This window comes from Veillonella sp. CHU110 (assembly GCF_003992255.1).
Lineage (GTDB): Bacteria > Bacillota > Negativicutes > Veillonellales > Veillonellaceae > F0422.
In genome coordinates this window covers 1-57,671 of record NZ_RQVA01000001.1, presented here as the reverse complement: position 1 = coordinate 57,671, position 57,671 = coordinate 1, and the positions used below count along the sequence as shown (strand labels likewise).

Sequence of the window (57,671 nt, the reverse complement as noted above, 5' to 3'; positions counted from 1 at the left end):
ATGAAGTAGAGGATGCTAATCATAATACAGCTTTACTACAAGTGAAAATGAATGATTATAGTCCTAACATTACGTATAGTGAAGACAAAATCCGACCTAACGATTCTGATGCTGAAAAACAATTCAAAACAGAAAAAAATAAAATCTTGTATGAATTGAAAGTAGTAGAAAAAGAAGCTCTAAATAAAAAATTAGCAGCTCCTTTATCAGATAGTTCTATATTGACGCCAGACTATATTGATAAACATAAAGCACAGTTAGAAGAAGGCTATATGGCGGCTGCTGAATTGTTAGCTAAAACAAATTGGAATGAAATCCATCTATATGATAGAGACAATAAGAATTTAGCTTTAAAAGATATGGAAATCTATAAGATGGAAGGTGACCATTATAAAAAGATATCCCCTTATTCTTCTGAAGCAAGTAAATGGTCGAACCCAGTAAATGAGTATAAGTTCAAACGCGTGGTTAAAGTCTTCAAAAAAGGTGATTATGAATATCCTAATGGATATAAAATGAATGATTACAACCTAGTAGAAGAACTAAAAGGTGGTAACTTTAACCCAGAGAAAAATGACTATGGTGATAATACATTACCTTCCATTGCAAAACAATACTTAAGTCTTTTAAAATTGGCGATTCAAGATTCTGAACAAGGAAATGCATTGCCTCGTGCATCTTTGGAAAAAGTAATTGGTAAACCAATTAAAGTGACAGGCTTGAAACTAGAACGTGATACGATTCCGGCTATTGATAAAGCTATCTTTGCTCAATATAAAACACAAGTCAATCCGCGGTTAGGTATTCAAGCATGGTTCTTACGTTCCTTGAACAATAATGAACACACAATGCAAGCTGGTCATGCAAAAACTAAGATGCTTACTCACCGTGCTATAGTAGGACATACAGACGATTGGGATCCAAAACCTATTTACGGAGATGTAACAACGGAAGTTCCTGACTTGACAAATGATACGTACACAACGAATCGATTAGCAAATATCTTTGCCATCGGTGCACAATATCAATTAGGTCATAATGCATTACTTTCCTTAGATTATGGTTTGAATCGCAGTGATTTCGGTCGCTATATGAACGGTCATACAAACTTTGATCATGTACGAAATACAGCTGACTTCACAGTGAAAGGTCACTCCATGGGTGGTACTCCTCACTTCTGGACAGCTCGTCTTGATATCGGTCAATCTGACTACACAAGACCTGGTAGCTGGAATGCCTTCATGGATTACAAATACTTTGCACATGGTTCCTTCTTCGGTGGTAATGGTACAGGTGCTGTGCCTGATCGTTACTTAGATGGTATCCGTAGCTTTACATTAGGTGGTGGCTATGTTCCTCGTAAAGATTTATTACTAGAAGCATTCTACACATTTGATGCGAAGAGCATTGGAGAACGTGATACATTATACGGTGCAGAAAACTTTAAATTAGGTAACTACACTCGTATCCAAGGTACTTACAAATTCTAATACAAGATACTATAAAGTCTTATAGACGTTGGCTTATGTCTATGTACTAATACACAGTATGATAGACTAGCATTCAGTACATAATGATATACCATAGAGGATAGTTAACGAAGTAAGTTAGCTATCCTCTATTATCATGCTCTGTTCACTAGTATGGGAATATAGGACTATAATCTATCAATGGTATGGGGTATTCTCTGCGTATCTAAAATTATATTGTAATATAACGACTACATTGCAAAAAAAAGATTGCTTTTAGATGCAAAGATTATTTATTATAGAATGAAAATTACATTGGAGTGCAAAAATTAATTTATTTTAGACAGAGATTGCATCAGACTGCAAAGTTTAGTCAATTTATAGTGAAGATTGCATCCTGATGTATTTTTGTGGCATAACACAATATCCTTTCTTCAGATTTTGAGGTTGAAAGTATAAACAAAGAGGATATTCCAACATTTTCAAATATGGAGTAAACGTATCAGAATATATCTTATATAGGGGTGACAAGTGAAAGAAACAGTAACAAAAGAGGTACAAGAATCAACGGGTGTGATTCGTTATATTTGGATTGTATTAGGTGCTATTAGCTTTGGCTTAGGGTCGTTGGGAATCGTATTGCCTTTATTGCCAACGGTTCCGTTTTATTTATTTGCTGTATTTTGTTTTGCTCGAGGTTCTAAACGATTCCATGAGAAGTTTGTAAACTCTAAGCTGTATGCAAACTATGTAGAACCGTTTAAAAATAAAAGTGGCATGCCTCTGCGCACTAAGATTAATATTTTAGTGTCTGTGTCTATTTTATTGGGCATTGGTGCTTATGGTATGCGCAATATGCCAGTAGCGTTATACGTTATGGGAGTCGTGTGGATCGGTCATGTGATTGCCCTTGCGTTTATTGTGAAAACGGCACCAGCAGAAGCTAAATAGAAATCTGATTAATTTACATACATAGCATTAATTAATTGAAATATAAAAAAGCCAAATTATGGAGTACATGACTTCATAGTTTGGCTTTTATTATGGAGGCTACATGTGGTATAGTGTTAGCAATTATATTTATTTTAGTAATAGACTAGAATTAGTATAATTGTAGTCTATTAAAAGCTTTTTTGGGACATGTAATTTGTCTAAATGCATATAGGTAGAGGTAAAAATACAAGTAATACTACATTCATGAGGAGAGATAGATGACTAAAGACTTATCACATAATCCAATACAAATTAACACCTGTGCCATCTGCGTTCCTATTGTAGGACCGACGGTAGAAGATATACTTTCACAGATGCAAGAGGCAGTGCAAGCAAAGGTGGACCTTATTGAGCTGCGCCCAGATATGTGGATGAAGGATTTCCATATATCTGAAGAAGAGTACATACCAACAATAGTACACTTGGTAGAAGAAGTGCATTCTAGATATGAAAAAATGCCTATATTATTTACATGGCGCACCTTAGCTGAGGGTGGAGAAACATCAATACGTAGTGAAAATTATGGCCACTTATTACAAGCTATAGTGGATCAAAACATAGTGCAAGCTATCGATGTGGAGTTGTTTGCCTATACAGATACAATCGGTCAAATTATCAAACAAGCTCATCATCAAGGGATACAAACGGTAATAAGTTATCATAATTTCCGCAAAACCTTGGAGAGAGATACGCTGCATCTCTATGCAGAGCAAATGATATCTGCAGGAGCTTCCGTGATTAAGTTTGCTTTGATGCCAACAACGAGTGATGACGTATTTTCCGTGTTACAATTTACAAAAGAATTAACGAGAAAATATCCACAGTTGCCACGGATTACCATGTCTATGGGGCAATTAGGGCAGATGACACGTATTTGTGGCAATGTGTTTGGAAATTGTTTGACCTTTGGTACACTGGGACAAGCATCAGCACCTGGGCAGGTAGAGGTAGCGGTTTTAAAAGAACTAGTATAAGGTAAAGAATCAATATGATCGTAAAATTGTTTTACAACCACTATACTATGGCATCAAGAAGATTATTTTTTCTATTCTACATGGTAAGGAGTAGATATGAGAATATTCGCTTTCATGCAGAGTAGTTACGTAGCTATAGGGAGTGCTTATGCGATCATTCGCTTTTATGCTTAGTAGATATATACCTATAGGGAGTATCTATAGGTGATATAGGATATTCCTATAAAAAATATAGAAAAAATGTTAATATTCAGTAGACAAATGTATTTTAGTGTGATAATATTTGATACATAATTTAATACTCGCCTAACAAACCGATGAGGTGGAGATAAAAATAGAACGTGCACTTCCAGAGAGTGGGGGTAGCTGAGAGCCCCGCAGAACGCAGTCTATTAAATGGACCACCGAGGGTATGGGGAACGGACAATTCGTCCTAGTATAGCATAACGTGTCATGAGCGTTAATCGTGAGGGATATGATAGTATCCTGCAAAGGGGAATGCATGCATTCAAACAAGGTGGTACCGCGATTTATATGAATCTTTCTGCGCATTTGTGCAGTTATTTAGCATATGAACTCGTCCTTGACGTATAGTCTAGGGCGAGTTTTTTTATTGCAGGAGGATTTATGAAACCATCATTAGAAACAGTGAAACAATTGGGACAAGGGTACGACATCGTACCGGTGTACGTGGAATTATTATCGGATATTCGCACACCTATTTCTGTACTGAAAGCATTAAAAAAAGTGAGTGCGCACACATTCTTATTGGAAAGTGCAGATAACACCCATCACTGGGGGCGATATTCTTTCTTAGGTTATAATCCATTGTTAGAAGTCACATGCAAAAACCATACGATGACGATTAAAGGAGATATGACACGTACGTTCACATGTCATAATCCGGCGGAAGAAATTCGAAACATCTTAGGTCAATATAAAAGCCCTAGGGTATTAGAATTGCCAACTTTCACAGGTGGATTTGTGGGATACTTCGCCTATGAATACATTCGTTACATTGAGCCTACCTTAGATCAACATATTAGTGATACAGATACTAGTATGGTAAACGATGTAGATCTTATGCTCTTTGATAAAGTCATTGCTTTCGACCATTACAAGAATAAAATCTATATTATCGGCCATGTCCGTACAGATGATATAGAGCGCAACTATGAGCGAACTCAATTAGAACTACAAGCCTTAGCAGACTTGGTGAAAGATGGCGAAGAAGCTCATATCGAACGTGGTGTACTGGAAAGTGAATTCACCTCTGAGTTTACCTCTGAAGAATACCAAGAGGTAGTACGAAAAACGCAACATTACATCACAGAAGGAGATATTTTCCAAGCGGTCGTATCCAACCGTAGAGAAGCTAAATTCAAGGGCAGTTTACTCAATGCGTATCGTGTACTGAGAACGATGAATCCATCTCCGTATATGTTCTATATGAGTGGTAAATCTGTAGAAATAACGGGTGCATCTCCGGAAACATTGGTGAAATTACAAGATAGAAGTGTTTACACTTTCCCTATTGCGGGCACATTACCACGGGGCAAGAATGAAGAGGAAGATAGGGCGCAAGAGGATAAGTTAAGTAAAGATGAAAAAGAATTAGCGGAACATAATATGCTCGTCGATTTAGGTCGTAACGATATTGGTAAAATCTGTGAATTTGGATCTGTTCAAGTGGAAGCACTTCATCAATTACAACGGTTCTCTCATGTCATCCATTTAACAAGTACAGTGAAAGGGACCTTACGAACAGAGTTTGATGCTTTAGATGCTATTGGTGCTACCTTGCCAGCAGGTACTTTATCGGGAGCTCCTAAAATTCGAGCGATTCAGATTTTACAAGAATTAGAGAAAAGCCCACGTGGCGTTTACGGTGGTGCTGTAGGGTACTTAGATTTTTCTGGCAATATGGATGTGTGTATCGGGATTCGTATGGCGATGGCAAAAGAGGGAAGAGTCTTTGTTCGGTCCGGAGGTGGCATTGTGCGAGATAGTGTACCAGTAAATGAGTACAATGAAACGATCCATAAGGCACAATCTATGGTGACAGCCATCACATTGGCGCAGGAGGTGTAACATGGTATTACTTATCGATCATTACGATAGTTTTTCGTTCAATATTTATCAACTAATTGGGTCTTTAGTGAAAGACATTAAGGTTATCCGCAGTGACGAAATGACAGTGGAAGAGATTCGAGAGCTTGCACCAGACTGTGTCATCCTTTCACCGGGAACGGGGCGACCAAAGGATGCAGGTGTGTATGAAGAATTGCTAAAAACATGTCAAGGGGAGTTTCCTATTTTAGGTATTTGCTTGGGTCATCAGGCAATGGGTGAAGTGTTCGGAGCTACCGTAGGGTATGCAAAAGAAGTGATGCACGGTAAACAAAGTGTGGCGACCCAATGTTATCCCTCCATATTATGGAAAGACATCCCTCAAGAATTTCCTGTAGCACGATATCATTCCTTAGCGGTATTAGAGGATACTCTAGGAGATGAACTGATGGTGACCGCTCGTACATCAGATGGAGAAATCATGGCCATGGAACATAGAACGTACCCGATGTATGGCGTGCAATTCCATCCAGAATCTATATTGACACCACAGGGAACGCAAATGGTTAAGAATTTTTTAGAGCACTATGGAATTAAGTAAAAGATAGGGTAAGAAATAGAAGATGGAACGATACATCTACCTGTATCTATTACGATTAAAACCTTACTAATAGTGAGACATTGATAGGTAATAAATAGACCAGGTGTGTATCTATACTAGGAGGACACACAGATGATACAACAAGCAATACGCCTCGTTACAGAGGGTCAAGATATGCCCTATGAATTGGCAAAAGCAACGATGAACGCGATTATGAGTGGAGATGTACAGGAAGTGCCTATGGCAGCCTTTTTAGGCGGCTTGCAAGCGAAAGGTCCTAGCGTGACAGAGATTACAGCTTTTGCTGAAGTAATGCGAGAAAAAGCAGGTTCTGTACCACATGACAATACGGTGGTAGAAATTGTAGGCACTGGTGGAGATGGCAGTAGTACATTTAATATTTCTACTACGTCGGCCATCTTATTAGCTGCAGCGGGGATTCCTATGGCTAAACATGGGAATCGTAGCGTATCTAGCAAATGCGGTGCTGCTGATGTATTAGAAGCATTGGGCGTGAAACTAGAACTGAATGGGGAACAAAATAGAAAAGTCTTAGAAGAAGCGAATATTTGCTTTATGTTTGCGCCTGTGTACCATGAAGCGATGAAATATGCGGGTCCTGTGCGAAAAGCCATGGGGGTCAGAACGGTGTTTAATATCTTAGGTCCCTTGGCAAACCCTGCTGGAGCGACGGTAGAGCTTATGGGTGTGTACGATCGGTCCTTAGTGGAACCATTGGCACAGGTCTTATCTAACTTAGGTGTACATCGTGGTGCCGTGGTGTATGGTAGTGATGGGTTAGATGAGATCACAGCTACAGGTACTACGACAGTGTGCGAAATCAATCATGGTACGTTCAAAACCTATGAACTAGATCCTAAGGACTATGGGTTTGACTATGCAACACCTGAGGAATTAGTCGGTGGCGATGAACAAGAAAATGCGATGATTACTCGTACTTTACTAGAAGGTAAGGATAAGAGTGGACGTGCTACAGCAGTTATATTAAATGCGGGTATGGCCTATTATCTTGCAAAAGATGGAGTGGTAACCTTAGAAACAGCATTTAAAATGGTAGAAGAACTGCTGTATTCCGGTGCGGGAGCAGAGGCACTTGTAAAATTTGTGAAAGCCTCGCAAAATGCTTAATAGGATGTCATTGTCATTATATTTATCAAGTGGGAGATATACTTTAGGAATAGTAGATCCTAAAACGTATTTAGATATCTTGGTAACTAAATAGTGCAGATGCAGGAACTGCTAGTGATATCATTTAGATATATGAATACTACTGATGGTGTTTTGACATATACATGCTATGATAATAAGGTTATTGCAAAATAGTAGGATGGAAATAGAGATAGTTATGATATTAGATAAGATTGTAGCAGCTACTGAAAAACGTGTTGGTGACGCAAAAGCTAATTTACCCTTGTCAGAGTTGCAACAGCAAGTAGAGAGGATGCCCATAAGAAAAGATTTTCCTTTTGAACAGGCATTACAAGAGTTAGATTTTAATTTTATATGTGAAGTAAAAAAAGCATCTCCATCGAAAGGGGTTATTGCAGAAGACTTTCCTTATTTAGAGATAGCCAAGGACTATGAAATGGCAGGGGCAGCAGCGATTTCTGTGTTGACAGAGCCAGATTTCTTTTTAGGCAGCCCTCAGTATTTACAAGAAATTGCAGAAGTTGTACACATTCCTGTACTTCGAAAAGATTTTATCATTGATGAATACCAAATTTACGAAGCAAAATTATGGGGCGCCTCGGCTATATTACTGATTGCCGCAATCTTAGATGATGATACGATGCAACGCTTTCATGAGCTAGCAGATAGTTTGGGCTTATCCTGTTTAGTAGAAGCTCATGACGAAACAGAAGTGCTGCGATCTGTTAACATAGGAGCCCGCATCATTGGAGTGAATAATCGGAATTTAAAAGATTTTACAGTGGACGTGAACAATAGCATTCGCCTACGCAACTTAGTGGATGATTCTGTTATTTTCGTTTCTGAAAGTGGCTTAGACACAGCTGCAGATATTCAGTGTTTGCGAGACAACGATATCCACGCTGCTCTGATGGGCGAAAGCTTCATGCGATCTGCAAATAAAGTGGAAAAACTTGCTGAACTATATGGACCTATAAGACCGAAGCGTTTTGGCTATAGTAACAGAGAATTGATAGCAAAGAAAGAGACTGGTAAGGAAACTGGATTAATAACTTTGGAAGTAAAAAGTTTAATGCTATCAGAATTAGAGACATTACAAATATCAGAATCTAACCCAGTGACAGAAGAGAACTATCAGCCTAAAGTAAAATTCTGTGGCATAACTCAATTAGACACAGTGCCTGTATTACTAGAGATACGACCAGATTACGTAGGCTTTGTGTTTGCTCCTAGTAAACGACAAGTGACGGTAGAGCAAGCCCAATCCATTGCAAGAGATTTGCGAGATAGCTTAAAAATTACAAACGGTGACAAATCTAGCTCACCGGTGGGTGTGTTTGTAAATGAAACGATACCTACTATTGTAGAGATTGCTAAAGCAGTGCCACTTTCAGTCGTGCAATTACATGGAGATGAAACGATAGCCTATATTGAAACATTACGGAATCAATTGCAGGAACAACAATTAGAATCTGTTGAGATATGGAAAGCCATACAGGTGCAAGGTAAGGAAGATATGTTACCATGGGAACATGCACCTATCGATGGACTTGTGGTTGATGCCTACTCTAAGGAAGAACGTGGTGGCACTGGTAAGACCATGGATTGGTCATTGCTAGAAGGTGTACAGATCCCATACTATCTAGCAGGTGGTATAGGACTACATAATGTAGCCCGCGCCATTCGTAGATTACAACCCTATGGACTAGATATGAGTAGCAGTCTAGAAATAAATGGACGAAAAGATGCTAAGAAAATGAGCACTATGTCGCAATTAATTAAACAAGTAACAAATAGATGAGGAGATAGAGTATGACAACACATCGTCATGGCTATTTTGGCGAATTTGGTGGTCAATTCATGCCAGAAACATTAATGAATGCCATCATTGAACTAGAAGAAGCCTATGAAACATATAAAAAGGATCCAGATTTTATCAAAGAATTAGAAGACCTACATGTATCCTATACAGGTCGTCCTTCTTTATTATATTATGCAGAGAAAATGACGAAGGATTTAGGGGGCGCTAAGATTTACTTGAAGCGGGAAGACTTAAACCATACGGGTTCTCATAAATTAAATAATGTGCTAGGTCAAATGTTACTAGCAAAACGAATGGGTAAAACGAGAGTCATTGCCGAAACGGGAGCGGGACAACATGGAGTGGCTACCGCAACAGTGGCAGCCTTGATGGGCATGGAATGTGAAATCTTCATGGGTCAAGAAGATTGTGAACGACAAGCTCTTAATGTGTATCGTATGGAACTATTAGGGGCCAAGGTACATCCTGTTACGTCTGGTACGAGCACTTTAAAAGATGCAGTGTCGGAAGCGATGCGGGAATGGACAAATCGGATTGCAGATACGCACTACGTATTGGGATCTGTCATGGGTGCCCATCCATTTCCTATGATGGTACGGGACTTTCAGTCCATCATTAGTCGTGAAGCAAGAGAACAAATTCTAGAAAAAGAAGGCAAACTACCAGCGGCAGTCCTAGCTTGTGTTGGTGGTGGCAGTAATGCCATTGGTATGTTCTATCATTTTATTCCCGATGAAGGCGTACAATTGATCGGTTGTGAAGCGGCAGGTAAAGGCGTTGATACAGAGGAACATGCAGCGACCATGACAAAGGGGACAGTAGGAATTTTCCATGGTATGAAATCCTATTTCTGCCAAAACTCCTATGGACAAATTGCACCAGTGTATTCTATTTCTGCAGGCTTAGACTATCCAGGTATTGGACCTGAACATGCGTATTTACGCGATAGTGGTCGTGCTGAATATGTGCCTATCACCGATGATGAAGCGGTGGATGCTTTCGAGTATCTATCTCGCACAGAAGGCATTATTCCAGCCATTGAAAGTGCTCATGCCATTGCTCTTGCATTGCGGTTGGCTCCTACATTGAGCCCTGATGAGAGTATAATCATCTGCTTATCAGGTCGTGGTGACAAGGACGTAGCAGCTATGGCAAGATATAGAGGGGTGAATTTACATGAATAAGATAACAATAGCACAGGCTTTCAAAAAGAAAGCATTTATCCCTTTTATTACTGCTGGTGACCAAGGGATTACAACAACAGAGAAATACATTCGCACTATGACAAAAGCTGGGGCCAGTTTAATCGAAATCGGCATTCCTTTTTCTGATCCTGTGGCAGAAGGTCCTGTTATTCAAGCAGCCAGTGAACGCGCTTTATCTACGGGTATCACAACAGATGATATGTTTGAAATGGTCCAACGTTTACGTACAGGTGATGACGCATTGACGATACCTCTTGTTTTCATGACCTATATGAATCCTATTTATGTGTACGGTGTTGAAAGCTTCATGAAGCGCTGCGAAGAAGTGGGTGTCCAAGGGGTGATTGTACCAGATTGTCCTTTTGAGGAAAAACAAGTATTAGGTAAACAAGCAAAAGAGCATGGAGTATCTGTGATTTCTTTGATTGCCCCAACATCTGAACAGCGCATCAAAGACATTGCGGCAGATGCAGAAGGATTCGTGTATTGCGTGTCCTCTCTTGGAGTGACGGGTATGCGCAGTGACATAAAGACAGACATTGCAAGTATTGTACAACAAATTCGTCAATATACAGATATTCCCGTAGCTGTGGGCTTTGGTATTTCTACGCCAGAGCAAGCAAAAGCGATGGCTCATGTGTCTGATGGTGCCATCGTAGGAAGTGCCATTGTGAAACAAATTGGTGAATGGGGCCAAAATGGTGAAGAAAAGTTATATGAGTATATTCGTTCTATGGTTGAAGCTGTAGGTAGCTAATAGTAATGCGTTCTAAAGTAACGTATATGTATTACAGGGTTACTTGGTGATACTATCCTTTATATCCAATTCTGTTATTTACGATGCCTTTTGAATAGCTGTGCAAGAAGTATATCTTGTGCAGCTATTTTGTTTGTTTACTATTTATAAGAGGGGGAATACTGTTTGTCCATAAATATATATTCCATGTCCTAGTGAAAATAATATGGAAACATGGCTTCATATACGGTATACTTAGGGATATACAACGTTCTTGATAGGAGACAAATAGTATGGAAAAAACGAGTATTGGCGTAGGACGAGCAGCACTGCATGTTGCCATTTCTGAAAGTCGAGCTGAAGAGATGGCATTGCGAAAAGCCTTTGAAGCTCAAGGAATTCATTCTTGTGCGGTAGATTTTGGGGGAACTTTCACAGATATTATTCCTAAGATAATTGAACGTGCTGTGGTAGCTGCAGACCGGCAAGGCTTGATTCAAGATGATCATGTCAGTAAAGGGGCCGTGGTAGGGGCTACGGCACAAGCCTTAGAGCAGCTGAAAAATAAATGTGTGGGCCTCAATGTAGGTGGTAAAGTAGGCATTGCTCGAAGCCAAGAGCATTTAAGTGTGGCTATCTATTTGGGAGTAGGGGTCTTACATTTAGATGAAATTGCTGTAGCTATGGCGCATCGAGCGGTACCAAGTATGTAGATATGCTATAAATTTTACTTTGTATTTGGTATAATATGAGGTAGAGTATTTAGACAATAGCTAATCATGTTGGAGGTAACTATGAGTCAATTCGATTGGAAAGTATTAGATCGTAATTACGAAGATGTAATTTATGAAACATATAATGGGATTGCAAAAATTACGATTAATCGTCCAGAAGTACGTAATGCATTCCGTCCTAAAACAGTGATGGAGTTAATTGATGCGTTTACGATTGCTCGCGAAGATGCAGAAGTGGGCGTTATCATTTTAACTGGCGCTAACCATGGTCAAGGAGAAGATAAAGAAGCATTTTGTTCCGGTGGTGACCAACGTGTTCGTGGAGATGGTGGATATGTGGGGGATGACAAAATTCCTCGCTTAAATGTGTTGGATTTGCAACATTTAATTCGTATTACTCCAAAACCTGTTATCGCAATGGTTAATGGTTTTGCTATTGGTGGTGGTCATGTGTTACACATCGTATGTGACCTTTCTATCGCTTCTGAAAATGCAAAATTTGGTCAAACAGGCCCTCGCGTAGGTTCTTTTGATGCTGGTTACGGTGCAGGATACTTAGCACGTTTAGTAGGCCATAAAAAAGCTCGTGAAATTTGGTTCTTATGCCGTCAATATTCTGCAAAAGAAGCCTTAGATATGGGGCTTGTTAATACAGTAGTTCCATTTGATCAATTAGAAGCTGAAACAGTGAAATGGTGTGAAGAAATTCTTCAATTATCTCCAATGGCACTTCGTTTCTTGAAAGCATCTTTCAATGCTGATACAGATGGTTTAGCAGGCTTACAACAATTTGCAGGGGATGCGACTTTATTGTTCTATACAACTGATGAAGGTAAAGAAGGTCGCGATGCATTTAAAGAAAAACGCAAACCTGATTTCAAACAATTTCCAAAATTCCCTTAATGGGTTAGGTTATGAAGTGGTTATATGAACGAGCACATACACATAGAGATACGCTTTTTTTAAATGCACTTACCTATGGAGATGTGTTGGATTTAACAATAGCTACAGCAAAACGACTCGCTCCTCATCTTCGAGGAGAGAGTCGTATTGCTTTATGGGCGGAAAACTCTGTATCCATGGCGATACATCTATTTGCGTTATCTGCACTAGGTATAGAAACAGTATTGCTAAATACGAATCTGACCGAACGTGAAGTATCTGAGCAAATGACAAGTACAGGCGTAAGGATCTTATTGATGTCAGAAAAAATGGCACAGGTATTGCGAACGCAAAAGGGAACCTATGACATAGAGATTATAGATGTTTCTACTTATGAGTATAGCCATAGTCAAGTAGACCGACAGTATTTGTGCTTTTCTACATGCATAGATACTGATTTCAAGGCTATTTCTCCTATGCACATTGAGGGAGATGTTAGGAACGAAACTAGTAATGGTGTAAAATATGCATCTATCAAAATAGATGATGAAAAAAATCCTAGCATGGACTCTTTTATAAATAGATGTGATCATCTGGGTGATATTGAAGATTCTACAGATTGTGAGAGCAATCTAAACTGGAATCCATGTGATGAAACAGTATTTTGCATTATCAATACTAGTGCTACGACTGGCAAATTCAAATCGGTACCTGTGCGGTGGTCACAGATTGAGGCTCATGTGAAAGCCTCTGCGAATGTGCTTGGCGTGGAGGAAGAGGACAATTGGCTTGTAGTACTCCCTATGTTCCATGTCAGTGGCTTATCTATTATTTTGCGTACCTTGTATAATGGCACAAGAGCGACAATTCGTGAAAAGTTCTCGGAACAAGTTGTACTAGATGCATTAAAAACGGAAGCAGTCACCATAGTATCGTTGGTACCTACGGTATTACAACGTATAGTAGAACGAATACAAGCACCAACTTTACGGGCTATCTTATTAGGGGGCGAGTTCATTCCCATGCCACTGTTACAAGAATGTGTACAACGAGGCTTGCCAGTGTTTAAGACGTACGGCATGTCGGAAACGTTTGCACAAAGTACGACATTTAATGTTCAGAAGTATCCTCATAAATTAGCCTCTGTGGGATATCCTTTAGAGGGTGTTACCATTGAAATTCGAAATCCTGATGAAGAAGGGGTAGGGGAAGTGTGGATTTCATCACCGATGTTGATGAAAGGATACCTTAATAAAGAACCTATTAAAGGAGCTTTTAACACAGATGACATTGGCTACGTAGATGAAGATGGATTTTTATATCTTTTGAACCGCAGAAAGGACATTATCATTTCTGGTGGTGAGAATATTTACCCTAAGGAAATCGAGGATGTCCTATACGGAATGGAAGGTATTTTGGAATGTGCTGTCATCCCTGTATCAGATCCTAAGTGGGGACAAGTGCCTGTTCTTTGTGTGGTGACGACTCACACAGAAAAAGATATACTAAACTATTTATTGAGTCGTTTAGCGAAGTATAAAGTACCGAAGCGAATTGTATATTATGATACATTGCCCAAAAATAGCCTGGGAAAAATATTGCGACAAGAGTTGATTTACAAAGTAGAAAGGGCATAGTATGAAGGAGACCTCTTTATTAGAACAATTACAGATAGAGACATTCCATTGCGCTGGACAAGCCTTTCAAAGTACTATGAGACTTTCATCATTTCATGCACAACCCTTTGGATTCGTCAATGGAGGTGTGTATTTGGCTTATGGAGAAGCATTAGCAGGGATGGGATCAAATGCTATATTGGCACAAGAAACTATGCCCTCTAGTGAATGTGGTACAGGTTCAGAATCGACCAAACAGCGTATAGCGGTAGGTCAATCGATAGCGGCTAATCATGTGAAACCGAAACGATGCGAAGGATATGTGGTAGCACGTGGGCAATTGTTACACAAAGGTGGTCGAAACCATGTGTGGACGATCAATATCTTTGATGAAGAAGATCAATTATTGTCTCATATGACGGTCACTAATAGTATTATAAATATATAGATATAGCGTTCAGCAATCATAGATAGTATTGATATATGTACAAGACAAGATTTAAGTAGACCAGTAACATAGTTGTTTGTATGACAATTATTTGTAGGGTATATAGAAAGGAGGTGCATAGCCTATGAAAATAGATATTATATCTTTGTTCCCAGAGTTTTTTGATGCCTTTTTTACACATTCCATCATCAAACGTGCCTTACAGGCGAATCGATTGGATATGAAAGTGACAAATCCAAGGGAGTTTTCTCATAGCAAGCATGGGCAAGTGGACGATACTCCTTATGGCGGTGGCGCTGGTATGCTTATGAAAGCACCTCCTCTCTTTGAAGCTGTGGAGCATGTATTGCAGATGTCCATAGAAGAACATCGTAGTACAAAAGCAAATCACAAACGACATGTTGTGTTTATGGGTCCTACAGGGACGACTTTTACCCAAGAAAAAGCAAGAGAATTAGCTACCTATGATCAGCTTGTTATTGTGTGCGGACATTACGAAGGGGTAGATTTCCGCGTGGAGGAACACTTAGTGGATGAAAGTATATCCATTGGTGACTATGTGTTAACTGGCGGTGAATTACCAGCTATGGTGGTAGCTGATGCAGTGGCTCGTATGATTCCTGGTGTTTTAGGAGCTACCTCAGGAGCGATAGAAGATTCCTTTTATCATCCCGTACTAGAATGCCCTCAATATACGAAACCACAAGAATATAGAGGTATGGTAGTGCCAGATGTATTACTTAGTGGTCATCATAAGAATATTGAGCTGTGGCGACTGGAAGAATCGTTGAAACGAACAGCAGTACTGCGAGAGGATTTATTACATCGTGAGTTAACAACAGAAGAAGCTAAGGCTTTGCAACGATTGTTAGATAGGGGTATATCTGAGGATGAAAAACGAGTAGTAGAGAAAGTCTTAAGAAGATCTACTTTCACAATAGAAAAGAGGAAATAAATGGCAAATTTATATATTGGGTTAGTCCATTATCCCATCATGAATAAGCATGGTGAAGTGATTACAACGGCTATCACGAATTATGATATTCATGATATTGCCCGAGCTGCCACGACATATGATGTAGAACGATATTTTATTATTCACAATGTGCCGAGCCAACGAGAATTAGCAGAGACGGTGATGAGTCATTGGAAGACAGGGTTTGGTAGCACTTATAATCCTGATCGAAAGGATGCTTTTAAACATGTGGAGCTAGTTAATTCCATTCGACAAGCTATCGATATGGTGACGGAGCTAGAAGGACAGGCTCCGATTGTGTGTACCACTGATGCAAGGACCTACGATAATACCATCACCTATGCATCGCTTCGTAAATCACTTGAAAGTGAGAGCCGTCCTGTGGTAGTATTATTTGGAACGGGGTATGGTATGACGAAGGAAACGATGGAAGATTTCGATTATATCTTAGAACCTATCTATGGACATGGTGAGTACAATCACCTTTCAGTTCGTAGTGCCGTATCAATTATATTAGACCGCTTGCGAGGCGAAGCGTGGTGGAATAAATAGGAGGACATTATGTCAGGACATTCTAAATGGTCAAATATTAAACATAGAAAAGGTAAAAATGATGCGTTAAAAGCAAAAATTACCACAAAAATTAGCCGTGAAATCACAGTCGCTGTCAAAGCTGGTGGTACAGATCCAACCGGCAATATGCGTTTGAAATTGGCATTACAAAAAGCTCGTGAAAATAATATTCCGAAAGATAATATCCAACGTGCCATCGATAAAGGTGCTGGTGCGGGTGATGCGAATAACTACGAAGAAATTACTTATGAAGGATACGGACCAGGCGGCGCAGCCATTCTTGTAGAAGTGATGACAGATAACCGTAACCGTGCCGCAGCTGACGTACGTCATGCGTTCTCCAAACGTGGTGGCAACCTAGGTGAAAGTGGCTCCGTTAATTGGATGTTCAAACGCAAAGGTGTATTTGTCATTCCGCAAGAAGGCAATGATGAAGAAACATTGACATTATTGGCTCTTGACGCTGGCGCAGAAGACATTAAAGTAGAAGATGATGTATTTGTTATCTACACATTGCCAGACGATTACGATGCGGTAGAAGCTGCCTTAGCAGATGCATCTATCGCTACAGATATGGCGCAAATCACAATGGTTCCAGATTCTAATATGGAATTGACAGGTGATGATGCAGTGAATATGCAGCGTGTACTAGATATGTTGGAAGATCTAGACGACGTACAAGATGTGTACCATAATGCCATCATGGATGTAGAAGAATAAAAGCAAAGACAACTATAAAAAGCACTCTCGTTATGAGAGTGCTTTTTTGCTTGTCATTATGCTAATAGTTTATGTTTTAGTTCCTTATATTGTCGTGAGAAGTAGACTTTCATTTGGCTTTCACATAGATCATTTCCATAACCTCGTTCGCTTACAAGTAAGATAGGGGGAGCTTGAATTCGTTTGGCTACAGATAGGCCATTATAGGATTTCCACCAATGTTCTAAATCTGCAATGAAAGAGCTTGTATTGGGAAAATAGTGGTGAATTGATTTTGGTAAATCTAGCATTACATCTAGTCTATCCGATGCATAAGCGTGCAAAATTTCCTCCGGTGTTAGTCGAGTACGATTGGAAGAGATGTCGTTTCTATCTACAGGAATACCTTCCACAAAGGAACGGAACAATCTATCATGGTATTCGTATTGCAGGGGGTCTCCCATGCCTTGTGTAATGTCTTGTGCAGAAGAGAGTTCTGCACTTGGTACGACCTCGATAGAACCTTGGGGAATTACTTCTCGTTTGAAAATTTCTTCGTTCATATATTGTGCTAACGCATATACGTCTTGTTTCCACAAATCTCCTGTAGCAGCTAGGAAACCAGCCAAGTCACCATACATTGTTGCATAGCCAATGGTAAACTCTGTTTTATTTCCATTGCATGTAAAAGCTCCATTCACAGCAGAAGCAATGCCAGCTAAGATACGAGAAGAACGATCACGGGCTTGGATATTTTCTTTACCTAAGGTACTAAGAGTTAGAGTGGAGCCGTTGGTAACTATTGTATGATGTGGTTCATCTAAAGAGTAAGTGCTAGCATCGCTAAGTAAATCAAATGGTATACTCTCTAATTGTTGTATGGTTGCAGTAACACTATCTTCGATAGGAGTGACACCATAATGACAACCAATATTCTTTGCCAATTGATAGGCTAAATCTTTTGTCATATCTGAGTTGTAACGACTAGGCATATTGACTAAGTAGAGGTGGTCAGGAGGAATGACTGTGCTATATAACGCTGCATTGACAGCAGAGTCAATACCACCGGAAGCACCAATGACAATACGTTGAATCCCAGTTTGTTTTAAAAATTGACGAATACCGTAGTGTAGTGCTTTGTATAGAGTAGGAATGTAATGGCTTTGAGAAAAATGATGCCCCTCAGATGCTGTTTCTAACGGAACAGTAGTTGATTTCTTTGCGTCTTCAGCTGGACTCCATAGTGTATCTTTTAATAACACAGGGCGCACAGTGTCTTCAAAGGCTGGTGTATCTTCAACAATAGATCCTTGTACATCATATAAGGTAGAACATCCATCAAAGAGACAAATATTCTTTCCATTATTTTGGATACCCACAGCGTTTACATAGGCAATAGGTGTATGGTATTCAGCAGCTTGTTGACTAAACAGCTGATGCCGTTGCTCTTGTTTTTGCATGCTAAAAGGAGAAGCGGAACAGTTCACAATTAGGTTTATAGGAATGCCTTGCTCTTTGCTAGCACTCATTATAGTAGCAGTAGGGCAATGATTGTAATGGGTATCCCAACTATCTTCACAGATCGTAGGTGCAATTGTGAAAGTACCGTGACGAGTAGGGATGATGACAGGTTGATTAACAACAGTAAGCGGAATACGCTTTTCTTCAGATACTGTTGTGGCACTAGTAAAATATCGTGGTTCGTTAAAGTAGCGATAAGATGGTAATAATGTTTTAATCGTAAATGGGTATGGTTGAGATTTGTTATGTAATAATTTCCCCTGAGAAGCTACATATAGTGCATTATATTTGCGGAGACTTCCATCTTGATTTTGTAACTGATGATCTATAGCTACATTACCAAATACAATGGAGAGGTTAGAATCTTTTGTTGCTTTTACAAGTTCCTCACCATAGTAGAGACAATCTTTCACAAAAGAAATTTGATCCCATAGGTCTCCTACAAGATAGCCACTGATACATAATTCGGGAAAGATCAGAATATCGGTATTGACTGCTTTAGCATAAGCGATAGCCTGTAGCATCGTTTGATAGTTAATTTGTGGTTGCCCCGGTTGTACTTGGATTTGACCAAAAGCAATACGAATCATAAGAACTCCTTTTATAGTATTGTTAATAATCATAGTCTGAATGCTGTCATTATTATAGCATTCTTTTACAGTATTTGCTGTTAAGATGGGGAATGTTTGTAGAAAGTAGAAAAAGGTGTTGACCATAGTTGATATTGTTTCTTATAATTTAAGTATATGTATACTGCTTTTATAGTATACGAGTTATTGTTATATATGAGAGAGAGGGGATATAATGAAACGATATATGGTAAAATTTCACTATCCTAATAGCACAACCGTACATACAGCGTATGAAAGTGCCAGCTCAAGAAGCGAGGCAGCCAATAAAGTGAAAGCTCGTGAGGTCGGTTGTGGTCGCATTGTAAAAATTATTGCCACGATAGAGCGGTAGGGTCTATGCGAAAAGAGGGTAAAAAAGGAAAAGTACAGCGTATATTGATTATGCATCGACGACTATTACAAGGTGAAACACTGAATAAGCATGAGTTATCAGAGGAGTTTTGTATTAATGAACGATCTGTTCAGAGAGACATTGATGAATTACGAAATTATTTACATGAAGAGAATATAGAGTGTGGATATGATTTATGTATTCATTATGATACAAAGCGAAATGGATATGTATTGATTCATATTGACCCTATGTAATCGAATGTGAATGAAGATGATTCTTTACGAGTGATTGCGGTTATAGTGTTTATATCTAAAAAGGATATAAATCTATGTAAGAAAGGATAAAACTATGTTAAAAAAATTAGTTCTTGCAGGCGTATTAGCAATGGGAATGATAGTAACAGGACAGGCAAAAGTAGCACCTACGACGTACTTGGGCAATGGAACGCCGGTGTATTTCGATTATAATACGAACTTCCCACAAATGTATTCACGTATGGGAGGCGCACAGTATATGGATAGAACTTCTGCTGTCATAGTAGAACAAACTTCTACTAAGATGATTATAGCAGTAAATACTTTTTATGTAAGTGGTGCTGATACAAGTAACCCTAGCATGTATGGTTATACAACTAGAAAGTTCTTATATGATCTTTATAATAAGCGCTTATATGTATTAGAGGATGATGGCAATACAAGACGCATAAATCCATCAGATGCAGCAGCAGCTACAAGAGGAAGTATAGAACCAGCAGAAGCGGCCTATTATATTTTGACCGGTGAAAAGTTCTTTGGTCGTAGCCCATTCCTTCAAGAATTTTATGATCGTTTGTAAGATGAACGGTAGAGTTTAAATATTTTCATACTCCATTATAAAATCACTCTACGCATGATCTCTTCTCTATGCTATAATGTAGATTATATATCAACGAAAGTAGTTTTATAGTCTTGTCGCCATGCGAGGAAAGGGAGAAATGTCATGTCACCAGAGTTAGAAGAACCTCATCAAGGAGCCATTTCAGGTGTAAAAAAACGTAATAACGGGGCAAAATCAGAGAAATTTGTGAGGGGGATTGATGGTCTTAAAGGAATTGCCATTTTAGGTGTTACATTGTATCACTTATTTCCTACAGTAGGTAGTGGTGGATTTTTAGGGGTATCTCTTTTCTTCCTTTTATCGGGGTATCTATTGGCTTTCACAACGAATCTACAGTGGAAACAACATACCTATAGTGTTGGTCGATATTTTGTGCGGAGAGCACAGCGATTATTTATCCCGTTAATTTTAATGGTGACAGTTGTACTTGGACTCTGCTATGCTATAGTTCCTGAGACATTAGCAGGGATTCGATCTGAAATTATATCTATCTTTTTAGGGTATAATAACTGGTGGCAAATCGCTCAAAATGCAGATTACTTTACTCGACTTGTCAATACATCTCCTTTTACTCATATGTGGTTTATGGGAGTGGAATTGCAATATATTATGGTCTGGCCGTTTCTATTTTGGACGTACCGAATATTGACGAAACAATGGGGTTATAAATTAGGCCTTGTTTGGATTGGCTTATTGACGGTCGGTACCTCTATGATAATGCCTCTTACCTATAGTGAAGGGATGGATGTTTCTCGATTCTACTATGGTACAGATACACGAGTATTTGCCTTATTACTAGGGGCAGTATTAGGATTACATCGTAGTGAGAAAAAGAAATATCGAAAATCTACGGCGCAAGGGAATGTGATGGGGGCTATTTGGTTGACCTTAGCGACGATAGCAACAGGTATTGGTTATTTCTATTTAGATGGACAAAGCCCTCTTACCTATACGTTGTGGATGACGGCATATACAGTTCTATTTGCTTTCATGGTGTGGCTTGTTGAAAGACCAAGTACTCCGTTAGGGACATTAGTAGATGTACCTATCTTGAAATGGTTAGGAAAACATAGTTATGGATTGTTTTTGTGGCAGTATCCAATTATCTATTTATTTGAACAGAATGGAATTATAGACTATTTTGAGTCATCTATAGGATATTATATTGTGTTAGTACTTACTATCATTTTAGTATCCGTATGGAGTGAGGCTGTTACAGGCTGGTGTCTTCGTCAGACAACATTGCGTGATTATATCGCTATATTACGATCTTATTTCATAAAAGTTGTTTCCGTAGTAGCGGCTCTTTGTGTACTACTAGGTATCTATGCATTGGCCACAGTACCTTCAGAGAAGCAACAAGATGTGAATGATTTACAATTACGATTGACTAGAAATGCTGCATCACAAGCGGCAGAAAATGCTAAGGAAGTTGATTTGACATCTGTAGATGATCCTAAAGGCATGATTCACATGGCAGCTATTGGTGACTCTGTTATGCTTGGTTCTTCTCACGCGATGCGAAAAGATTTTGCAGGGATACAAATTGATGCAAAAGTATCTCGCTATGTAGGGGCCGGATTGGACGTAGCAAAGCAATTTGATGCACAAAATCTACTAGGTGATGTAGTATTAGTTGGTCTTGGTACCAACGGTCCAATCACGGGATACTATGAAGATAAAACTAAGGCATTTGTAGACTACCTTGGTTCAGAACGTCAAATCTTCTGGGTTAATAACTATGCACCTGGAGTTCAATGGATTGATGAAAATAATGAATACCTGAAGCAATTAGCGGAGGAACATCCTAATATTCATATCATTGATTGGGCTAGTATGGCAGCTAAGCATCGAGATTGGTTGGGTGATGATGGTATTCATCCAAATGATACTGGTGTAAAAGAATATTCTAAGTTCATTCATGATGAGATGAAAAAAGAATTGCTAAAAATCGAAGCAGATTCTAAATCTAAAAAACACAAAAAACGATAACTATATTTACAAATTATAAATTTATGCACTATGTTTACATAGTGCATATTTTATATGCATTAGAAATATGGTATGCTATAGATAAGTGTTATAATACGTCATTACAATAAGGAGAAAACTATGTTTTGTATGAATTGCGGCGCAAAACAATCTGACAATAGTGTATTTTGTGGCTCCTGTGGAACAAGATTAAATGGGCCAGAAAGTGTGGAAACTGAAAAACAAGCACATCAAGAACAGATGGAGCAAAGTAATAGTATCCATCAGATGACTCAAGAGATGAAGAACCAAGTAGATGCTGTAGATAAGCAAGAAGTGTTCGACTTTGTGTTTGGCGGCGGTAGAGGTGTACAAGATGTTGCGTCTGTGTGGAAACAAGGTGTGGATTTACTAAAAGAATATCTTCAGTTAGGATTTACGGCAGCTACGTCTAGATTATTTGATGTTGGGAACCGATCAAGTCGAACAGAGTTCTTCAGAACTATGATAGGACTTTCACTCTTATATTTTATTGTGATTAGTGTTTGCGGTTTACTATTGTATGCTGAAATAGCACTCACTATTAAAGGTATAAAAATTCGCGATTTTACTGATTTACTTTTTGGCTTTGCATCATTAGGCAAAGCGATTGAACCTGGTGTTTTAGCCTATCTGTCTTTATTCTTGAGCATTGTCATTGGTATTGCTCATCTAACGAATTTAGTACGCCGTGCGCATGATATTAATAAAAATGGTATTTGGGTATTATGGCCTTTAGTACTATTAGTAATTCCTAAGTTAAATAATTGGGTGGGCTTTTTTACATTTGTATTAATGACTTGGAGAATTTTTGTATTATCTACTACAAAAGATGATGAAGAATTCAATCAATTTGGGCGCTATGTACCATATACAAGCGCACATGAAGAACCAGAAGTTTCTATGGAGCTAGGATTGGTATATACAGTACAAAGTATCATAAACTCTTTAATGATAACTATGGGATTAGTAGTATTGGTTCAGTGGGTGCTCATTTGGATTGAATTGTACTCAAAATTTTAATATCCGTAAAAGATATACTAGTTGTATCAGTATCGTAGTATAAACGAAGGAGAAACCATGAAAAAGAAGAGCTGCAAATTAGTAATGGGACTTCTTTTTTCCATATCGTTGACATGCCTTTCTGTGGGATGTGGAGTAGCATCAACTAGTCAGACATCTCAAGAGAATACTATGTCCACAAGTGAAATAGCTTCTTCTGATCAGAATGATGTTCACACATATGGAGATGCTGTAGAGGACAAGCAGAAGGCTAGACAAAAGTTATCACAGATTAGTGACTCAATACAATTGGCTCCGTATGAATCCGTATATATCGGTTATCATGGTGAGTCGGTGGTAAAGCAATCTAAGCCTATGCGTGCAGCAAGTATGATTAAAGTGTATATTTTAGGCTACTTGTTTGAAGAGGTAGAGGCTGGACGTATTTCCTTAGATGAGACAATTTTATTACAACGTTCAGATCAAGTTGGTGGCGCTGGAATATTATCTGGGTATTCTGTAGGAACGGCGTTGACTATAGATGAACTAGCGAAGTTGATGATTACAATTAGTGATAATACAGCTACGAATATATTGATTCACCGATTGGGAATAGAAAACATCAATACATATATTGTTAAGCATAGATATGCAGATACAAAATTACAGCGAAACATGATGGACCTGACTGCTATAGAAGAAGGACGAGAAAACTATACATCTGCTAAAGATTTAGGAACTTGGTTTATGAATCTGTTAGATGGAAAAAACATGTCAGGTGCATCTAGGGAAAAGATGTTGACCTATTTATTAGGTCAAACGGATACAGAAACATTTAATGAAGCCCTACCTAATCGATCGATTGCTCATAAAACAGGTGAATTAGGAGGCGTATATCATGATGGTGGGATTATCTTTCAAAATCATGATGGAAATAAAGAAAATGCCTATGTGCTAATTACGTTAAGTGATCCCTATCAACTTAGAGGAGCGGAAATATATCATTTTAGAAACATAGCAGCTTATGTTGATGACAGTATATTTTAGGTATTTAAATAACTAGTATGTATAATACTCTTGTGGTTTTATAGTTTTTTTGTAGTATTTTTAGTAAATAATAAGGGGGACCTATGAAAGTCTGCACTAATTGCCAAACATCAAATGAAGAGGGTTCAAAGTTCTGTAATTCTTGTGGAAGTACATTTAATGACATTTGTAGTAAATGTGGTGAAAGCATTGAAGGGATGACTAAGTTCTGCCGCCATTGCGGAACGCCAATTGGAGGACAGGCAGGGGCTCCAGTTGGTGTGCAACCAGTATCTGCACAACCGAATCAGCAGCAACATATGGGGCAGCAACAGGTTGCCTATTCCAATGGAAATCAAGGGAAAGATGATTTTTATAAAACTTTAAAGTGGATTGTAATTGCCTTTGCTGTTGTTATTTTAGGCATTGTAGGATGGTATTTTACATCTAATGATAGTAAACCAGTAGTTACTAAAGCGCCAGAAGTAACAACTGAAGATACAAAGGCAAAAGAAGCCGAAAAAGAAAAAGCTAAAGCGGCAGAAGCACAAAAATTGCAAGCTCAGATGACTAAAGAAGCACAACAAGCTGCTGTTAATCGATTAATGGAATTTGAATCCGTTTTAAAATCCATGGCGGACGATATCAATGGTGGTTCGATTACATCGGGTATGGCAACACAATCTTTCCGATCTAGCAAAGTACAACAAGTGACTATTGATAGTGAAACTATGAATAGACTTGATCCAACGAGCCGTTCTGCAATCCAAGATATGAATAATCTTCAAAAAGAACGCATGAATGCCATGTTTGATGGTTTACGTGGTTACCAATATCGCTATGCTGAGGGTGGTAAAATGTATGACTTGTTCTACTCTAAACTAGATGAATTTAAATCTGCTCGTGGACTATAATAAGGAGACATGACTAAATAAGGGGACATGAGTATGAAGCTTATAAAAGCGATGAGTACAATGGCTTTGGGAGCCTGTTTATTATTGGTATCAGGATGTTTTACCGCAGAGATTGGAACAACAATACGTCAAGATGGATCTGTGCACCAACATGTTGAAATGGGAATGGATCCATCAGTAGCGGCATTGGTAGGAGACAAAGGAAATCCATTTGATGAACAACAAGAGGATTTTGTTAAACATGGATTCACAATCACCAAAACGGATACAGGGTTTAGTGCTGAAAAAGACTACCCCAATATCCAATCTCTAGTTGCGACGGGCAATAAATTATACAATCCTAGTGAAGAGGGAAAAGGCGTTAAGTATCGAAAGGGGTTCTTCTATGATACCTATAATTTCGATTTAACACTACCTAAAGATGCTACTAAACAACATGATGTTCAATCTGATGCAATGACAAAACGATTTATGGAAACGGCTCAAAGTCATTATACATTGAACTTACCGGAACCTCCGCTTCGTACAAATGCTACAGACCTTTCTAACCAAAATACAACGTTACGATGGAACCTAATAGATAATTTTGTGGAAGGGAAAGAGGTTCCTATCCAAGCTGATTTCCTCATTCACCATGATAAAAATATAAAATTAGTTCAATACTTAGGAGCTATACTCTTTATTGGTGCTTTAGGATTGGTAGGTATAGGTATCTACCGTAGACATATTGATGGCAAAAAGTTTCTGTTGGTTGGGGGCATTGCCTGTATTGTACTGACCATTACAGGGGCTATGCTATACCATAATTATATACATCCACCTACATTGACAGAGGCAGATCGCATTGTGCTTACTGATACAAAATAAGTGGATACTAATCTATAATTACAACTACATAGTGCTGTATTAGCAGTCATAAGATTAATTCTTATGGCTGCTTTTTTCTTTGAATTATATTTTGAAGATTGTCATGATGTTAGAAAATGTTTTTTATATCATGTACTACTAGTCAATGCTGATTGTCAGGAAATATTGACTGTTAAGAGTATTTGCAAGGGTATTTTTTACATAAGAAGAATTGTAACTATACGAGTAAAGGAGGTGAAGGAATGTACCATGTGGAAATTGAACTAGATCATTTCTTTCAAAGGGCCTATGAAAGTGGAGCTAGTGACATGCATTTTGATACATTAGAAACAACTGTACAAGTTAGATTTCGTATTGATGGCAGATTGCAACACATTGATACTATTCCCATGCCAGAAGGGGAGCAAGTCATTAATCGCTTGAAATTATTAAGTTCTTTAGATATTAGCGAGAAACGCTTGCCACAAGATGGGCGGTATGTATGGAATCAAGATTGTAAATCTGGGACAATACGGATGTCATCGCTACCTGGTGTATATGGTGAAAGTTTAGTATGTAGGCTATTTTGGCATGATGAACAGATCCGTTCTCTAGAGGAACTAGGTATGCCTGATGCAGTTAGACAGGAAGTGTACCAATTATTAGCAAGACCACATGGTCTATTATTAGTCTGTGGCCCAACAGGATCTGGTAAAAGTTCTACTTTGTATGCTCTTTTACAAGAATTAAATGGAGATGAAGAGCAAATTATTACTCTAGAACACCCAGTTGAAAGGATTGTACCGAAAGCAGTACAAATAGGAGTCAATCCAGGAATAGGAATGACGTTTAGCAAAGGGCTTAAATCTATTTTAAGACATGATCCCGATACGATTGTAGTAGGAGAAATTCGAGATCGTGAAACCGCAGAATTAGCTGTACAAGCTGCATTGACAGGTCATCGTGTGCTATCTACGATTCATACCAATAGGGCTACTGGTGTGATAGAACGATTAGTGGATATGGGGGTAGAAGAATACATCATCCGAGCCACTCTGATAGGAGCGATTTCTCAACGTTTAGTTCGAATGTATCATGATGGAACATATCGAGGGAGATGTGGGTTATTTGAACTCTTGTCTATCCCTAAGGACAATCATGAATGGGACCATATAGAGGACCATGTAGTATGTACCTTAGAAGAAGCTGCATCTCAAGCAGTCACTGCAGGGGTTACAACCACGGAAGAAGTGCGTCGAGTGGGGGTATTATTGTGAAATGGAAAGTAATGATAGAACATGCAATTCAATTAGGCGCTACAGATATCCATATACAACAGGGTTCTATTTATTGGAGATTAGGTATGGATGTATGTGCTACAGACTATATGGTGACAGAGGAAGATATTGATGAGTTTATCTGTGAACAAACGGAGGAACCTATAGATACTATGATGTCTTATGATGGGTCAATGACCTTTGAGGGGTATCGGATTCGTGTTCACCTATTTCGATGGAGATGTGGTTGGGGAGGTACTTTGCGAATTTTATATCCACCAACTGCTGGGTTAGATACATCAGAAGAAGGTAATTTATTGCGTAAGATTACATCTTTTAAAGAAGGCTTGGTGATTATTGCGGGAGCTACTGGCTCTGGTAAATCCTATACGCTGACATCTTGTTTAATGCATATTAATGAGACTATGCACCGACATATTATCACCTTAGAGGATCCTATTGAATATGTCTTAGAACACAAGCAGTCCCTTATCCATCAGCGTGAATTACATAGTCACTTTCATCATATGGCGGATGGTATACGGGATGCACTGCGAGAAGATCCAGATGTGATTTTAATTGGAGAAGTACGTGATAAGGAAACTTTAGAAGCTGCGCTGCATGCGGCTGAAACAGGTCATCTTGTTTTTGCTACTTTGCATACACAGCGTGCAACTATGTCGATAAACCGTATGATATCAATGTTTCCTGCTCATCAACAAGAGGAAGTGCGAACACAACTTTCACAGATATTACGAGCCGTTATATGTCAACGCCTAGTTATTATAGAGGAAAGGTTTATTCCCATTCGAGATATTTTAATTAATACACCAGCTGTAGCGAATTTGATTCGACAAAGGAAAGAGCCACAGATTGTATCATTACAAGAAACACAACGACCTATGAAAACGTTGGAAATGGCAGTAGCAGAACTTAGAAACACTTATGGATCGTTGCCCATGTTGGATGCAGTGCTGCAAGTAAATGGATAACTAGGGGGATGTATGAGCTGGTATAGCTACGAAGGATTTACCACAGACGCACAAATTGTGTCAGGAAAAGTATGGGGAGATTCAGAGGAAGAAGTATTACTCACGTTAGAGTATCAACGAATCAAACCGATTCGAATTGACCATATATCTGATAATAAACAGCAAAGATGTTGGAAACATAAGCATATGATTCAATTTTCCTACCGATTGCACATGTTATTAGGAGCTGGTATATCCTTGAAAAAGGCATTAGACATGCTTGTGGACACTACGCAAACAGGAATTCCCTATCAAGATATTCGAGAAGATGTGAAAAGAGGTATGCCGTTATCTAAGAGCATTGCTAAGTATGGGTGTCCGTCTATTGCAGTCATTATACTGGAAGCGGGAGAATCATCAGGTGCTATTGTAGAAGCCTTGGAGATGATTCACTGTATGTATGAAGAAGAATATCGATTACGGCAGCAAGTCATTTCGGCTATTACGTATCCTTCATTTTTACTGATCTTAATGTTGGTTTTTATTGGTGTATCGATAGGATTTATTTTACCTCAATTTGAGTCAGTATTTATGACTATGCACATTGAGTTGCCACCATTTACGGCTATGCTATTTTCAGGGGGGAGATGGCTTCAGCATAATAGCTTATTATTGGTAGGCTGCTGTACAGTATTGGTGCTACTCGTCTGGTATATATATCATTTAGATAGTATAAAAACTAAGGTGCATCGATATGTGTGGAGGTGGATACAAAAGAAAGAATGGGCTATTGCTTTCACATTAGTACGAATGAGCCAACTTTGGAAGCTATTAATTGCCAGTGGTATTCCTATTCTACAAATGCTAATGATGACAGAATCACTTTGGGGCAATCTATGGGCAACTACATTACAGAAGCAAGTGAAAGATACAATATGCCAGGGTCATGGGTTTACAGAGTCATTACGCACCGTAGAATTAGGAACTCCACTAGTGTGGGATTTGCTACGGATTGGTGAAGAAACTGGGGATATTGAAAGTATGCTAGAACAGATTCATACGTATTATCAAGGAATCGTGAATCGTACAATGAAACGAGGAGAACAATTGCTAGAACCTATTATGCTCAGTATTATGGGCGTCATTATCGCTTTACTCGTGGTAGCAGTGATGTTACCTATGTTTAATTCAATTTCAGGGATTCAATAGGAGGACATATGGAAAGAATTCGTCAACGACTACTAAACAAGAAACAACGTTCACAAGGTGGTTTTACATTAGTTGAGCTAATGGTGGTAGTGGCCATTATTGCAATCTTGGCATCGTTAGCAATGCCACAATTTTTAAATGCTTCCAATAAAGCAAAGGAAGCAAAAATTAAATCAGATGTTACAACCATCTCGAATGCAGCACAGTTGTATATGATGGAACAATCTACAGATGCTGTTCCAACAGTGGACACATTATATAAGGAAGGGTACTTAACAGAACATGTGAAAACGCCAAAAGGTGGAGAGTATACCGTAACAAGTGTTCAAAATGAAGGTGGTAAAGGAAAGCATATTGCTGTTACTGCACCGGATAGTGAAAATTAATTGATAGAAGGAAGAGGGAATCATGGAATATGTTATTGGAGGTGTAGCTGAACTTGTAGGGATTTTTAGCCTCTATCTCATTGTTTCTTGGAGCTATATAAAAGAACATATTGGATGGTTTTGCATGTTCATTATTCCTCATACAATAGGAACCTTAGCACTAGTATATGCCTTTGAACTCGGATGGATTTCTAATCTAACTCAATTGGTATTACTTCATATGTTGGAAATAACGCTCTTTTGGGGATCTACCATCGATAAGCTGTATTATATTCTCCCTGATGAGGGAGCGATACTTATCTGTATATGTGGATTTGTCTACCAATGGATAGGATATGGAGAGATGAGTTTAGTCATAGTGAGAGCACTTTGTATGGGTGGATTATGGTGGTGTTTACGATGGATAAGCCGTGGTGGTGTTGGCTGGGGTGACATAAAATGGCTTATGGCGATTAGTTGCTGGTTATCTTCTTTGGATTGTCTTATCTTATGCGGACTATCGTCAATCATCGGTATCATTTATAGCTGTATAGTACGGTGCACAACTTCAACACATATCTATATTCCCTTTGGTCCTTCTTTTAGTGTCGCTACTATGATCCTTGTTATATATCCTAGTATGAGGTGGATACCGTGAAAGATAGGGTTAACTCTTGTAAAGGTGCCATGTTAGTAGAAATGCTCATTTATTTACTGATAGTATCTATTGTTATCGGCATGGTTGGATTACTTAATACGAGTGATCGAAAAGAATATACCGAGTTTGATCGAGAGGGACGGCTATTATTTGCTCACATGAAGCGGATACAGTTAGCAACATTGTATGGAGATTTACAGCATGGTGTAGGAGCTAATCGTATTCTTTTAGAACCACATGCATATCGGTATATGAATGATACAAAAGGGTTAGTAGCTCATACACTGCCAGATTCTATGCATTTAGAATTTACCGGACGTAGACCAGCAATTACTTTTGAGATGGCACGAGGAATTGGCAAAATTTATACAGTGACATTAGTAGATGACAAGATTCGATATAAACGAACTTATATTTTTGCACAACAATCGGGTCGTATACGATGGGAGGAATCAAGGTTTTGAAAGCAACATCTAGTTCTGGTTTTTTGTATATGGATGTACTCGTATCATTATTTGTGATGAGTGTATTTTGTTGTGTCCTAGGTATGCTGATGATACATAGCATTCAAGAATATAGCCATATAATGGAAGAAGATAGAACATTGCAAGCTATGACGTTATATATGGAGGAGGGAAAAGCAGCTTGGGTTAACAATAGTTCTATAGAAGAAAGCCCACCGCCCGTAGGAACGTATACCTTTCAAAGAACAATAGAGGAAGGAAGCAATGGACTCTATATACTCTCGGTGGTAGCATATCGACACGAAAAAGAAGCACATCGGTTTACTACGTACTTGCTAGGAAAGTAATCTTATAGATAGGTGCTACACTATGAAATTTGCAAGTATACATAGGAAAATAAAAACAAATTCAGATGCAGGGTATATATTGGTAGAAGGTCTCATCGCTAGCGTTTTACTTGTCATTATTATCACTTGCTTTTTAGTACTAATAAGTCATGGAATTAAGTCTCTACATATGCTGCATCATCGTCATGAATTACTATTAGATGCTAGATTTAGTAGGATACAAGTTATGAACCGCATTCGTTATAGTCCTGTAGTTCCTACATTACATAATCATGGGCTAGAAGTGCGATCACCCTATCATTGGAGATTGGGATTATATAAATATTCTTTAGTGACGATTCTATCGAATGGTCAAAAACAAGATATTACAGAAAGTGAAATTAGCCCTGAGGTAGCCAGTATATGGGTATATCCGCTGGATAATGTAGTCTTTCAACAAGAAAAAAGCGGAGTGATTACGATGCAGTGGTATTCTCAAATACAGCCCTATTGGGAGCGATTGCATGTACATTTTATAGAAGGTGGAAACCATAGGTATATTGTTACAACTGGAGTATTACCATATGCAACCTATTTGGAAAAACTATATAAAAAAGATGATGCATAATCATAAAGAAGGATTTATATCTTACATGATTATCTTAATAGGGATGGCAACAATCAGTATATGGGCCGCTTGGCAGAGTATGGTAAGCATTACATATCAAAGCATGATTGATGAATACAGGTTTGTACAATGCCAATATGGTATTGAAAGAGGCATGCTGTTAGCAACGAGAAAAGAGTATTTTCTAGCTCATCAAAAGGAAATAACAGGAAGTGGATCGCCAAAATTAGTCGTAGAAGATAAGGAAGATGAACGAATTACTGTTATCTATTATAAAAAGAACAATACGCAGTATAGAATTCGACTAGTTTGTGAACATATGCTAACAGGAATACATATACAAAAGGATATTTATGCGCAAACAATATATAGAGAGGGAATATTGCAAGAGATTCAAATTAAAGAAGTAGTAGAATGAGGGGGCATTATGAAGCAAAAACGCGTTATGGCAATTGCAGTAGGTATAGATGAAATTGTAGGTGTAGTAGCCTATAAAGTAGATGGGCAGACTGTGATAGAAAATGTAATTACGCAACATAGAAGGGGAACCATTGAACAAGATACGGAAGATTTCTTTGATTTATATGGAGAAGAGGACGCCTGGATAGGATGTGTATATGAAGGACCTCTGCGTGCTATTTGTATGGAAACACCACAAATGGAGGTCGGTGATCAATATAGCTTTGCAAAACGTGAAGGATTTCGTGCATTTGATAGTGAAAACGCACCTGTGGCAATAGATTATGCATCTAGGTCTTCAAAGAATGGCATGCTTTTGTTGATAGTGGCATTAAATAACAAAGATGGGAGAGGGATGGCAAAAGCTATTCAAAGAGGGCATGGGCATATTAAAGTGATTACATATTGGCCTGAACCGTTGGCACATAGCAGAGGTAGAGAAGAATCTATGCTGTTTATCTATCCTGAGACAGATGGAGTTCGAGTATCTTTATGGAGTGATACGTTTTGTATAGCTAACGAACTAGTAACAGAGGAAGTTTCAGATATTCTTCAGGCTTGTGATAAGCTTATCAAACAAGGAGAGACCTGGCGCATTCCTTATCCAAAAGGTGTTGCTATCACTGGGTTTAAAGGAGATGTGGAAGCTATGTATGAAGATATATTTACAAGGTATGGTGCCTTAGAGCAAGAGGCAGTACATTTGGTAGGCAAAGGAACAGATTATAATTCAGAATCAATGACTCATGAGATGGCTATGGGATTAGCAAAACGGATATTATTATATGTGGAATGAAAAGACAATTAACTTTATTGATCCAGATATTCAATGTATATGTTGGTATATAGAATATAAAAGAATAGTATGGATAGTTTTGACTATGATTGTCATGTGTTTAGTACTATCTATCGTATATTGTGGAAAGCAATATATTGTATATCACGAAATGTTACAAGAGTATGAAACAGTTCAGTCGCATCATATCGATGCAACAGAAGCACATCAAGTATATGATGCCTATCGAAAAGGTGATAATGAATATACGCAAGGAACAATGAAAGAACTAATCCATATATTAGATGCAGCAAATGTACATCATATACAATTAGTAGAATGGTCTACTATGGATCAATGGTATTTAGAAGCACGAGGTGCTAATAAAGAAGACTTACATCAATTTAGCGCATCCTTGTCTAGGCTAGGAGGGCCACTCCATTATGAAGAAATGGTGGAAAAGGAACCCACGTCTTCAATGTATCGTATTAAGATTACAGGTACTATGGAACGGGATACAAATACGAAAAAAACTTCTACTCACAATACCTAGCCTATACTTTTTGATAGTAGGTGTAGCATTTGGTGTGGGTAGCTATTATGAAAGAGAGTGTACACGTATTAGCGAGGCAATGACAGAAGAACAGCAATTGCAAGCGGGGGAAACGTCTTTTTTAGAAAGTGAAGGGTATCAATACATAAAACAGTTAGATGAGGAGATACTAGATGTGGAAGGATTGGATCATATACTATTGAGCACTATAGGAAATTCACCTATTACTGTAGTTAGTACACATAAGGAAGATACCTATATAGATGCAGTAATACAAGGGTCCACCATTGATATGATTCAGTGGATGGTTGGAGTAGAAAAAATACATCCTACTATCCAATTTAAAATAGAAAAAATTACTCATGTACAAGGTGTAACAAAACTACAATGTAAGATACGTGAAAATCATAAAAAATAGGTCTCTATGTTTGTCAAACTATAGTCGAGTATAGTAAAATAAAGTAAAAATTACTATTACATGGAAGAAGAGATATAGTATAGGATGAAAACGACTATTAGGAGAAATATTATCCTCATTGGATCAATGGGGAGTGGAAAAAGTCACTTAGGTCGAAATTTAGCAGATGCTAAAGGCTGGCAATTTGTTGATACAGATCGGATTTTAGAAAAACGATATAATATGCCTATTGCTGACATATTTAAAACAATAGGTGAAAAAGCGTTTCGACGTGCAGAGTTTGAAGTGATTAAGAAGGTTGCTATGTATCATGAAGCGGTGATTTCTGTAGGTGGAAACTTTCCTCTTGACATGAGAACGTTACGATATATGCAAAAATATTCTTTCATTGTCGGTATTAGGGCCTCTCATTTTAGGATTGTAAATCGAGTCAATCGATGGATAGGCAAACGACCGACGATGAATTATGATGATGTGTCTGGATATGTAGCATGGATGATGCGGAGGTGGAAGCCCCTTTATCGTAAGTGTGATCATGTGCTAGATACAACACATAGTCATACAGATGAGTTAGTGACTAGTATTGATGCATCAGTTCGTTCGAAAGGTATATATTTTAAACGGCGAAAAGTACACCAAGGTGAATAATATGAAACGTATAGGTATCTTAACGAGTGGTGGTGACGCACCAGGAATGAATGCAGTGATTCGTTCTGTAACAAGAAGTGCAATTTATGAGGGCCTCGATGTAGTAGGAATACAGCGAGGCTTTTCGGGCGTTTTAGAAGAAGACTTTGTTCCTTTGACTAGACGAAGTGTAGGCAATATTGTGAACAAGGGAGGAACGATTTTAAAATCTTCTCGTTGCCTCGACTTTAAAGAGGTAGAACATCAAAAGCGAGGATATGAAAATTTAGCCAAACATGGCATCGACGCTCTGGTAGTAATCGGAGGGGACGGATCCATGTGTGGTGCTAGAGTATTATCCAAATTAGGCTTACCAACGGTTACGATTCCCGGCACCATTGATAAAGATATGAATGGTACGGACTATACAATTGGATTTGATACAGCACTGAATACGATTATTGATGGGGTTAGTAAGATTCGAGATACATCTACTGCCCATGATCGAGTGGCCATTGTAGAAGTTATGGGACGTCATGCAGGACATATTGCAGTCTATGCTGGTGTTGCTTGTGGTGCAGAGGTTGTCCTCACACCAGAGGTACCCATGACTTTAGAGGAAGTAAAACAGTCTCTTGAGGCAACGACAAAAAATGGGAAGCGAAATAGCATTATCATTGTGGCTGAAGGCGCTTATAGCGCTTATGAAGTAGCACAGTATATTAAGACCCATACAGAGTATGCACCATCAGTTACCGTATTAGGATATTTGCAACGGGGAGGAGCTCCATCAGCCTATGATGCCTTGATGGCTGCTCGTTTAGGTGAGTCCGCAGTACGTGCTTTGCTAGAGGGGAAATATCATCATTTAATAGGTGTACAATGTCACTCCATTCATACTGTTTCTTATGATGCAGCAGAAGTTTCAGAATATCCATTAGATACATCTTTGTATCGATTAATACGTATATTAGGTCAATAAACTTCATAGTTAGTTTATGTGTGTAGTGTATAAGAAAAGAAAATCGATATGGTTTTCTTTTTCTTTTTGTACATACTACTATTATGATGTATCAATATATTTTTATACTATGAGAATAACATAAGAAAGGAGACTCTCTATGTGGAAACAAAAAAAGTTATGGGCCCTTATTGTTGGGGTACTCGTAATTGTAATTGGGGGATGGCAATGGTTTGCTAATGATGATGCAAAAAGTGCACCTACCTATACAACGGGAAAAGTGATGAAGGGAAATATTTCTTCTACCATTAGTGCTACAGGTACGATCAACCCAGTGCATTATGTAGATGTATCTACTAATATCCCAGGAAAATTACAATCGGTACTAGTAAAAGCAAATCAAAAAGTATCTGCAGGACAAGTGATTGCTACTATTGATGCACGTCAATTACAGGCTTCTGTCGATAATGCTAGAGCTACATTGAACCAAGCATCTACGGATTTAGATCGATATCGTGTATTAGCGGCGCAAGGAGCTGTATCTCAGCAAACTTATGATAATGCATTAGCTACTTATGAAAAAGCAAAAGCAAGTTATGATCAGGTGGCTGCTAATTTAGCAGATAGCACGATTACAGCACCGATGGATGGAACAATTATAGGCGAGCCGTTAAAAGCTGGACAAACGATTGCAACAGGCATTTCTACACAGATGATCATTGCTACCATTGCGGATTTATCAGAATTAGAAATTTATTTGACTGTGGATGAAACTGATATTGGCAGTGTAAAAGAAGGTGCCAAAGTAGACTTTACAGTGGATGCACATCCAGGAAAAACATTTACAGGTACGGTAAAAGATATTTCTTTAGGTACTAAAGGAAATATGGGTACGACCAGTTCTTCTGTTGTGTATTATACAGTTCGAGTGTCTATTCCATCTGCAGATGTAGATAATTTCTTCCCTAGTATGACGGCCCGTGCTACAATTCACGGTGAAGAACGTCAAAATGTATTGGTAGTTCCATTGGCAGCTGTTCGTTCTGATAAAGTAGGAGAATTTATTTATGTCATCAAAGATGGCAAACCTGTAAGAACCAGCGTAAAAACAGGTATGACTGGTGACACTACCATCGAAATTATATCAGGCGTTGCTGAAGGCGATGAAATCGTTGTCAGCGGAGATATAACTGCTTCTAAAAAAACACAACAGAGGGGGCAATTCTAATGGAAACGCCTAAAAAACCAGTTATCACCTTAGATGGAATTACCAAAACCTATGTAAATGGAAAGTTGACGGTACCTGTATTACATGGTATTAACTTGTCTATTTATGAAGGGGAATTTACTTCTATTATGGGGCCATCAGGCTCGGGTAAGTCTACGTTTATGAATATATTGGGCTGTTTAGACAGACCCACTTCGGGATCGTATTGTTTAGACGGAGAAGAAGTAGCCCACCTTACTGATGATGAATTGGCCTATGTGCGAAATAAACGGATCGGATTTGTATTCCAAAGTTTTAACCTACTTCCAAAATTAACAGCTTTAGATAATGTAGCGTTGCCTATGGTCTATGCAGGCGTATCCAAAGCAGAACGCACGGATAGGGCTAGCCAATTGTTGACAGATTTGGGGCTCGGTACTCGGTTGGATCATATGCCAGCAGAGTTATCTGGTGGTCAACGTCAGCGTGTGGCTATTGCCCGTGCGTTGGCTAACGATCCCGCTATCATTATGGCTGATGAACCTACGGGGAATTTAGATTCAAAAGCAAGTTTAGATGTAATGCATATCTTTACGGAATTATATCAAGAAGGTCGTACTATCATTTTAGTCACTCATGAACCAGATATTGCTGAATATGCAGGTCGCAATGTGGTCTTAAAAGACGGTCTTATTGTAGAAGATAGAATGAACCCACAAATGAAAGGGTTGCATCTAGGAGGTGAAAGCCATGTATAAAGAAGGTTTCTTAATGGCTTGGTCATCTCTAATAGCCAATAAGATGCGATCCTTATTAACTATGCTTGGTATCATCATTGGTGTAGCAGCAGTGATTGCCCTCGTTTCTATCGGATATGGAGTGCGTCAACAAATTACCGAATCTATTTCTAGCTTAGGTAGTAATCTATTAATGGTATATCCCGGACCACCTCGTACACCAGGTGTAAGACCACCATCGGGGGCAACAAAATCGCTGAAGCTTAGTGATTATGAAGCGATTACGAAGCTAGACAGTGTGGAAGCTGCATCTCCAGTGGCGGCTAATACATATCTTACTGTATATATGAGTAAAAACTGGACAACTACTGTCAATGGAGCTAATGCTGACTTTCAATATGTGAATAACTGGACCTTGAAAGCGGGACGTTTTATTAGTGAAAGTCAAATTGAACGACGTGAAAGGGTAGCTGTTATTGGATCTACTGTAGCAAAAAACTTATTTGGTGATGAAGATCCTATCGGAAAAGATATTAGGATTCAAAAAAATCCGTTTAAGATCGTTGGTGTTCTTGATGAAAAAGGATCTGGATCCTTTGGGAATGACCAAGATGATGTGATTGTCATTCCTTATACGACTATGATGGAACGTGTTATGGGTGTAGATTATCTACGGATGATCTATATTCAGGCAAAAGATGGAGAGGATTTAAATCGAGTGCAAGTGGATATAGAAAATATTCTTCGTGCTAGACATGGAATCAAGAATCCAGAGTTAGATGATTTTAATGTAAATAACATGTCATCCATTATGAAGGCTGTAGAAGAAAATACGGCTACTATGACATTGTTCCTTGGGGCGGTAGCTGCTATTTCCTTACTAGTAGGGGGCATAGGTATTATGAATATCATGCTTGTTTCCGTCACAGAGCGGACAAGAGAAATTGGTGTGCGTAAAGCCTTGGGAGCTACTTATAGGACGATTATTACACAGTTTTTAATTGAAGCCATTGTAATTTCTCTAGTAGGCGGTGCCATAGGTATTGTTGTAGGGATAGGCGCATCGCAACTGATTGCAGCCGTTGCTAAGCTGAAAACTGTCATCACAACAGGACCTATATTGATGTCGTTTGGTTTCTCCATGACCATTGGTTTAGTATTTGGTTTATATCCAGCGAGAAAAGCAGCAAAATTAAACCCAATCGATGCATTACATTATGAATAGATTAAATAGCCGATACTGAAATAGATCTACACAGTTGATATGACTATTTAAAAATATGGAAAATACCAATATAATTAGAGAAGGATACTCTATTGTATATTGGTATTTTTCTTTTTCATGAGAGAATATGATATAATAAAATAATTGAAAGGATGTGTGTCTATGAAAATTAGTCAAGAGGAAATTAAGAATATTGCCTTATTATCCAGATTAGAAATTAAAGATTTAGAGGCTGCTGAAAAAGCCCTCAGTAATATCCTTACCTATGTTGAGGAATTAGAAGAATTAGATTTAACAGATGTAGAGCCAATGGCTCATGCGGTGCCATTACAAAATGTATATCGTGCAGATGAAATGAAACCATCATTGCCACGAGAAGAAGCATTGCAAAATGCACCAGAAGAAGAGAATGGGTATTTTAGGGTACCTCGTGTTGTACAAAACTAGGAGAAGATACATGACTCTTTTTGAATTACATCAAAAATTAGTAAATAAAGAAATTTCTGCTGTAGAGCTTACGAAAGCTGTATTGGCACATAAAGACAATGTAGAGCCTACAGTACATGCGTATTTGTCAGACTCTCACGAAGCAGCGTTAGCGCAAGCTGAGACTGTGGATGCTAAAATCGCAAAAGGGGAAGCTATTTCTTCATTAGCAGGGATTCCTGGGGCTATAAAAGATAATATTTGTACGAAAGGTGTGGCCACTACATGTGGATCCCATATGTTGGAAAATTTTGTGCCCCCTTACAATGCAACTGTTATCGAAAAATTACAAGCTCAAGATGCTGTTATCTTGGGTAAATTAAATATGGATGAGTTTGCTATGGGTAGTTCTACAGAGAACTCTGCCTTAGGCAAAACGACAAACCCTTGGAATCCAGACTATGTACCAGGGGGGTCTTCTGGTGGTAGCGCAGCAGCAGTTGCCAGTGGAAGCGCTATCTGGGCGCTAGGTTCCGATACAGGTGGATCCATTCGTCAACCAGCATCCTATTGTGGCGTGGTTGGTTTGAAACCAACTTACGGTAATGTATCTCGCTACGGTTTGATTGCCTATGCATCTTCTTTGGACCAAATTGGCCCTGTTACAAGAGATGTACGTGATGCAGCTATTGTGCTAAATGCGATTACTGGTCATGATTTCCATGATTCTACATCCATCCCAGGAGATCGTGTCGATTATACAAAAGCTCTTGTGAAAGATGTAAAAGGCTTGCGCATCGGTGTGCCTAAAGAATATTTTGGTGAAGGTTTACATCCAGAAGTGCGTGCAGCTCTGGAAAAAGCTATTGAAACGTATCGCAATATGGGTGCCACTATTGTAGATATTTCCTTGCCAACTACAAAATATGCCTTGTCTGCGTACTATATCATCGCTTTAGCAGAAGCTAGTTCTAACCTAGCTCGTTATGATGGAGTTAGCTACGGCCTTCGCGTGCCAGCAGATAATTTAGTGGAAATGTCCACTAAAACTCGTACGGCAGGCTTTGGTGAAGAAGTACAACGCCGTATCTTGTTAGGTACCTATGTATTGAGTTCTGGTTATTATGATGCATACTATTTAAAAGCTCTAAAAGCTCGTCGTTTGATTAAAAATGAGTTTGATGCAGCATTCCAAGAATGTGATGTATTATTAACACCAACCGCTCCGAATACAGCTTTCAAATTTGGTGAAAAAATCAACGATCCATTGACGATGTATTTAGAAGACGTATGTACAGTGCCAGTTAACTTGGCTGGTATTCCGGGCATCAGCATTCCAGCTGGTTTTGGTTCTAATGGTATGCCAATCGGCATGCAATTATTGGCGCCTGCTATGGGTGAAAGTACATTGTTGCAAGCAGCCTATAGCTTTGAACAAGAATGTCCTGAATTTACAAAATTGCCAACTATGGGAGAATTGAAACTATGAAATATGAAACAGTCGTAGGCCTTGAAGTTCATACTGAACTGAAAACAAATTCAAAAATTTTCTGCTCCTGTACAACGGCCTTCGGGGGCGATCACAATACACATGTATGTCCAACTTGCTTAGGTTTGCCAGGTACCATGCCTGTATTTAACCAAAAAGTGTTGGAATATGCTATCAAAGTCGGTTTGGCATTAAACTGCGAAATCGTACTATTCAATAAATTTGACCGTAAAAACTATTACTATCCAGATTTGCCTAAAAATTGGCAAACCTCTCAATTTGACTTGCCTATCTGCGTAAATGGTCATCTAGATGTAGAAGTGAATGGGGAAACTCGTCGCATTCGTATCAACCGTATCCACATGGAAGAAGATGCAGGGAAATTAGTCCATAGTGGTGCTACTATTTCTAGCTCCGATAGCTCTAATGTAGATTACAATCGTACAGGTGTACCATTGTTAGAAATCGTGTCTGAACCAGATCTTCGTTCTGGCGAAGAAGCACGTCAATATGTGGATAAAATCCGTGCCATTGTACAATACCTAGGTGTCTCTGATGGACGTATGGAAGAAGGCAGTTTGCGTTGTGATGCGAACATTTCTATCCGCCCAGTAGGAGAAACAAAATTAGGAACAAAAACTGAAATTAAGAACATGAATTCTTTAACAGGTATCCAAAAAGGTATCGAATACGAAGCACTTCGTCAAGCAGAAGCTTTGGAAGATGGAGAAACAATTGTACAAGAAACACGTACTTGGGATGATAGCAAGGGGATTACTCTTTCCATGCGTAAGAAAGAGAAGGAAAATGACTACCGTTTCTTCCCAGAACCAGATTTGGTACCTATCGTAGTTGATCCTAACTATGTGGAAGAAATCCGTCAATCCTTACCAGAATTGCCAGAAGCGAAACAGCAGCGCTTTATGGAAGCCTATGGTTTATCTAGTGAAGATGCTCGTACATTGACAAGTCAACGTGCTACAGCGGACTATTTCGATGCTGTCGTAGAGGCTGGAGCTGATGCCAAAACTGCATCTAATTGGATTATTGGTGATTTGGCAAAACTTGTGAACGATGCGAACATTTCCTATGCAGATAGCAAAGTACAACCAGAACAATTGGCAGCTATGATTGGCTTAATTGAAAAAGGTATAATTTCTGGTAAAATTGCAAAACAAGTCATTGTCAAAATGTTTGAAACTGGTAAAAATCCAGATAAAATCGTAGAAGAAGAAGGCTTAGTGCAAATCACTGATACTGGAGCCATTGAAGAAATTGTAAAACAAGTCATTGCAGATAATCCAAAATCTGTGGAAGATTTCAAATCTGGTAAAGGTAAAGCTATCGGATTCTTGGTAGGTCAAGTCATGCGTGCCTCCAAGGGTAAAGCAAATCCTGGCGTGGTGAATGAATTGTTGGAGAAACATTTACAAGCTCTATAGGAGTGACTATGAGTCAAGAACAGAAATATGAAGAAGGAACACGAGTTCTTTCAGAAGAAGAGCTACGCAATTTTGAAGGAACTACGATCGATGAAGAGGGGCGTCCTTATGATGCTCCTCATCATGAGTCATCCAATCAAGAAAAAATATATTATACGATGCCTAATGTAAAGACTATACTATGGAATGCCATTAGCTGGAAATGGAAAGTGGGCTTAGCGTTGGGATTTATTGCAATTCTAACAATACTTTTTTTATTAGCTAAATATTTATTTACTGGGTTAGTGATACTATTTTTAGCATGGTTCATTGTACGTATGATAGGAAACATATTGTGATATGTTATAAATGAGGTTTTTATATGCAGCAAACAGTGTCTTGGAAGCGATTTAGCCTACTAGGTGTTGTCACGTTTTTATTTTATCTGTGGATGGCATGGGCGTTACCGATTACTGATACAGTAGAATCTAACTATGCTTTGTCAGCAGTGACTATGATGAAACATGGAGACTACTTATCTCCTATGATTTATGATATCTATTGGTTCGATAAACCAATTATGGCTTATTGGGGATTGATTGCTTCCTTTTCCGTGTTCGGTGTTTCAGATTTAGCGGCTAGGATTCCTTCAGTAGTAGTTTCTACGATGACTGTGTTAGCTATGTATCGAGTAGCTCTTTCTATCTATCAAGTAGAGCGTATTGCTCTATGGAGTAGTATTGCCTTAGGAACTGCATTAGAATATTGGTATATTGGCCATGCTGTTCTTACAGATGGGTACTTATTATTATTTTCGTTAGGTATTTTCTATTATTTGTATCGAGGAATTACCGATGAAAGTCATTGCCATATGGTATATGCTTATATTTGTGCTGGACTCGCTGTATTGACGAAGGGACCTGTGGGAATCGTATTGCCGGGGATTATATTGGTTCTCTATGTTCTATTAAATCGACGGATGGATTGGTTCAAATATGTATTCTCATGGAAAGGAATCTTGGCATTTATAGCTGTTGTTGCTCCTTGGTACGGATATATGTATGTAACGCATGGTGAAGCATTTATCAATGGATTCTTGGGACTGCATAATGTAACAAGAGCGACTGTGCCGGAACATCCGACTCGTAACTGGTGGTATTTATACCTTATCTTATTGCCTGTTGCGATGCTTCCTTGGACTAGTTTTACTTTGCGTGGGTTGAATGAGCAAAAGCATACCTATATATGGTATTGGTCTATCTTTTGGCTAGTAGGGACTGTTTTGTTTTATACGTGCATGGCCACTAAATATTTAACCTATACATTTATCATGATGATTCCTTTAACATTATGGACGGGTATGGGTATACATGCTTGTTTAGAACGATACGAACAATCACGAATGACTCTGAAAGTCTTTGTTTTATACGCACTAAGCTCATTTCCGGTTTTATTAGCTTTGGCTGCGGTAGGAACTCAAATGGAACAGATCAATAGCTCGTGGTTATGGGTGTCAGTGGTAGTATCTATTGTTGGGCTTATCTATGCTGCTATGAAGAGAACTGGAACTGCGTTGGTTTATGGAATTTGCCTAAGTGCCATTGCATTTTTCATATCTTTAGCGCCGTCTATTGTACCAATTGTAGAAGGGCAGTCTGGAAAGCCATTGGCAATTATAGTGAATCGTATTGAAGGAAATACTCCAGCAGATGTATATCAATACGGTACATACCAAACATCATTAACGTATTATTTAGGTAGAAATACAGCTTTAATTGATGATAGTGACAATGGTGATGTATGGGATACTGGTAAAAATATTATGCCTAAGATAAGCTCTAAAGAGTTGTTATCTAATGCTGATCGATTACAAAAGGCATTGATTTATGTGCCGAGAAAGCACCAAAAGGACTTTGAGAAGATGGAATTGTTTCAGAAATTGAAAGTAACACATCAAGATTCTAGAGGCACTTTTTATAGTGGGCAATAACATATAGAAAAAGGGGCTGTAACAAAATAGCTCTAAATAAAATAGAGGAAAGTTGATCAAAAAGTATCAACTTTCCTCTATTTTTATATAAAGTATGTAGTATTGAATTAAAGAAACACTACTTTCCTTCAGGATCATTGGACAATGGTTGTTGTCCTAACATAGTTGTTAAATTATTAGCATTAAAACGATACGCTTTGTTTGAGAAGTCACGAGTCACATCATAATTGGCTGATGGAGCATGCAGTATGCCTACGAGCATATCATACAATAAATCATTAGTGAAATACTGTGTTTCGTGATTTTTTAAAGTATTAGCTGTATCTGGATATGCATTTCTGTAAGTAGGGGATAAGTATACCCACATAGGAATTCTTGTCATACCAAAGTTAAAAATATCAGGATTGTGAGATGTTTTAATATTTTCGCCATGATCAGAGAAGTATACCATAGCTTGTAAGTTTAAGTTATCTTTAGCATAGGTATAGATTTCTTGTAACAACCAATCTGTATATAATTGACTGTTAGCATAGGCTTCAATGCCATCTGGATTAGGACCTTTTTTCCATTTGCTAAATTCATGCGGATATCTGTCATTATAGTAGATATGACTACCCATGATATGGATCACAATGAAATTATTTTGATTTGGCTTTACATCCTTTAAGAGTGGCAGTAAGGCACCGTCATATTGATCAGAGAAGGAGTAAGATTCATGCGCCCATCGTGGGGTATCACTAGCTTTTGCAATTAAAGAGATAGCTGTATCATATTCTCCATATACGCCTTGGTTCGATAACCATGATGTATGATATCCAGCTTTTTTTGCTACGTCAATAATTGTAGTGGAGTCAAAGAATGGTTTATCATCATATTGGTTGCGTTCTGTTAACGCTCTTTCAAGTGTTGGAACGGTTTGTACATAGGAAGAATAGGCATGTTTAAACACATTAAAATTAGGATCTGCATATAAGGAACCTTGCCAAGGTGTATCATCATAAGGAAAGTCTGGCGTATACATTTTCATGTAATCTCTAGAAGAAGATTCACCAATGACTAATATGATGGTTCCAGGTGTTTTTTGTGCAGCTGTTTCTGTTGTAGATAATTGTAAATTTTCATACACGTTGACATGTTTATCGTTATAGGTTTGAAGCTCTTTCATGTAGGCTTCTACTCCAAGCCAGTTACTTACGATATCTGTTTGAGGAAGTATATAATATCCACCATAGATGATAAGGATGATGGAAAGGAGCCATTTCATATCAGTATTATATCGTTTAAAAAAATCATTGAAGAAATTATCTTCATCAATCTTGTCAGTGCCTCGTACATTCAGGTAATAGAATATACCGAGCAGTAATAGAGTGCCTATAATCACACCGATGATGCCACCAACACCGACAATGTTCTTGACAAACCCTAAAGCTTCCTCTGGATTTGTTTGATACAGAGCCATCATAGTAGCAGGCGTAATACAATGCCAAGTCGATAGATAATACCCAATTTGTCCCGCAGGGATAATGAGTAATATAATATCTAATACACTATATCCAATAGCCCAAACCTGTCTTGCTTTCCTCCATTGACGTAACCAATAATGAGTAGCGGTCAGAAAGCAGAAAATGACTAATCCAAATAAAAAGTCATTGGCAAACTCGTAAAAATAAAATGGTTTTTCATAGGACCAGTGAAATAAAAGGGGAAATGTTAAAGCCCAACTAATTCCGACAAGACCGTGACCGAACATATATCCTTTTGTAAAAGAACTTCTGATCAGGCATTGTAACACTGTGAGGCCTAAGATAGATGGAAGAAATAATGTTAATATGTCCTCCCAATCAAATCCTAGGGTAATAGGTTCATAAATATAAAATAGTGCCACTCCGATGATGGTGGACACGATGGTATACAGACCGAGCTGCTTCCATCTTTGACGATGCATATTGTCGCCTCTCTTTCTGGGTGTAGCAATTTTCCCTCATATCATTTATAATATTTAGTAGATACATACACTAGTATGTCTATGTATTATTCTAACCGTTTCGAATTGGAAATGCAATTTTTTCATACAAGGTGTGGTGAAAGCCATGCCTTATTTTTAGTAGAGAGGACTATTCATGAATACCTACGACTTTAAATTAGATATTTTTGAAGGGCCTTTGGACCTACTGTTGCATTTGATTGAAAAAAATCAAATTGATATTTATGATATTCCTATTGTTCATATCACATCTCAATATATGGAAATTTTAAATACTTGGAATCAATTTGATATTGTGTATAGTAGCGAGTTTCTAGTGATGGCAGCTACTTTATTGCAAATTAAGTCAAGACTATTACTCCCTAAATCAAATGGAAATGATGAACAAACGATAGACGATCCAAGAGATGAATTGGTCAATCGCTTGGTTGAATTTAAAAGAATTAAAGAATTAACCTTGGTACTCGATGAAAGAGTAGCAGAAGGTTCCTATGTATTTAATCGGCCAGAAGAGCTAAGTGAAATTGGGCTCGATGTGGTGTGTTCAGTCGAGTGGGATGCCTTAGTGGCATGCTTTCAAAAAGTACAAGAACGATATAATCGACCTGAGATAGATGTGCCTAAGGTGACTCTGGAGCGAGAAGAATATACATTAGAACAAGGCATTGAAGATGTGTTGTTAGTGACTAGAGGGAAGCAAGTATCCTGTATGGAATTATTTGAAAAGGCTACGTCTAAAGAAGAAGGAGTAGTAACTTTTTTAGCCCTTTTAGAATTAATGAAGCGACAATTACTTAGAATTATTGTGGGAGATCACGATGTATATAGTATAATTGTAGAAGGTGTTGGAGAGGAAGAAATGCGATGAGTGGAGTGGAATTTCATCAGTTAGAAGCTGTGTTGTTCGCAGCAGCCTCGCCATTGTCAATGGATACCTTGTCGGATATTTTTGAAGTGTATATACCGGAAATAGAAGATGTTGTGGCTGCTTATGAGGAACTTCTTATCCGAGAACGAAGAGGTATTCGTATTCGTAGAAGTGCAGCAGGCATCGAGTTGGTGAGTGCGCAAGAGTGTAGTGAATTCGTCGGAAAGATTCGCCATCGTGATGAAAAATTATCTGGAGCTGCTATGGAAACATTAGCTGTAGTGGCTTTCAAACAGCCCATAACAAAAGGTGAAATTGAAGAGTTCCGAGGTGTGAACTGTGAAAAAGTATTAAAACAGTTGCTAGCACGTGATATGATTATTGAATTAGGACGGAAGGAAACGATTGGACGCCCTGTTATTTATGGTACATCAGAAAATTTTTTGAGAATCGTAGGGGCCAATTCTTTGGAAGAGCTACAGCAATCTATGGTGTTCACTGATGATATAGAAATAGACAAAGAAGGAGGCGTATAATATGGAATTAGAACGCTTACAAAAATATATAGCCCGTTGTGGAGTTGCATCACGACGTAAAGCTGAAGAATTGATTACAGCAGGAAAAGTATTGGTCAATGGAAAGTATGTCAAGGAATTAGGAGCCAAGGTGAATCCTACACGTGATCGTGTGAAGGTAGATGGACAATTGTTGGAACCGGAAGCATTGGAATATTATATTTTTAATAAACCTAAAGGTGTGATTACATCAATTACAGATCCAGAAGGGCGTAAAACTGTGATGGATTATATTAAAGACGTAAAAGCTCGTATATATCCGGTAGGGCGTTTAGATTATCATACAGAGGGACTGTTGTTATTGACCAATGATGGCACTATGGCACAAAATTTGGCACATCCTTCCAAAGGTGTTACTAAAACTTATGAAGTGAAAGTAAAAGAACGCGTACTTGATGAACATTTAGAACAGTTAGCTGTGGGGATTACTCTAGAAGATGGTTTGACGGCGCCTTGTGAAATTACAGACTATGGGTTTAATGGAAAAACAGGTCTTACTACCGTAGAAATTACGATACATGAGGGCCGCAATCGTCAAGTTCGTCGCATGTTTGAACATTTTGGCTATTCGATCCACAATTTAAAACGGATTAACTATGCTGGATTAAACCTGAAAGGGTTGAAGCGGGGCGCTTTCCGACGATTGACGAGAGAAGAAGTGAAACAGTTACAGGCGATTAAGTAAGGATACGTATGAAACAAATTATTGTCATTGGTGGTGGGGCCGCAGGCCTTATGGCAGGAGTTCGTGCCGCTCAATTAGGAGCCTCTGTAAGAATCATTGAAAAAATGAAAATGGTGGGACTGAAAATGGGCATTACAGGAAAAGGACGTTGTAATGTAACGAATGCAGCACCTATTGAAGATTTTATTAAACAAACACCAGGTAATGGTAAGTTCTTGTATAGTGCATATCAACAATGGACAAATGAAGATGTCATTCAAATGCTACATTCATGGGGCGTACCGACAAAAGTAGAACGAGGAGGGAGAGTATTCCCTGAGTCTGATAAAGCCTTAGATGTACGCAATGCATTTATTGATGCGTACCGTAAATTAGGGGGCACATTACATTTGGAGGAATCCGTTACAGATCTCATTGTACAAGATGGACATATACAAGGTGTTGTTACTAATAAAGGGAAGTATACTTGTGATGCTGCTATCATTGCTACAGGTGGTATGTCTTACCCTTTAACTGGATCTTCTGGTGATGGGTATGAATTGGCAAGAACAGTGGGACACTCCATTGTAGAATTACGACCATCCTTGATTCCTTTGGAAACAAAAGAATCTTGGGTAAAAGATATTATGGGGCTTAGCTTAAAAAATGTCGAAGTCTCTATTATTGCAAAAAATAAGGTACAAACAAAGCAATTTGGAGAGATGCTCTTTGCTCACTTTGGCGTTACTGGTCCTATCATATTATCTGCGTCGCATACTGTGACTAAATTGCTAAAGAAAAAAGTTGAACCGATTGAGATTTCCATCAACTTAAAGCCAGCTTTAACCCGCGAAGTATTGGATAAACGAGTACAACGTGATTTTTCTGAAGCTCAAAATAAGCAATTACTAAATGTTTTGAAAGGCTTATTACCAACAAAACTTATCCCAGTTATTTGTCAATTAGCCAAGATTGAAGGCACGAAGGCTATTCATGATATTACAAAAGAAGAGCGCTTGCGATTAGTAGATACTATACAAGATATGAGATTATCGGTTCATCGTCCTAGACCGATTGCAGAAGCGATTGTAACAGCAGGTGGTATTTCTGTGAAAGAAGTAGATCCTAAAACAATGCAGTCTAAACTAGTACAAGGTTTATATATGGCTGGAGAGGTCTTAGATATTGATGCATTCACCGGGGGATATAATTTACAAGCTGCATTTTCTACAGCATATGTGGCTGCTACACATGCAGCAGAAGGAGACATAGCATAATGAATCGACGAATTTCAGTAGCTATTGATGGACCTGCAGGGGCAGGAAAGAGTAGTATATCTAAAATTGTGGCTAAACAATTAGGCTATTTGTATATCGATACGGGAGCTATGTATCGAGGCATTACTTGGGCTTTGTTAGATCAGGAGATTGAAATTTCTGATACAGCTGCAGTGAAAGCTGCATTAGATCATATTGAATTGCAACTAGTGCCAGTGGAAGATGGTTTACGAGTATTAGTAAATAATCGTGATGTATCTAAAGAAATTCGTACACAATATGTAACGAGTCATGTATCGCAAGTAGCAGCTCAAAAAGCAGTGCGCACGAAATTAGTAGAGATGCAACGCAGCATGGCGAGTGTAGGCGGTGTGATATTAGATGGTCGAGATATTGGATCCGTAGTATTGCCAGATGCTGAATTAAAAGTGTATTTAACGGCTTCTGTAGAAACACGTGGACATCGTCGTTGGTTAGAGTTAAAAGATAAGGAAGATATTACTCTAGAAGAGGTGTGTCGCACAGTGGCTGACCGAGATACAATGGATATGGAACGAAAAGAGTCTCCACTCATTTGTGTAGACGATGCAGTTGTTGTGGAAACAGATCATTTGTCCATTGAAGAAACTGTACAAAAATTGACAGAATTAATCAGAAATGCTGAAAAAGGAGAACGTCATGGATAGATTTTCTGAGTGTTTATGGAGATCTGCTTTTACGATTGTCTATGGCTGGTGGTATAAAACAAAAGTATATGGCAGAGAGAATGTACCCAAAGAAGGTCCTGTAATTATTTCCCCTAACCATAAAAGTAATAATGATCCACCTCTTTGTGGTTTTGCACTACCTCGACATGTGAATTTTATGGCAAAAGAAGAACTTTTTAGAAATCCAATTTCTAAAGCTGTATGCTCATGGCTAGGTGCTTTTCCAGTTCGTCGTGGAGGGGTAGATAAAATTGCTATTCGCCATGCTATGAATTTATTAAAAAATAATTTAATGCTTGGTATTTTTCCAGAAGGAACACGACAAAAAGGTGATTCTTTAGGTCGTTTTCATGATGGTGTAGCCTCGATGGCATTGCGTACAGGAGTACCTGTAGTTCCGTTGGCAATTGTTGGCAGTGATAAAATGGTTCGTGGTGAGGTAGCTGTTATTATTGGAAAACCAATTGTAATAAAAAAAGCGAAGCCTACAGTAGAAGCCATTGCTGATGTGAATGCCATTGTAAAAGAGGCGATTCAAACGATGATTGATGATTATAAAGCAGGAAAATATAACTAGAGGAAAACTATGTTTACAATACGATTAGCAGAGAACTGTGGCTTTTGTTATGGAGTGAAACGAGCTGTTACCATGGCAGAAAAAGCAGCAGACTCCAAAGATGTAAGCTATACATTAGGCCCTATTATTCACAATCCACAAGTGGTTGGTAAATTAGAGAGCAATGGTGTATATGCAATTAATGAATTAGGGGATGTGGAAGAAGGAACTATCATTATACGTTCTCATGGTGTAGGACCTGAAATTTATGAAGAGGCTGAAAGTAGAGGACTCCCAGTGATAGATGCGACTTGTCCACATGTACAGAAGGCACAACGAGATGCCAAGTCCGTAGTAGAGGAAGGCTTAACCTTGGTCATTTTAGGAGAGAAAAAGCATCCTGAAGTAAAAAGTATCAATCTATGGGCTGGAAATAAAGGTATCATTGTAGAAACAGAAGAGGATGCTAAAAATATTCAATTCGTGGAAAAAATCGGAGTTGTAGTACAAACTACCTTTTCACAATTTAAGTTTCAAAGTATAATAAAAATATTAGAACAAAAATCTAATGATCAGAAGATTTTCAAAACAATTTGCCAAGCCACAGAAGAACGTCAAAATTCGGCAGTAGCCTTAGCAAAGGAAGTGGATCTAATGATCGTGGTAGGGGGTAAAAACTCGGGCAATACGACTAGATTAGCAGAAGTATGTCGTGATGTAGGGTGTACTACATACCACATCGAAACTGCTACTGAAATACAACTGGCGTGGTTGAAAGGCGTCACAACAGTAGGAGTAACGGCTGGTGCATCGACACCAGACTGGATAATTAAGGAGGTCATTCAGACGATGGAAAATTTTGCAGAATTATTTGCAGCATCAGAAGCGCAAGCAGAAGAATTTAAGAAAGGTAATGTGATTGAAGGGGAAGTTGTACAAATCGATGACGAACGTGCATATGTATCCTTCGGCTATAAAACAGAAGCGCAATTAGAGAAAAAAGAAATTGCTTACCCAACTCCAGCTTCTGCAAAAGATGTGTTACATTTAGGAGACAAAATCAAAGCTGTTATCCTTAACCACATCAAAGAAGATAGCCCTATCTATCTTTCTATCACTCGTTTGGCTAAAGATGAAGATTGGCAATATGTTATTGAAGCACAAGAAAAAGATGAACCAATCATCTGTAAAGGTGTGGATGCAATCCCTGCAGGTTTAGTCGTAACTGTTAAGTCTTTACGTGGTTTTATTCCACTTTCCCAAGGTGATGTACATTTCGTAAAATCCCTTGATAACTTAGTAGGTACAGAATTCGAAGCTAAAGTACTTGAAGTTGAAGAAAAGAAAAACCGTTTGGTTCTTTCTCGTCGTGAAGTACTTGAAGTGGAACGCCAAGCTAAATTAAAAGAAGCTTTAGCAAACGTAGAAGTTGGCGGTACTTACAAAGGTACTGTACGTAAAATCATGCCTTATGGCGCATTTGTTGATATCGGAGGCATCGAAGGTTTGCTTCATATTTCCGACATCTCTTGGCAAAAAATTAAACGCGTTGAAGACGTGTTAGCTGTAGGTCAAGAAATCGACGTTAAATTACAATCTTTTGATGAAGAAAACAGCAAAATCTCTTTATCTTTAAAAGCATTAACAAAAAGCCCATGGGATGTTGCAGAAGAAACTATCCATGTAGGTGATGTTGTAACTGGTAAAGTTGTTCGTACAGTTCAATACGGTGCGTTCGTTGCTATTAATGATGACATTCAAGGTTTACTTCACATTTCTCAAGTGACTAAACAACGCAATGCGAAAGTAGAAGACTACTTAAGCCGCGGTCAAGAAGTAGAAGTAGAAGTTATTTCCTTCAACAAAGAAGAAAAGAAATTAGGTTTAAAATTAACTGAGTTAATGGAACCAGTAGCGACTGAAGAAGAAGCTGAATAATTTCATATGTAAGAACAGTAAATCCATTGGGTTTACTGTTCTTTTTTTGCGCTCGTTTATATGTTACAATATAAGGTGATAAATTATGTGTTAGATCTCCCGTGATGGGAGTTACGATATGAGGTGAAAGAATGTCAAAACCATTAGTAGCAGTCGTAGGGCGCCCCAATGTAGGTAAGTCTACATTATTTAATGCTATTGTGAATAAACGCATTTCCATTGTAGAAGATATTCCAGGTGTGACACGTGATCGAATTTACTTCGATGCAGAATGGTTGCAACGAGAGTTTACTATGATCGATACAGGTGGGATTGAGTTCATCACTGCTGACAGCCATGAGATTCCAAAGATGATGCGTTTCCAAGCACAATTGGCTATTGAAGAAGCAGATGTAATTCTATTTGTTGTAGATGGTAAACAAGGGATTACGATTGCCGATGAAGAAGTAGCTAACTTATTGCGAGCAAGTGGTAAGCCTGTCATCTTAGTTGTTAATAAAATTGATAGCGTTAACCAAGAAGCTAATATTTATGAATTCTATAATTTAGGTATTGGCGACCCGATTGGTATTTCAGCAAAGAACTTAATGAATTTAGGGGACTTACTTGATGATGTAGTGAAGCACTTTCCTCCACAAGGAGAGAGTGAGGAAGATGAAGATACAATTCATGTAGCCCTCATTGGTCGTCCAAATGTGGGTAAATCGTCTTTAACAAATGCATTGTTAGGTCAAGAACGAGTTATCGTTAGTGATGTGGCTGGGACCACGAGGGATTCGATTGATACTCATTGGAGTCATGATGGACAGGATTTTGTGTTAATTGATACAGCGGGTATGCGACGTAAATCTCGTATTGATGCGCCAGTGGAACGATATAGTATTGTTCGTTCTTTGCGTGCTATCGATCGTTCTGATATCGTGGTGTTAGTATTAGATGCTACAGATGGTGTGACAGAGCAAGATAAAAAAATCGTTGGCTATGCTCATGAATCAGGTAAAGGATTAGTTATTGTTGTTAATAAATGGGACCTTGTGGAAAAAGATGATAAAACCACATTGCGTTTTACAGAAGATATTTATGATGAAATGGCCTTCTTACGATATGCGCCAATTCTATTTGCTTCTGCGTTGACCAAACAACGTGTTCATCGATTAGCAGAACTCATAAAATATGTATCAGAACAACAGCACATGCGCATTTCTACAAGCGTGTTGAATCAATTGTTGTCCGATGCACAAACAGTAAATCCAGTGCCATCTCGTGGCGGTCGAATTCCTAAGATTTATTACATGACGCAGGCAAGTGTGAAACCGCCTACATTTATTCTGTTTGTGAATGAGCCGGATTTGATTCATTTCTCTTATATGCGTTTCTTGGAAAACCGTTTACGCGAATCATTTGGGTTTGAAGGTACTCCAATTCGCCTAGTATTACGTGGCAAGAAGGGAACTGATGAAGAATGATAACCATGGAAATTGCCGTTCTCTTATTAGCGGCTTATGTCATAGGATCGATACCCACAGGTCTTATCATTGGAAAGTTGTTTTTCAAAACAGATGTGCGTAATTATGGAAGCAAAAATATTGGAGCGACCAATACATTTAGAGTGCTAGGGTTGAAAGCTGCATTGCCAGTATTTTTAGGAGATGCGGGTAAAGGTGCATTAGGTGTGCTATTATTTTACCCCAATCCTGAATGGATGATTGCAGGTGGATTATGTGCAATGATTGGACATAATTGGTCTATTTTCTTGAAGTTTTCAGGTGGTCGCGGTGTAGCCACAGGATTAGGCGTGCTCATTGCCTTATCACCTGTGGTAGCAGCAATCTGTTTTGCTGTATGGGCTGTGATTGTTAAATTTACATCTTTTGTATCGCTGGGCTCTATCGTTGCAGCTGTATTAGTTCCAGTGTTGATGTATGTTATGGCAGAGCCAGTTCCTTACATTATATTTGGAGGCATAGCTGCTGCATTTGTAGTATTTAGACATAGAGAAAATATAGTTCGTCTATTACAAGGTAAAGAATTGGCTGTCAAACGTATAAAAAAGGATGATTCACCATGAAAATAGCTGTTATAGGTTCAGGTAGCTGGGGCACTGCATTGGCCTTAAAGGGATTGGCTGCAGGTCATGAGGTGACCATGTACTGTCGAACCGAAGAAAAGGCAAAATATTTGCGTGAATATCGTATCAATCCATACTTACCTGATGTAGTATTACCCAACACATTAGACTTTCAACATTCGTATAAAAAGACATTAGAAGGGGCTCAGGTAGTTCTTATGGTTACCCCTTCTAGTTATGTACGGAGTACCTTACAAGAATTAAAAGCATGGTTGCGCGAAGACATGATTGTTGTTGGTTGCTCTAAAGGACTTGAAAAAGAAAGTGAAAAACGATTATCCTTAGTGATAGAAGAAGAAGTTGGAAACCTAGTAAAAGCGATGGCTATTTTATCTGGGCCTAATCATGCTGAGGAAGTGGGGCGTGACTTACCAGCTGCTACAGTGATAGCTAGTCATAGTGAAGAGGCTATTTCCATACTACAAGAGGCATTAGGCAGTGCTACATTCAGAGTATACGGCAATACAGATGTAATTGGCGTAGAACTTGGAGGAGCTACAAAAAATATTATTGCCTTAGCTGCTGGTATTGCACATGGTATGCAGTTAGGAGATAATTTGCTGGCTACTTTGCTCACCAGGGGACTTCATGAAATAACAAAGTTTGGTGTTGCTATGGGTGCGAAGGCAGAAACATATGCGGGTCTTTCAGGTATGGGAGATTTGATTGCGACGTGCATGAGTCCTCATAGTAGAAATCGACGAGCAGGGCAAAAGCTAGCGAATGGGGAAACTATGGACGAGATTATACATCGGTCCCAGATGGTAGTGGAAGGATTTTTTGCAGTTAGAATTATTTATGATTTAGCGAAAGCAAATGCGGTGGAAATGCCGATTACAAATGCTTTGTATGAGGTGTTATATAATCAAGTTTCGCCTATTGAAATGTTGCATCGATTAATGATGCGCGATGTAAAGCAAGAAGTTATAAAAAATAATTAGGGATATCTACATAAATTAAGAAATGTATATTGTACGGTATCATAAAATCATGTAGAATATACGAGTAATAGGTAATAAAAGCGTATGAGAATAATTTCAGGTACAGCTAAAGGGCATACCATACAAGCACCAAAAGGAATAGATACAAGGCCTACACAAGATCGTGTGCGCGAGAGTATATGCAATGTTATACAGAGTCGCAGAGGATTTTTTGAGACTCACGTACTAGATATCTTTTCTGGTACTGGTGCCTTTGCTATCGAAACGCTGAGTAGAGGCGCTAAGAAGGCTATTGCCATCGACACCCGAACAAGTGATTGTATTCGTAAAAATGCTCAACATTGTAAGGTGGAAGAACGACTAGAGATCGTAAAATCCACAATGGAGTCTGCTCTTAGTCGACTACAAGGTCAACAGTTTAATCTTATTTTTTCAGATCCTCCTTATGAAAAAGGGTATGTAAAAAAAACATTAGATATGGTAGATCACCTAGATTTACTGAGTGATGATGGCATACTAATTATAGAGCGTCATAAGGATGAAGCATTAAATATATTGCCTAAATGGAATATTATAAAATCTTTATCAGCTGGGTATACCCGTGTAGATTTTTTGTGCAAGCAAGTGTAGAAAGGGACGTATACTATGAGAATCGGCGTGTGTCCTGGTAGCTTTGATCCAGTTACGAATGGACATGTAGATATTTTTGAGAGGGCTAGTAAATTAGTAGATAAGCTCGTTGTGCTCATCGCAGAAAACCCAAATAAAAACTACTTGTTCACATTAGAAGAAAGAGCGAATTTAATTCGACAGTCAGTGGCTCATATTCCTAATATAGAAGTTGATTTCGGTGAAGGATTATTGAATGACTATGTCAAATCTCGCGACGGTCATATTATTATTCGCGGGTTACGAGCCTTGAGTGATTTTGAATATGAATTCCAGAGAGCCTTGTTTTCTAAATTTTTAGATGATGATATTGAAACTGTATTTATTATGACGAATAATAAATATTCCTTTGTGAGTTCTACAGGGATTCGTGAACTTGCTAAATTTGGTGGAAAATTAGAAGGATTAGTACCACCAGCAGTGAAAGAAGCGTTAGAAAGTAAATTTAATATATAAAATTAAACTAGGAGGATATCATGAAAACAGAAAAGTTATTAGAAGAATTGGAAAATTTGATTGAAACTAGCAGTCATATGCCTTTAACAAATAAGAAAATGATAGAAGAAGAGGATATCATGCGCCTCGTAGACGCATTGACAGAATCCCTTCCACTAGAATTAGAAGAGTCTCGTCGCATTGTTGCTGAAAGAGATCGTATTATTGCAGAAGGCCAACAACAAGCAGAAGCTTTAGTAGCACAAGCAAAAGAATATATTCAAAAATTGACAGAAGAAAGTGAATTGGTAAAACAAGCACAAGAGCATGCAAACCATATTATTGCAGAAGCTAATAAATCTTCTGAAGAATTGAAAAATAGTTCTATACAATATGCTAGTGATGTTTTCAAATATGTAGAATCTAATTTAGAAAAAACATTAGAATCTTTAAAAGAAAATCGTCAAACTTTACAAAAATAATATGATAGTTATGTGAAACACTTCTTGCTGCTTTGATAAGAAGTGTTTTCTTTTAGGCTCTTTGTCAAATGTGGGGGCTGCTCATATAAAAAGTTCTTAGCACTAGCTATCTAAATAGCTAGTGCTATTCTT

61 protein-coding genes (1 of these 61 running past the window's edge) are annotated in these 57,671 nt (G+C 38.4%); 59 read left to right on the top strand and 2 right to left on the bottom strand.

The genetic code is table 11. The features are described from left to right. The 16 genes from EO122_RS00300 to EO122_RS00225 all read left to right on the top strand — a co-directional run. Window positions 1–1,490, top strand: the 3' end of a protein-coding gene (locus tag EO122_RS00300; protein ID WP_127008866.1) for a TonB-dependent siderophore receptor. 3,727 nt of this gene lie to the left of the window's left edge; the window shows 1,490 of its 5,217 coding nt (coding positions 3,728–5,217); its start codon lies beyond the left edge, outside the window; its stop codon occupies window positions 1,488–1,490. A gap of 510 nt (window positions 1,491–2,000) precedes the next feature. Continuing rightward, window positions 2,001–2,420, top strand: coding sequence for a YbaN family protein (locus EO122_RS00295; protein ID WP_127008865.1), 420 nt, complete (start codon window positions 2,001–2,003; stop codon window positions 2,418–2,420). Between the two features lie 260 nt (window positions 2,421–2,680). Next, window positions 2,681–3,436 carry a type I 3-dehydroquinate dehydratase gene (gene aroD / locus EO122_RS00290; RefSeq protein WP_127008864.1) on the top strand — a complete coding sequence of 252 codons (756 nt, stop codon included), beginning with the start codon at window positions 2,681–2,683 and terminating at the stop codon, window positions 3,434–3,436. A 627-nt stretch (window positions 3,437–4,063) separates the two neighbouring features. Then, entirely contained in the window at window positions 4,064–5,527 is a 1,464-nt protein-coding gene (locus EO122_RS00285) for an anthranilate synthase component I family protein (RefSeq protein ID WP_127008863.1), read from the top strand. Window position 5,528: 1 nt separating this feature from the next. Then, window positions 5,529–6,107, top strand: a complete 579-nt coding sequence (locus EO122_RS00280; protein WP_127008862.1) for an aminodeoxychorismate/anthranilate synthase component II — start codon at window positions 5,529–5,531, stop codon at window positions 6,105–6,107. A gap of 132 nt (window positions 6,108–6,239) precedes the next feature. Beyond that, the gene (trpD, locus tag EO122_RS00275; protein ID WP_127008861.1) at window positions 6,240–7,256 is read left to right on the top strand and encodes an anthranilate phosphoribosyltransferase; all 1,017 of its coding nucleotides are present in this window, start codon (window positions 6,240–6,242) and stop codon (window positions 7,254–7,256) included. Window positions 7,257–7,473: 217 nt separating this feature from the next. Continuing rightward, the gene (gene trpC / locus EO122_RS00270) at window positions 7,474–9,078 is read left to right on the top strand and encodes an indole-3-glycerol phosphate synthase TrpC (RefSeq protein WP_127008860.1); all 1,605 of its coding nucleotides are present in this window, start codon (window positions 7,474–7,476) and stop codon (window positions 9,076–9,078) included. Between the two features lie 11 nt (window positions 9,079–9,089). Then, entirely contained in the window at window positions 9,090–10,283 is a 1,194-nt protein-coding gene (gene trpB / locus EO122_RS00265) for a tryptophan synthase subunit beta (protein WP_127008859.1), read from the top strand. Next, window positions 10,276–11,061, top strand: a complete 786-nt coding sequence (gene trpA, locus EO122_RS00260) for a tryptophan synthase subunit alpha (RefSeq protein ID WP_127008858.1) — start codon at window positions 10,276–10,278, stop codon at window positions 11,059–11,061. The genes trpB and trpA overlap by 8 nt, the downstream gene beginning before the upstream one ends. Before the next feature lie 272 nt (window positions 11,062–11,333). Continuing rightward, the gene (locus EO122_RS00255; RefSeq protein WP_127008857.1) at window positions 11,334–11,753 is read left to right on the top strand and encodes a HutP family protein; all 420 of its coding nucleotides are present in this window, start codon (window positions 11,334–11,336) and stop codon (window positions 11,751–11,753) included. Window positions 11,754–11,834: 81 nt separating this feature from the next. Then, window positions 11,835–12,677, top strand: a complete 843-nt coding sequence (menB, locus tag EO122_RS00250; protein WP_126937465.1) for a 1,4-dihydroxy-2-naphthoyl-CoA synthase — start codon at window positions 11,835–11,837, stop codon at window positions 12,675–12,677. 11 nt (window positions 12,678–12,688) lie between these two features. Next, window positions 12,689–14,293: an o-succinylbenzoate--CoA ligase gene (gene menE / locus EO122_RS00245; RefSeq protein ID WP_127008856.1), complete on the top strand. Its 1,605-nt coding sequence runs from the start codon at window positions 12,689–12,691 to the stop codon at window positions 14,291–14,293. Window position 14,294: 1 nt separating this feature from the next. After that, window positions 14,295–14,720: a PaaI family thioesterase gene (locus EO122_RS00240; RefSeq protein ID WP_127008855.1), complete on the top strand. Its 426-nt coding sequence runs from the start codon at window positions 14,295–14,297 to the stop codon at window positions 14,718–14,720. A gap of 124 nt (window positions 14,721–14,844) precedes the next feature. Next, the gene (gene trmD / locus EO122_RS00235) at window positions 14,845–15,675 is read left to right on the top strand and encodes a tRNA (guanosine(37)-N1)-methyltransferase TrmD (RefSeq protein ID WP_127008854.1); all 831 of its coding nucleotides are present in this window, start codon (window positions 14,845–14,847) and stop codon (window positions 15,673–15,675) included. Continuing rightward, entirely contained in the window at window positions 15,676–16,248 is a 573-nt protein-coding gene (locus EO122_RS00230) for an RNA methyltransferase (RefSeq protein ID WP_126937469.1), read from the top strand. A gap of 9 nt (window positions 16,249–16,257) precedes the next feature. Further along, on the top strand, window positions 16,258–16,989 hold the full coding sequence (locus EO122_RS00225; protein WP_127008853.1) for a YebC/PmpR family DNA-binding transcriptional regulator: 732 nt from the start codon (window positions 16,258–16,260) through the stop codon (window positions 16,987–16,989). 56 nt (window positions 16,990–17,045) lie between these two features. On the opposite strand, the gene EO122_RS00220 is transcribed toward EO122_RS00225, so the two are convergent. Further along, complete coding sequence (locus tag EO122_RS00220; protein WP_127008852.1) at window positions 17,046–19,079, bottom strand: nitrilase-related carbon-nitrogen hydrolase; 2,034 nt, start codon at window positions 19,077–19,079, stop codon at window positions 17,046–17,048. A 214-nt stretch (window positions 19,080–19,293) separates the two neighbouring features. Between EO122_RS00220 and EO122_RS08175 the strand changes: the two genes are divergently transcribed. The 30 genes from EO122_RS08175 (at window position 19,294) to EO122_RS00075 (ending at window position 44,315) form a co-directional block, all read left to right on the top strand. Then, on the top strand, window positions 19,294–19,452 hold the full coding sequence (locus EO122_RS08175) for a hypothetical protein (RefSeq protein WP_164725916.1): 159 nt from the start codon (window positions 19,294–19,296) through the stop codon (window positions 19,450–19,452). 5 nt (window positions 19,453–19,457) lie between these two features. Continuing rightward, window positions 19,458–19,709 carry a helix-turn-helix domain-containing protein gene (locus EO122_RS00215; protein WP_127008851.1) on the top strand — a complete coding sequence of 84 codons (252 nt, stop codon included), beginning with the start codon at window positions 19,458–19,460 and terminating at the stop codon, window positions 19,707–19,709. A 94-nt stretch (window positions 19,710–19,803) separates the two neighbouring features. After that, window positions 19,804–20,289 carry a hypothetical protein gene (locus EO122_RS00210; protein WP_127008850.1) on the top strand — a complete coding sequence of 162 codons (486 nt, stop codon included), beginning with the start codon at window positions 19,804–19,806 and terminating at the stop codon, window positions 20,287–20,289. Window positions 20,290–20,433: 144 nt separating this feature from the next. Further along, the gene (locus EO122_RS00205) at window positions 20,434–22,323 is read left to right on the top strand and encodes an acyltransferase family protein (RefSeq protein ID WP_127008849.1); all 1,890 of its coding nucleotides are present in this window, start codon (window positions 20,434–20,436) and stop codon (window positions 22,321–22,323) included. A gap of 120 nt (window positions 22,324–22,443) precedes the next feature. After that, window positions 22,444–23,364 carry a DUF805 domain-containing protein gene (locus EO122_RS00200; protein WP_127008848.1) on the top strand — a complete coding sequence of 307 codons (921 nt, stop codon included), beginning with the start codon at window positions 22,444–22,446 and terminating at the stop codon, window positions 23,362–23,364. 171 nt (window positions 23,365–23,535) lie between these two features. After that, on the top strand, window positions 23,536–24,390 hold the full coding sequence (locus EO122_RS00195) for a serine hydrolase (RefSeq protein ID WP_164725915.1): 855 nt from the start codon (window positions 23,536–23,538) through the stop codon (window positions 24,388–24,390). An 83-nt stretch (window positions 24,391–24,473) separates the two neighbouring features. Next, entirely contained in the window at window positions 24,474–25,283 is an 810-nt protein-coding gene (locus EO122_RS00190; RefSeq protein ID WP_126937478.1) for a zinc ribbon domain-containing protein, read from the top strand. Between the two features lie 33 nt (window positions 25,284–25,316). After that, window positions 25,317–26,150, top strand: a complete 834-nt coding sequence (locus EO122_RS00185) for a hypothetical protein (protein ID WP_127008846.1) — start codon at window positions 25,317–25,319, stop codon at window positions 26,148–26,150. A 242-nt stretch (window positions 26,151–26,392) separates the two neighbouring features. Continuing rightward, window positions 26,393–27,406: a GspE/PulE family protein gene (locus tag EO122_RS00180; RefSeq protein ID WP_127008845.1), complete on the top strand. Its 1,014-nt coding sequence runs from the start codon at window positions 26,393–26,395 to the stop codon at window positions 27,404–27,406. An 11-nt stretch (window positions 27,407–27,417) separates the two neighbouring features. Further along, window positions 27,418–28,398: an ATPase, T2SS/T4P/T4SS family gene (locus tag EO122_RS00175; RefSeq protein WP_127008947.1), complete on the top strand. Its 981-nt coding sequence runs from the start codon at window positions 27,418–27,420 to the stop codon at window positions 28,396–28,398. 12 nt (window positions 28,399–28,410) lie between these two features. Then, a complete protein-coding gene (locus tag EO122_RS00170) occupies window positions 28,411–29,586 on the top strand; it encodes a type II secretion system F family protein (RefSeq protein ID WP_127008844.1) in 1,176 nt (391 codons plus the stop codon). 8 nt (window positions 29,587–29,594) lie between these two features. Next, entirely contained in the window at window positions 29,595–29,972 is a 378-nt protein-coding gene (locus tag EO122_RS00165; protein ID WP_127008843.1) for a competence type IV pilus major pilin ComGC, read from the top strand. A gap of 22 nt (window positions 29,973–29,994) precedes the next feature. Beyond that, window positions 29,995–30,609: a prepilin peptidase gene (locus EO122_RS00160; protein WP_127008842.1), complete on the top strand. Its 615-nt coding sequence runs from the start codon at window positions 29,995–29,997 to the stop codon at window positions 30,607–30,609. Beyond that, window positions 30,606–31,073, top strand: coding sequence for a hypothetical protein (locus tag EO122_RS00155; protein ID WP_127008841.1), 468 nt, complete (start codon window positions 30,606–30,608; stop codon window positions 31,071–31,073). Before EO122_RS00160 ends, EO122_RS00155 begins: the two co-directional genes overlap by 4 nt. 122 nt (window positions 31,074–31,195) lie before the next feature. Beyond that, window positions 31,196–31,420: a hypothetical protein gene (locus tag EO122_RS00150; protein ID WP_127008840.1), complete on the top strand. Its 225-nt coding sequence runs from the start codon at window positions 31,196–31,198 to the stop codon at window positions 31,418–31,420. A gap of 226 nt (window positions 31,421–31,646) precedes the next feature. Continuing rightward, the gene (locus EO122_RS00145; RefSeq protein WP_164725914.1) at window positions 31,647–32,027 is read left to right on the top strand and encodes a hypothetical protein; all 381 of its coding nucleotides are present in this window, start codon (window positions 31,647–31,649) and stop codon (window positions 32,025–32,027) included. After that, on the top strand, window positions 31,984–32,445 hold the full coding sequence (locus EO122_RS00140) for a hypothetical protein (protein ID WP_127008838.1): 462 nt from the start codon (window positions 31,984–31,986) through the stop codon (window positions 32,443–32,445). Before EO122_RS00145 ends, EO122_RS00140 begins: the two co-directional genes overlap by 44 nt. A 9-nt stretch (window positions 32,446–32,454) precedes the next feature. Next, complete coding sequence (locus EO122_RS00135; protein WP_127008837.1) at window positions 32,455–33,282, top strand: hypothetical protein; 828 nt, start codon at window positions 32,455–32,457, stop codon at window positions 33,280–33,282. Window positions 33,283–33,367: 85 nt separating this feature from the next. Continuing rightward, a complete protein-coding gene (locus EO122_RS00130; RefSeq protein WP_164725913.1) occupies window positions 33,368–33,814 on the top strand; it encodes a hypothetical protein in 447 nt (148 codons plus the stop codon). Window positions 33,815–33,893: 79 nt separating this feature from the next. Beyond that, window positions 33,894–34,232, top strand: coding sequence for a hypothetical protein (locus EO122_RS00125; protein ID WP_164725912.1), 339 nt, complete (start codon window positions 33,894–33,896; stop codon window positions 34,230–34,232). Between the two features lie 84 nt (window positions 34,233–34,316). After that, a complete protein-coding gene (locus EO122_RS00120) occupies window positions 34,317–34,880 on the top strand; it encodes a shikimate kinase (RefSeq protein ID WP_126937491.1) in 564 nt (187 codons plus the stop codon). 1 nt (window position 34,881) lies between these two features. After that, window positions 34,882–35,841, top strand: coding sequence for a 6-phosphofructokinase (pfkA, locus tag EO122_RS00115; protein WP_127008834.1), 960 nt, complete (start codon window positions 34,882–34,884; stop codon window positions 35,839–35,841). A 139-nt stretch (window positions 35,842–35,980) separates the two neighbouring features. Then, window positions 35,981–37,048, top strand: a complete 1,068-nt coding sequence (locus EO122_RS00110) for an efflux RND transporter periplasmic adaptor subunit (RefSeq protein WP_127008833.1) — start codon at window positions 35,981–35,983, stop codon at window positions 37,046–37,048. Further along, the gene (locus EO122_RS00105) at window positions 37,048–37,785 is read left to right on the top strand and encodes an ABC transporter ATP-binding protein (RefSeq protein ID WP_127008832.1); all 738 of its coding nucleotides are present in this window, start codon (window positions 37,048–37,050) and stop codon (window positions 37,783–37,785) included. Before EO122_RS00110 ends, EO122_RS00105 begins: the two co-directional genes overlap by 1 nt. Then, window positions 37,778–38,989: an ABC transporter permease gene (locus EO122_RS00100; RefSeq protein WP_127008831.1), complete on the top strand. Its 1,212-nt coding sequence runs from the start codon at window positions 37,778–37,780 to the stop codon at window positions 38,987–38,989. The genes EO122_RS00105 and EO122_RS00100 overlap by 8 nt, the downstream gene beginning before the upstream one ends. A gap of 162 nt (window positions 38,990–39,151) precedes the next feature. Continuing rightward, window positions 39,152–39,436, top strand: coding sequence for an Asp-tRNA(Asn)/Glu-tRNA(Gln) amidotransferase subunit GatC (gene gatC / locus EO122_RS00095; protein WP_127008830.1), 285 nt, complete (start codon window positions 39,152–39,154; stop codon window positions 39,434–39,436). 10 nt (window positions 39,437–39,446) lie between these two features. Next, window positions 39,447–40,904 carry an Asp-tRNA(Asn)/Glu-tRNA(Gln) amidotransferase subunit GatA gene (gene gatA / locus EO122_RS00090; protein ID WP_127008829.1) on the top strand — a complete coding sequence of 486 codons (1,458 nt, stop codon included), beginning with the start codon at window positions 39,447–39,449 and terminating at the stop codon, window positions 40,902–40,904. Further along, complete coding sequence (gatB, locus tag EO122_RS00085; protein ID WP_127008828.1) at window positions 40,901–42,346, top strand: Asp-tRNA(Asn)/Glu-tRNA(Gln) amidotransferase subunit GatB; 1,446 nt, start codon at window positions 40,901–40,903, stop codon at window positions 42,344–42,346. Before gatA ends, gatB begins: the two co-directional genes overlap by 4 nt. A gap of 8 nt (window positions 42,347–42,354) precedes the next feature. After that, complete coding sequence (locus EO122_RS00080; RefSeq protein WP_127008827.1) at window positions 42,355–42,684, top strand: hypothetical protein; 330 nt, start codon at window positions 42,355–42,357, stop codon at window positions 42,682–42,684. A 23-nt stretch (window positions 42,685–42,707) separates the two neighbouring features. Next, a complete protein-coding gene (locus tag EO122_RS00075; protein WP_127008826.1) occupies window positions 42,708–44,315 on the top strand; it encodes a glycosyltransferase family 39 protein in 1,608 nt (535 codons plus the stop codon). 118 nt (window positions 44,316–44,433) lie between these two features. Here EO122_RS00075 and EO122_RS00070 read toward each other — a convergent pair whose 3' ends face one another. Further along, window positions 44,434–46,260, bottom strand: coding sequence for a phosphoethanolamine transferase (locus EO122_RS00070; protein WP_127008825.1), 1,827 nt, complete (start codon window positions 46,258–46,260; stop codon window positions 44,434–44,436). A 175-nt stretch (window positions 46,261–46,435) separates the two neighbouring features. Between EO122_RS00070 and EO122_RS00065 the strand changes: the two genes are divergently transcribed. The 13 genes from EO122_RS00065 (at window position 46,436) to EO122_RS00005 (ending at window position 57,539) form a co-directional block, all read left to right on the top strand. After that, complete coding sequence (locus tag EO122_RS00065; RefSeq protein ID WP_127008824.1) at window positions 46,436–47,167, top strand: ScpA family protein; 732 nt, start codon at window positions 46,436–46,438, stop codon at window positions 47,165–47,167. Then, entirely contained in the window at window positions 47,164–47,703 is a 540-nt protein-coding gene (gene scpB, locus EO122_RS00060; RefSeq protein ID WP_127008823.1) for an SMC-Scp complex subunit ScpB, read from the top strand. Before EO122_RS00065 ends, scpB begins: the two co-directional genes overlap by 4 nt. Before the next feature lies 1 nt (window position 47,704). Further along, the gene (locus EO122_RS00055; protein ID WP_127008822.1) at window positions 47,705–48,427 is read left to right on the top strand and encodes a pseudouridine synthase; all 723 of its coding nucleotides are present in this window, start codon (window positions 47,705–47,707) and stop codon (window positions 48,425–48,427) included. 8 nt (window positions 48,428–48,435) lie between these two features. Continuing rightward, window positions 48,436–49,683 carry an NAD(P)/FAD-dependent oxidoreductase gene (locus EO122_RS00050; RefSeq protein WP_127008821.1) on the top strand — a complete coding sequence of 416 codons (1,248 nt, stop codon included), beginning with the start codon at window positions 48,436–48,438 and terminating at the stop codon, window positions 49,681–49,683. Beyond that, window positions 49,683–50,369: a (d)CMP kinase gene (gene cmk, locus EO122_RS00045; RefSeq protein WP_127008820.1), complete on the top strand. Its 687-nt coding sequence runs from the start codon at window positions 49,683–49,685 to the stop codon at window positions 50,367–50,369. The genes EO122_RS00050 and cmk overlap by 1 nt, the downstream gene beginning before the upstream one ends. Beyond that, the gene (locus EO122_RS00040; RefSeq protein WP_126937507.1) at window positions 50,362–50,967 is read left to right on the top strand and encodes a 1-acyl-sn-glycerol-3-phosphate acyltransferase; all 606 of its coding nucleotides are present in this window, start codon (window positions 50,362–50,364) and stop codon (window positions 50,965–50,967) included. Before cmk ends, EO122_RS00040 begins: the two co-directional genes overlap by 8 nt. Before the next feature lie 9 nt (window positions 50,968–50,976). Next, the gene (locus EO122_RS00035; protein ID WP_127008819.1) at window positions 50,977–52,884 is read left to right on the top strand and encodes a bifunctional 4-hydroxy-3-methylbut-2-enyl diphosphate reductase/30S ribosomal protein S1; all 1,908 of its coding nucleotides are present in this window, start codon (window positions 50,977–50,979) and stop codon (window positions 52,882–52,884) included. A gap of 131 nt (window positions 52,885–53,015) precedes the next feature. Continuing rightward, on the top strand, window positions 53,016–54,350 hold the full coding sequence (gene der, locus EO122_RS00030; RefSeq protein WP_127008818.1) for a ribosome biogenesis GTPase Der: 1,335 nt from the start codon (window positions 53,016–53,018) through the stop codon (window positions 54,348–54,350). A 5-nt stretch (window positions 54,351–54,355) separates the two neighbouring features. Continuing rightward, the gene (gene plsY / locus EO122_RS00025; protein WP_127008946.1) at window positions 54,356–54,952 is read left to right on the top strand and encodes a glycerol-3-phosphate 1-O-acyltransferase PlsY; all 597 of its coding nucleotides are present in this window, start codon (window positions 54,356–54,358) and stop codon (window positions 54,950–54,952) included. Then, window positions 54,949–55,953, top strand: a complete 1,005-nt coding sequence (locus EO122_RS00020) for an NAD(P)H-dependent glycerol-3-phosphate dehydrogenase (RefSeq protein WP_127008817.1) — start codon at window positions 54,949–54,951, stop codon at window positions 55,951–55,953. The genes plsY and EO122_RS00020 overlap by 4 nt, the downstream gene beginning before the upstream one ends. Before the next feature lie 84 nt (window positions 55,954–56,037). Then, the gene (rsmD, locus tag EO122_RS00015; protein WP_126937511.1) at window positions 56,038–56,583 is read left to right on the top strand and encodes a 16S rRNA (guanine(966)-N(2))-methyltransferase RsmD; all 546 of its coding nucleotides are present in this window, start codon (window positions 56,038–56,040) and stop codon (window positions 56,581–56,583) included. 15 nt (window positions 56,584–56,598) lie between these two features. Then, window positions 56,599–57,078, top strand: a complete 480-nt coding sequence (coaD, locus tag EO122_RS00010; RefSeq protein ID WP_126937512.1) for a pantetheine-phosphate adenylyltransferase — start codon at window positions 56,599–56,601, stop codon at window positions 57,076–57,078. Between the two features lie 20 nt (window positions 57,079–57,098). Next, on the top strand, window positions 57,099–57,539 hold the full coding sequence (locus EO122_RS00005; RefSeq protein ID WP_126937513.1) for an ATPase: 441 nt from the start codon (window positions 57,099–57,101) through the stop codon (window positions 57,537–57,539). Window positions 57,540–57,671 lie beyond the last annotated feature (132 nt).

Excerpts from the sequence above, each read along its gene's own strand:
- aroD (WP_127008864.1), top strand. The coding sequence starts at position 2,681 with ATGACTAAAGACTTATCACATAATCCAATACAAATTAACACCTGTGCC.
- EO122_RS00285 (WP_127008863.1), top strand. The coding sequence starts at position 4,064 with ATGAAACCATCATTAGAAACAGTGAAACAATTGGGACAAGGGTACGAC.
- EO122_RS00280 (WP_127008862.1), top strand. The coding sequence starts at position 5,529 with ATGGTATTACTTATCGATCATTACGATAGTTTTTCGTTCAATATTTAT.
- trpD (WP_127008861.1), top strand. The coding sequence starts at position 6,240 with ATGATACAACAAGCAATACGCCTCGTTACAGAGGGTCAAGATATGCCC.
- trpC (WP_127008860.1), top strand. The coding sequence starts at position 7,474 with ATGATATTAGATAAGATTGTAGCAGCTACTGAAAAACGTGTTGGTGAC.
- trpB (WP_127008859.1), top strand. The coding sequence starts at position 9,090 with ATGACAACACATCGTCATGGCTATTTTGGCGAATTTGGTGGTCAATTC.
- trpA (WP_127008858.1), top strand. The coding sequence starts at position 10,276 with ATGAATAAGATAACAATAGCACAGGCTTTCAAAAAGAAAGCATTTATC.
- EO122_RS00255 (WP_127008857.1), top strand. The coding sequence starts at position 11,334 with ATGGAAAAAACGAGTATTGGCGTAGGACGAGCAGCACTGCATGTTGCC.
- menB (WP_126937465.1), top strand. The coding sequence starts at position 11,835 with ATGAGTCAATTCGATTGGAAAGTATTAGATCGTAATTACGAAGATGTA.
- menE (WP_127008856.1), top strand. The coding sequence starts at position 12,689 with ATGAAGTGGTTATATGAACGAGCACATACACATAGAGATACGCTTTTT.
- EO122_RS00240 (WP_127008855.1), top strand. The coding sequence starts at position 14,295 with ATGAAGGAGACCTCTTTATTAGAACAATTACAGATAGAGACATTCCAT.
- trmD (WP_127008854.1), top strand. The coding sequence starts at position 14,845 with ATGAAAATAGATATTATATCTTTGTTCCCAGAGTTTTTTGATGCCTTT.
- EO122_RS00230 (WP_126937469.1), top strand. The coding sequence starts at position 15,676 with ATGGCAAATTTATATATTGGGTTAGTCCATTATCCCATCATGAATAAG.
- EO122_RS00225 (WP_127008853.1), top strand. The coding sequence starts at position 16,258 with ATGTCAGGACATTCTAAATGGTCAAATATTAAACATAGAAAAGGTAAA.
- EO122_RS00220 (WP_127008852.1), bottom strand. The coding sequence starts at position 19,079 with ATGATTCGTATTGCTTTTGGTCAAATCCAAGTACAACCGGGGCAACCA.
- EO122_RS08175 (WP_164725916.1), top strand. The coding sequence starts at position 19,294 with ATGAAACGATATATGGTAAAATTTCACTATCCTAATAGCACAACCGTA.
- EO122_RS00215 (WP_127008851.1), top strand. The coding sequence starts at position 19,458 with ATGCGAAAAGAGGGTAAAAAAGGAAAAGTACAGCGTATATTGATTATG.
- EO122_RS00210 (WP_127008850.1), top strand. The coding sequence starts at position 19,804 with ATGTTAAAAAAATTAGTTCTTGCAGGCGTATTAGCAATGGGAATGATA.
- EO122_RS00205 (WP_127008849.1), top strand. The coding sequence starts at position 20,434 with ATGTCACCAGAGTTAGAAGAACCTCATCAAGGAGCCATTTCAGGTGTA.
- EO122_RS00200 (WP_127008848.1), top strand. The coding sequence starts at position 22,444 with ATGTTTTGTATGAATTGCGGCGCAAAACAATCTGACAATAGTGTATTT.
- EO122_RS00195 (WP_164725915.1), top strand. The coding sequence starts at position 23,536 with ATGTCCACAAGTGAAATAGCTTCTTCTGATCAGAATGATGTTCACACA.
- EO122_RS00190 (WP_126937478.1), top strand. The coding sequence starts at position 24,474 with ATGAAAGTCTGCACTAATTGCCAAACATCAAATGAAGAGGGTTCAAAG.
- EO122_RS00185 (WP_127008846.1), top strand. The coding sequence starts at position 25,317 with ATGAAGCTTATAAAAGCGATGAGTACAATGGCTTTGGGAGCCTGTTTA.
- EO122_RS00180 (WP_127008845.1), top strand. The coding sequence starts at position 26,393 with ATGTACCATGTGGAAATTGAACTAGATCATTTCTTTCAAAGGGCCTAT.
- EO122_RS00175 (WP_127008947.1), top strand. The coding sequence starts at position 27,418 with ATGATAGAACATGCAATTCAATTAGGCGCTACAGATATCCATATACAA.
- EO122_RS00170 (WP_127008844.1), top strand. The coding sequence starts at position 28,411 with ATGAGCTGGTATAGCTACGAAGGATTTACCACAGACGCACAAATTGTG.
- EO122_RS00165 (WP_127008843.1), top strand. The coding sequence starts at position 29,595 with ATGGAAAGAATTCGTCAACGACTACTAAACAAGAAACAACGTTCACAA.
- EO122_RS00160 (WP_127008842.1), top strand. The coding sequence starts at position 29,995 with ATGGAATATGTTATTGGAGGTGTAGCTGAACTTGTAGGGATTTTTAGC.
- EO122_RS00150 (WP_127008840.1), top strand. The coding sequence starts at position 31,196 with ATGGAAGAAGATAGAACATTGCAAGCTATGACGTTATATATGGAGGAG.
- EO122_RS00145 (WP_164725914.1), top strand. The coding sequence starts at position 31,647 with ATGAACCGCATTCGTTATAGTCCTGTAGTTCCTACATTACATAATCAT.
- EO122_RS00140 (WP_127008838.1), top strand. The coding sequence starts at position 31,984 with ATGCAACCTATTTGGAAAAACTATATAAAAAAGATGATGCATAATCAT.
- EO122_RS00135 (WP_127008837.1), top strand. The coding sequence starts at position 32,455 with ATGAAGCAAAAACGCGTTATGGCAATTGCAGTAGGTATAGATGAAATT.
- EO122_RS00130 (WP_164725913.1), top strand. The coding sequence starts at position 33,368 with ATGATTGTCATGTGTTTAGTACTATCTATCGTATATTGTGGAAAGCAA.
- EO122_RS00125 (WP_164725912.1), top strand. The coding sequence starts at position 33,894 with ATGACAGAAGAACAGCAATTGCAAGCGGGGGAAACGTCTTTTTTAGAA.
- EO122_RS00120 (WP_126937491.1), top strand. The coding sequence starts at position 34,317 with ATGAAAACGACTATTAGGAGAAATATTATCCTCATTGGATCAATGGGG.
- pfkA (WP_127008834.1), top strand. The coding sequence starts at position 34,882 with ATGAAACGTATAGGTATCTTAACGAGTGGTGGTGACGCACCAGGAATG.
- EO122_RS00110 (WP_127008833.1), top strand. The coding sequence starts at position 35,981 with ATGTGGAAACAAAAAAAGTTATGGGCCCTTATTGTTGGGGTACTCGTA.
- EO122_RS00105 (WP_127008832.1), top strand. The coding sequence starts at position 37,048 with ATGGAAACGCCTAAAAAACCAGTTATCACCTTAGATGGAATTACCAAA.
- EO122_RS00100 (WP_127008831.1), top strand. The coding sequence starts at position 37,778 with ATGTATAAAGAAGGTTTCTTAATGGCTTGGTCATCTCTAATAGCCAAT.
- gatC (WP_127008830.1), top strand. The coding sequence starts at position 39,152 with ATGAAAATTAGTCAAGAGGAAATTAAGAATATTGCCTTATTATCCAGA.
- gatA (WP_127008829.1), top strand. The coding sequence starts at position 39,447 with ATGACTCTTTTTGAATTACATCAAAAATTAGTAAATAAAGAAATTTCT.
- gatB (WP_127008828.1), top strand. The coding sequence starts at position 40,901 with ATGAAATATGAAACAGTCGTAGGCCTTGAAGTTCATACTGAACTGAAA.
- EO122_RS00080 (WP_127008827.1), top strand. The coding sequence starts at position 42,355 with ATGAGTCAAGAACAGAAATATGAAGAAGGAACACGAGTTCTTTCAGAA.
- EO122_RS00075 (WP_127008826.1), top strand. The coding sequence starts at position 42,708 with ATGCAGCAAACAGTGTCTTGGAAGCGATTTAGCCTACTAGGTGTTGTC.
- EO122_RS00070 (WP_127008825.1), bottom strand. The coding sequence starts at position 46,260 with ATGCATCGTCAAAGATGGAAGCAGCTCGGTCTGTATACCATCGTGTCC.
- EO122_RS00065 (WP_127008824.1), top strand. The coding sequence starts at position 46,436 with ATGAATACCTACGACTTTAAATTAGATATTTTTGAAGGGCCTTTGGAC.
- scpB (WP_127008823.1), top strand. The coding sequence starts at position 47,164 with ATGAGTGGAGTGGAATTTCATCAGTTAGAAGCTGTGTTGTTCGCAGCA.
- EO122_RS00055 (WP_127008822.1), top strand. The coding sequence starts at position 47,705 with ATGGAATTAGAACGCTTACAAAAATATATAGCCCGTTGTGGAGTTGCA.
- EO122_RS00050 (WP_127008821.1), top strand. The coding sequence starts at position 48,436 with ATGAAACAAATTATTGTCATTGGTGGTGGGGCCGCAGGCCTTATGGCA.
- cmk (WP_127008820.1), top strand. The coding sequence starts at position 49,683 with ATGAATCGACGAATTTCAGTAGCTATTGATGGACCTGCAGGGGCAGGA.
- EO122_RS00040 (WP_126937507.1), top strand. The coding sequence starts at position 50,362 with ATGGATAGATTTTCTGAGTGTTTATGGAGATCTGCTTTTACGATTGTC.
- EO122_RS00035 (WP_127008819.1), top strand. The coding sequence starts at position 50,977 with ATGTTTACAATACGATTAGCAGAGAACTGTGGCTTTTGTTATGGAGTG.
- der (WP_127008818.1), top strand. The coding sequence starts at position 53,016 with ATGTCAAAACCATTAGTAGCAGTCGTAGGGCGCCCCAATGTAGGTAAG.
- plsY (WP_127008946.1), top strand. The coding sequence starts at position 54,356 with ATGGAAATTGCCGTTCTCTTATTAGCGGCTTATGTCATAGGATCGATA.
- EO122_RS00020 (WP_127008817.1), top strand. The coding sequence starts at position 54,949 with ATGAAAATAGCTGTTATAGGTTCAGGTAGCTGGGGCACTGCATTGGCC.
- rsmD (WP_126937511.1), top strand. The coding sequence starts at position 56,038 with ATGAGAATAATTTCAGGTACAGCTAAAGGGCATACCATACAAGCACCA.
- coaD (WP_126937512.1), top strand. The coding sequence starts at position 56,599 with ATGAGAATCGGCGTGTGTCCTGGTAGCTTTGATCCAGTTACGAATGGA.
- EO122_RS00005 (WP_126937513.1), top strand. The coding sequence starts at position 57,099 with ATGAAAACAGAAAAGTTATTAGAAGAATTGGAAAATTTGATTGAAACT.